This window comes from Paenibacillus beijingensis, from assembly GCF_000961095.1.
Lineage (GTDB): Bacteria > Bacillota > Bacilli > Paenibacillales > Paenibacillaceae > Paenibacillus_O > Paenibacillus_O beijingensis.
Window position 1 is genome coordinate 5366281 of sequence record NZ_CP011058.1, and the last position, 57671, is coordinate 5423951.

The 57671-nt window shown below is 56.2% G+C and carries 47 protein-coding genes (2 of these 47 only partly in view); 14 read left to right on the top strand and 33 right to left on the bottom strand.

Annotated features, from left to right (window positions below):
- From VN24_RS24230 to VN24_RS24270, 9 genes are all read right to left on the bottom strand, one after another.
- Window positions 1–1253: the start of a penicillin-binding protein 1A gene (locus VN24_RS24230; RefSeq protein ID WP_082084116.1), read on the bottom strand. It extends 1360 nt beyond the left edge of the window; the window shows 1253 of its 2613 coding nt (coding positions 1–1253); it begins with the start codon at window positions 1251–1253; the stop codon falls past the left edge of the window.
- A gap of 169 nt (window positions 1254–1422) precedes the next feature.
- The gene (hfq, locus tag VN24_RS24235; RefSeq protein ID WP_045672513.1) at window positions 1423–1662 is read right to left on the bottom strand and encodes an RNA chaperone Hfq; all 240 of its coding nucleotides are present in this window, start codon (window positions 1660–1662) and stop codon (window positions 1423–1425) included.
- Window positions 1663–1717: 55 nt separating this feature from the next.
- Window positions 1718–2674: a tRNA (adenosine(37)-N6)-dimethylallyltransferase MiaA gene (gene miaA, locus VN24_RS24240; protein WP_045673665.1), complete on the bottom strand. Its 957-nt coding sequence runs from the start codon at window positions 2672–2674 to the stop codon at window positions 1718–1720.
- Window positions 2675–2729: 55 nt separating this feature from the next.
- The gene (locus VN24_RS24245; RefSeq protein ID WP_045672514.1) at window positions 2730–3536 is read right to left on the bottom strand and encodes a class I SAM-dependent methyltransferase; all 807 of its coding nucleotides are present in this window, start codon (window positions 3534–3536) and stop codon (window positions 2730–2732) included.
- Complete coding sequence (mutL, locus tag VN24_RS24250; protein ID WP_045672515.1) at window positions 3536–5686, bottom strand: DNA mismatch repair endonuclease MutL; 2151 nt, start codon at window positions 5684–5686, stop codon at window positions 3536–3538. Before mutL ends, VN24_RS24245 begins: the two co-directional genes overlap by 1 nt.
- Before the next feature lie 44 nt (window positions 5687–5730).
- The gene (gene mutS / locus VN24_RS24255) at window positions 5731–8646 is read right to left on the bottom strand and encodes a DNA mismatch repair protein MutS (protein WP_045672516.1); all 2916 of its coding nucleotides are present in this window, start codon (window positions 8644–8646) and stop codon (window positions 5731–5733) included.
- A gap of 164 nt (window positions 8647–8810) precedes the next feature.
- Complete coding sequence (locus tag VN24_RS24260) at window positions 8811–10403, bottom strand: putative amidoligase domain-containing protein (RefSeq protein ID WP_052703135.1); 1593 nt, start codon at window positions 10401–10403, stop codon at window positions 8811–8813.
- Between the two features lie 291 nt (window positions 10404–10694).
- Window positions 10695–11261 (bottom strand): outer spore coat protein CotE, encoded by a 567-nt coding sequence (locus VN24_RS24265; protein WP_045672517.1) that lies wholly within the window; start codon window positions 11259–11261, stop codon window positions 10695–10697.
- Window positions 11262–11518: 257 nt separating this feature from the next.
- Complete coding sequence (locus VN24_RS24270) at window positions 11519–13033, bottom strand: carboxypeptidase M32 (protein WP_045672518.1); 1515 nt, start codon at window positions 13031–13033, stop codon at window positions 11519–11521.
- Between the two features lie 220 nt (window positions 13034–13253).
- On the opposite strand from VN24_RS24270, the gene VN24_RS24275 reads away from it, so the two are divergent.
- A complete protein-coding gene (locus VN24_RS24275; protein ID WP_045672519.1) occupies window positions 13254–13574 on the top strand; it encodes an iron-sulfur cluster biosynthesis family protein in 321 nt (106 codons plus the stop codon).
- 51 nt (window positions 13575–13625) lie between these two features.
- Window positions 13626–14216: a beta-class carbonic anhydrase gene (locus VN24_RS24280; protein WP_045672520.1), complete on the top strand. Its 591-nt coding sequence runs from the start codon at window positions 13626–13628 to the stop codon at window positions 14214–14216.
- Window positions 14217–14323: 107 nt separating this feature from the next.
- On the opposite strand, the gene VN24_RS24285 is transcribed toward VN24_RS24280, so the two are convergent.
- Window positions 14324–14860, bottom strand: coding sequence for a DUF309 domain-containing protein (locus VN24_RS24285; RefSeq protein WP_045672521.1), 537 nt, complete (start codon window positions 14858–14860; stop codon window positions 14324–14326).
- A 171-nt stretch (window positions 14861–15031) separates the two neighbouring features.
- Between VN24_RS24285 and VN24_RS24290 the strand changes: the two genes are divergently transcribed.
- Window positions 15032–15454, top strand: a complete 423-nt coding sequence (locus VN24_RS24290) for a membrane protein (RefSeq protein ID WP_045672522.1) — start codon at window positions 15032–15034, stop codon at window positions 15452–15454.
- A gap of 3 nt (window positions 15455–15457) precedes the next feature.
- Entirely contained in the window at window positions 15458–15736 is a 279-nt protein-coding gene (locus VN24_RS24295; RefSeq protein ID WP_045672523.1) for a YxcD family protein, read from the top strand.
- 99 nt (window positions 15737–15835) lie between these two features.
- Here VN24_RS24295 and VN24_RS24300 read toward each other — a convergent pair whose 3' ends face one another.
- A complete protein-coding gene (locus VN24_RS24300) occupies window positions 15836–17074 on the bottom strand; it encodes a beta-ketoacyl-[acyl-carrier-protein] synthase family protein (protein ID WP_045672524.1) in 1239 nt (412 codons plus the stop codon).
- Between the two features lie 274 nt (window positions 17075–17348).
- On the opposite strand from VN24_RS24300, the gene VN24_RS24305 reads away from it, so the two are divergent.
- The 3 genes from VN24_RS24305 to VN24_RS24315 all read left to right on the top strand — a co-directional run bounded on the left by VN24_RS24305 (window position 17349) and on the right by VN24_RS24315 (window position 18936).
- Window positions 17349–18326 (top strand): glycoside hydrolase family 18 protein, encoded by a 978-nt coding sequence (locus tag VN24_RS24305; RefSeq protein ID WP_045672525.1) that lies wholly within the window; start codon window positions 17349–17351, stop codon window positions 18324–18326.
- Entirely contained in the window at window positions 18265–18516 is a 252-nt protein-coding gene (locus VN24_RS27520) for a hypothetical protein (RefSeq protein WP_148505300.1), read from the top strand. The genes VN24_RS24305 and VN24_RS27520 overlap by 62 nt, the downstream gene beginning before the upstream one ends.
- A 153-nt stretch (window positions 18517–18669) precedes the next feature.
- Window positions 18670–18936, top strand: coding sequence for a DUF3784 domain-containing protein (locus VN24_RS24315; protein ID WP_045673667.1), 267 nt, complete (start codon window positions 18670–18672; stop codon window positions 18934–18936).
- An 84-nt stretch (window positions 18937–19020) separates the two neighbouring features.
- Here the strand turns inward: VN24_RS24315 and odhB are convergent, their stop codons facing one another.
- The 4 genes from odhB to VN24_RS24335 all read right to left on the bottom strand — a co-directional run bounded on the left by odhB (window position 19021) and on the right by VN24_RS24335 (window position 24477).
- Window positions 19021–20310, bottom strand: coding sequence for a 2-oxoglutarate dehydrogenase complex dihydrolipoyllysine-residue succinyltransferase (gene odhB, locus VN24_RS24320; protein WP_045672527.1), 1290 nt, complete (start codon window positions 20308–20310; stop codon window positions 19021–19023).
- A gap of 6 nt (window positions 20311–20316) precedes the next feature.
- On the bottom strand, window positions 20317–23184 hold the full coding sequence (locus VN24_RS24325) for a 2-oxoglutarate dehydrogenase E1 component (RefSeq protein ID WP_045672528.1): 2868 nt from the start codon (window positions 23182–23184) through the stop codon (window positions 20317–20319).
- A gap of 597 nt (window positions 23185–23781) precedes the next feature.
- Window positions 23782–24132 carry a hypothetical protein gene (locus VN24_RS24330; RefSeq protein ID WP_052703136.1) on the bottom strand — a complete coding sequence of 117 codons (351 nt, stop codon included), beginning with the start codon at window positions 24130–24132 and terminating at the stop codon, window positions 23782–23784.
- Window positions 24133–24285: 153 nt separating this feature from the next.
- On the bottom strand, window positions 24286–24477 hold the full coding sequence (locus VN24_RS24335) for a hypothetical protein (protein WP_045672529.1): 192 nt from the start codon (window positions 24475–24477) through the stop codon (window positions 24286–24288).
- Window positions 24478–24619: 142 nt separating this feature from the next.
- Between VN24_RS24335 and VN24_RS24340 the strand changes: the two genes are divergently transcribed.
- From VN24_RS24340 to VN24_RS24350, 3 genes are all read left to right on the top strand, one after another.
- Entirely contained in the window at window positions 24620–24949 is a 330-nt protein-coding gene (locus VN24_RS24340) for a helix-turn-helix domain-containing protein (RefSeq protein ID WP_082084119.1), read from the top strand.
- 196 nt (window positions 24950–25145) lie between these two features.
- Window positions 25146–26009 carry a class I SAM-dependent methyltransferase gene (locus VN24_RS24345; protein ID WP_045673670.1) on the top strand — a complete coding sequence of 288 codons (864 nt, stop codon included), beginning with the start codon at window positions 25146–25148 and terminating at the stop codon, window positions 26007–26009.
- Window positions 26010–26012: 3 nt separating this feature from the next.
- Window positions 26013–26744 carry an RluA family pseudouridine synthase gene (locus VN24_RS24350; protein WP_045672530.1) on the top strand — a complete coding sequence of 244 codons (732 nt, stop codon included), beginning with the start codon at window positions 26013–26015 and terminating at the stop codon, window positions 26742–26744.
- A gap of 234 nt (window positions 26745–26978) precedes the next feature.
- Here the strand turns inward: VN24_RS24350 and VN24_RS24355 are convergent, their stop codons facing one another.
- Complete coding sequence (locus tag VN24_RS24355; protein ID WP_045672531.1) at window positions 26979–27413, bottom strand: MarR family winged helix-turn-helix transcriptional regulator; 435 nt, start codon at window positions 27411–27413, stop codon at window positions 26979–26981.
- 462 nt (window positions 27414–27875) lie between these two features.
- Between VN24_RS24355 and VN24_RS24360 the strand changes: the two genes are divergently transcribed.
- Window positions 27876–28082, top strand: coding sequence for a hypothetical protein (locus VN24_RS24360; RefSeq protein WP_238590769.1), 207 nt, complete (start codon window positions 27876–27878; stop codon window positions 28080–28082).
- Here VN24_RS24360 and gyrA read toward each other — a convergent pair.
- The 16 genes from gyrA to leuC all read right to left on the bottom strand — a co-directional run bounded on the left by gyrA (window position 28073) and on the right by leuC (window position 54422).
- Window positions 28073–30523: a DNA gyrase subunit A gene (gene gyrA / locus VN24_RS24365; RefSeq protein ID WP_045672532.1), complete on the bottom strand. Its 2451-nt coding sequence runs from the start codon at window positions 30521–30523 to the stop codon at window positions 28073–28075. The genes VN24_RS24360 and gyrA overlap by 10 nt on opposite strands.
- 12 nt (window positions 30524–30535) lie before the next feature.
- Complete coding sequence (gene parE, locus VN24_RS24370) at window positions 30536–32518, bottom strand: DNA topoisomerase IV subunit B (protein WP_045672533.1); 1983 nt, start codon at window positions 32516–32518, stop codon at window positions 30536–30538.
- Between the two features lie 65 nt (window positions 32519–32583).
- Window positions 32584–33570, bottom strand: coding sequence for an ABC transporter permease (locus VN24_RS24375; protein ID WP_045672534.1), 987 nt, complete (start codon window positions 33568–33570; stop codon window positions 32584–32586).
- The gene (locus VN24_RS24380; RefSeq protein WP_148505301.1) at window positions 33567–34595 is read right to left on the bottom strand and encodes an ABC transporter ATP-binding protein; all 1029 of its coding nucleotides are present in this window, start codon (window positions 34593–34595) and stop codon (window positions 33567–33569) included. The genes VN24_RS24375 and VN24_RS24380 overlap by 4 nt, the downstream gene beginning before the upstream one ends.
- Before the next feature lie 144 nt (window positions 34596–34739).
- Window positions 34740–35561, bottom strand: a complete 822-nt coding sequence (locus VN24_RS24385; RefSeq protein ID WP_045672535.1) for a GDSL-type esterase/lipase family protein — start codon at window positions 35559–35561, stop codon at window positions 34740–34742.
- Between the two features lie 257 nt (window positions 35562–35818).
- Window positions 35819–37000 carry a formate-dependent phosphoribosylglycinamide formyltransferase gene (gene purT, locus VN24_RS24390; RefSeq protein ID WP_045672536.1) on the bottom strand — a complete coding sequence of 394 codons (1182 nt, stop codon included), beginning with the start codon at window positions 36998–37000 and terminating at the stop codon, window positions 35819–35821.
- 393 nt (window positions 37001–37393) lie between these two features.
- Window positions 37394–39214 (bottom strand): ABC transporter ATP-binding protein, encoded by a 1821-nt coding sequence (locus VN24_RS24395; RefSeq protein ID WP_045673673.1) that lies wholly within the window; start codon window positions 39212–39214, stop codon window positions 37394–37396.
- 81 nt (window positions 39215–39295) lie between these two features.
- Window positions 39296–41074 carry an ABC transporter ATP-binding protein gene (locus VN24_RS24400; protein WP_045672537.1) on the bottom strand — a complete coding sequence of 593 codons (1779 nt, stop codon included), beginning with the start codon at window positions 41072–41074 and terminating at the stop codon, window positions 39296–39298.
- Between the two features lie 745 nt (window positions 41075–41819).
- Window positions 41820–45752 carry a dynamin family protein gene (locus VN24_RS24405; protein WP_082084121.1) on the bottom strand — a complete coding sequence of 1311 codons (3933 nt, stop codon included), beginning with the start codon at window positions 45750–45752 and terminating at the stop codon, window positions 41820–41822.
- A gap of 145 nt (window positions 45753–45897) precedes the next feature.
- Window positions 45898–46173, bottom strand: coding sequence for a hypothetical protein (locus tag VN24_RS24410; RefSeq protein WP_045672538.1), 276 nt, complete (start codon window positions 46171–46173; stop codon window positions 45898–45900).
- A gap of 12 nt (window positions 46174–46185) precedes the next feature.
- Entirely contained in the window at window positions 46186–46875 is a 690-nt protein-coding gene (nth, locus tag VN24_RS24415) for an endonuclease III (protein WP_045672539.1), read from the bottom strand.
- Window positions 46876–47095: 220 nt separating this feature from the next.
- A complete protein-coding gene (locus VN24_RS24420; RefSeq protein WP_045672540.1) occupies window positions 47096–49876 on the bottom strand; it encodes an S-layer homology domain-containing protein in 2781 nt (926 codons plus the stop codon).
- Window positions 49877–49880: 4 nt separating this feature from the next.
- Entirely contained in the window at window positions 49881–50585 is a 705-nt protein-coding gene (locus VN24_RS24425) for a GerMN domain-containing protein (protein ID WP_052703137.1), read from the bottom strand.
- Window positions 50586–50602: 17 nt separating this feature from the next.
- Window positions 50603–52153, bottom strand: coding sequence for an N-acetylmuramoyl-L-alanine amidase (locus VN24_RS24430; protein ID WP_045672541.1), 1551 nt, complete (start codon window positions 52151–52153; stop codon window positions 50603–50605).
- Window positions 52154–52349: 196 nt separating this feature from the next.
- Window positions 52350–52949: a 3-isopropylmalate dehydratase small subunit gene (leuD, locus tag VN24_RS24435; RefSeq protein WP_045672542.1), complete on the bottom strand. Its 600-nt coding sequence runs from the start codon at window positions 52947–52949 to the stop codon at window positions 52350–52352.
- Window positions 52950–53000: 51 nt separating this feature from the next.
- Window positions 53001–54422 carry a 3-isopropylmalate dehydratase large subunit gene (gene leuC, locus VN24_RS24440; RefSeq protein ID WP_045672543.1) on the bottom strand — a complete coding sequence of 474 codons (1422 nt, stop codon included), beginning with the start codon at window positions 54420–54422 and terminating at the stop codon, window positions 53001–53003.
- A gap of 192 nt (window positions 54423–54614) precedes the next feature.
- Here leuC and VN24_RS24445 point away from each other — a divergent pair, with 192 nt between their 5' ends.
- Window positions 54615–55502 carry a LysR family transcriptional regulator gene (locus tag VN24_RS24445; RefSeq protein WP_045672544.1) on the top strand — a complete coding sequence of 296 codons (888 nt, stop codon included), beginning with the start codon at window positions 54615–54617 and terminating at the stop codon, window positions 55500–55502.
- Between the two features lie 72 nt (window positions 55503–55574).
- Here VN24_RS24445 and VN24_RS24450 read toward each other — a convergent pair whose 3' ends face one another.
- On the bottom strand, window positions 55575–56387 hold the full coding sequence (locus VN24_RS24450; RefSeq protein WP_045672545.1) for a carbon-nitrogen family hydrolase: 813 nt from the start codon (window positions 56385–56387) through the stop codon (window positions 55575–55577).
- Window positions 56388–56840: 453 nt separating this feature from the next.
- Between VN24_RS24450 and VN24_RS24455 the strand changes: the two genes are divergently transcribed.
- On the top strand, window positions 56841–57287 hold the full coding sequence (locus VN24_RS24455) for a hypothetical protein (RefSeq protein ID WP_045672546.1): 447 nt from the start codon (window positions 56841–56843) through the stop codon (window positions 57285–57287).
- A 105-nt stretch (window positions 57288–57392) separates the two neighbouring features.
- Window positions 57393–57671 carry the 5' portion of a pyridoxal phosphate-dependent aminotransferase gene (locus VN24_RS24460; RefSeq protein WP_045672547.1) on the top strand. It continues 915 nt past the right edge of the window, so only the first 279 of its 1194 coding nucleotides appear in the window; the start codon lies at window positions 57393–57395; its stop codon lies beyond the right edge, outside the window.

Genomic DNA, 57671 nt, shown 5'->3' on the forward strand with positions numbered 1-57671 from the left:
TCCGTAGGGCAGTAATTGCCGTAGCATTTTTTATCGTCCCGCAGCGTCGACCACGGGAAATAATCGCCTGTGTCCAAGGCGGGCCCGTAGACGGTAATCGGCTTGAACGAAGACCCCGGCTGGCGCGGAACCGTTACCCGGTTGAGCCCCTTGCGCACATATCCGCGTCCGCCGAGCATCGCTTTGATGCCGCCCGTGCTGTGGTCCATAATAACCATCGCAGCCTGCTGCAGTTGGTCGTCCGGACTTTGTTCAAAATTGTCGTCGTCGGCAAATTCGTCTTCAACCGATTGCTGAGCGTTGGCGTTCAGCGTCGTATAGATTTTATACCCGCCGAGCTGAAGCTCGTCTTCGGTTAATCCGGTTTGCGCGATCGCCTCTTTCACCGCGTAATCGACGAAAGAAGGGAACTTGTTTTTTACCGTGCTTGTATTGTGATCAATCGGCTTGTAAACGACAGCCTTTGCTTCATCCATTTGCTGTTTCGTAATAATTCCCTGCTCATACATCAGCTGCAGCACGACCGCCCTGCGCTGCATCGAACGTTCGGGATCATCCTCCGGATTGTAGTAGTTGGGCGCCTTCGGAATGGCGGCGAGCGTGGCGATCTGCCACAGCTTCAAATCGTTCAGGCTGCTGTTGAAGTAATATTTTGCCGCCAGCTTCACGCCGTACATCCGGTTGCCGTAATAAATCCGGTTTAAATACATCGTCAATATTTCATCTTTCGTCAGCTTGTTCTCCAGCGCGACCGCAATGGAAGCTTCCGTCGCTTTGCGGAAAAACGTTTTGTCCCGGTTCAGGAACAAATTTCGCGCAAGCTGCTGGGTGATCGTGCTGGCCCCCTCAACCGCGCTGCGGGCGATGATGTCTTTGACGAGCGCGCGGCCGATACCGTACAGGTCGATGCCGGCATGCTCTTCGAACCGCTTATCCTCAGTTGCGATAACAGCTTGCTTAAGCAGCTCGGGAATTTCGGAATACTCGACGTTCTCGTAGTTTTCATTTGCCAAGCGGGCCACCTGATTGCCGCTCGTGTCATACACGATCGATGCCTCGGTCAGCTCCAGCTTGCTTTGGTTTTCGGCAAGAATGCGCTCCCCGTTCAAAATGATAAGCAAATATCCGATAATGCCGCACACGACCGCAAGCGCAGCCGTAAAAAACAAACCGTAAAACCATTTCTTTCCGCGGCTGCCTTTGCGAACTTTCTGGTTTCTCTTTTTCGATGCTCTTCTTGGTTGATCAGCCATGGTTGACTCCCTTCTTCTATATGTCGAACTCCTGATGACTCCATTTATAGTATTGCCCCGGAAAAAAAGAACAACCCTGCTGCACCAGCGGGCTGTTCGTTATTTCCGCTATCCAATTAAACGCGACATTCACCGATAAAGTTTCAAATGGTCCGTTTGTGCCGTCTCCTCAAGACTCCACGGGGCTGTCCTGCATAAGCGAAACGTTGCGTTGAGGCGTAAAAGTCGAGATGGCATGTTTGTACACCATTTGTTGACGGCCGTCCGTATCGATCACAATGGTGAAGTTGTCGAATGCTCGGATAACACCGCGGATTTGAAACCCGTTCGTCAGGTATACCGTAACCGGAATGCTGTCTTTGCGAAGCTGGTTTAAGAACGTATCCTGAATGTTGATTGATTTATTCATTTGCGTGTTACCCCCGTCGGAAAAATTGGAATTAGTAGTGTTATTCAAGACTCAGCTAAAACTTTCCTGCTATTATAGCATGAATCAGCTGTAATTTCTTGTCTAAATTTTGTTCCGCTTCAATCCAGTGAATATTGTCCATATGGCGAAACCAGGAGAGCTGGCGTTTGGCAAACCGACGGGTATCCCGCTTCAGCAGTGCGACAGACTCCTCCAAAGTCCGCTCCCCTTCCAAGTAGGGGATCATTTCTTTATATCCAAGCCCCTGCATGGCGACCGCGCTTGTTGATACGCCCGTGCGGAGCAATTCCTCGACTTCTTGCACCAACCCCTGTTCCAGCATAAGATCGACCCGCTGCTCGATGCGCCGGTACAGCTTGGCGCGATCCATCGCAAGACCGATAATACAAACTTCGTAGGGCGATTCTTTTTTTTGTCCGGCAAGATGGGCGGATTTCGTTTCTCCGGTCAGATGGTGGACCTCAAGCGCGCGAATAATCCGGCGGGTATCGTTCGGATGAAGCCTCTCGGCAGATTCGGGATCGACAGCACCAAGCTTTGCATGCAGCGCCTCGGGTCCGTACGTATCGGCGTAGCGCTGCTGCTCCTCGCGGAATGCCTCGTCCGCGCTCGCTTCGGAGAAGCGGTAACCGTAGCAGACCGATTCAATGTAAAGTCCCGTGCCTCCCACAATAAAAGGGAGATTGCCTCTTGCCGTTATATCAGCGATCAAAGAGGTGCACGCTTCCTGAAAATCCGCAGCGGAATAAGGCTCCTCCGGATCGCGGATATCAATCAGGTGATGCGGAATCCCCTGCCGCTGCTCTTCGGGAATTTTCGCAGTCCCAATATTCATACCCCGGTAAACCTGCATTGAATCGCCGGAAATAATTTCCGCATTCAGCGACTTGGCAAGCGTAAGGCTCAGTTCCGTCTTGCCGATGGCGGTCGGGCCGATCAGCACAAGCAGCCGGGGCTTATCTCCCGCGGCCTTGCGGTTTTCCGCAGCGATTCCTGCGGGGCGGACACCATTAAGCCCCGGGCCGCCGTTACGGCTGCTATTGTCATTAGGTGGGCTGCTTGCATTGCTTGGGTTCAATCATTATCACTCCATAACCGACAGCGGACGTTTTCTTGACGGGACAGCGCTCAAAGCCGAGCCGTTCAAATTCCGGGCTGTTGTTTTTTTCTTTAATAACCACTTTTTTGCGCGCCACCCGTACCGCTTGGGCGATTGTTTCAGGCGAAAGGGCCTCATGGTTAGCCAGAGCGCGAAGCGGCTCGAGCGCGCTCGATTCCGTCACCGGCTGGCGGAACATCGGGTCGAAATAAACGATATCGAAGCTGTTGTCGGGGAGTGATGTCAAATACGACGCATGATCGGCGCACACCATTTCGATGCGCCGCAGTGCCTCGTTCACATCGGGGAGCTCCGTCCGGTACGACTTCAGCCCTTCGCGGACGACGGCGCAAAGCACCGGTTCGCTCTCCAGCGCCGTCACTGCGCCTTCCGGGCCGGCGGCATAAGAAAACACGACAGCGTCCGAACCAAGACCCGCCGTGCAGTCCAGCACCGAATCGCCTGGGCGGCAACCCGACAGCTCCACAAGGGGATCGCGCTCTCCTTTGCGCAGCCGCTTGACGCGCACGTATGCCATGCTGGGGTGAAAATAGAGCGGCGTCTCCGATGCTTCGCGGTAATAACGGAGCTCGCCGCTTGTGACGACGAGCAGCTCCGCATCGCTATAGCGCTCGGACAGCTGCTTAAGCGTCCGGTTCCGACGCTCGACCAGCTTGCCTCCGAGCTCCCCGGCGAGCTCCGCAGCCTTAAGCCGGGCCGACGCCGACGGCTTTTCGGTTGTTGTTACAATCATTACATCACCCGCTTAAACATTTTTTCCAGTTGATAGGTTGATATATGGACGAGAATGGGGCGGCCGTGCGGGCACGTATACGGCTGGCTGCAGGCGGCGAGCCGCGCAAGCAGGAATTCCCCTTCTTCCCTGTTCATCCGGTCGTTCGCTTTAATCGACGCCTTGCACGAGCATAATATGGCCGATTTCTCGCGCAGCTTTGCAATGTCGACCGCTTTTTTTTCAGACAGCACCCATTCGACGATCTCGGCGATAACGGACTGTTCGTCGCCTTTCGGAAGCCATTCGGGGTGCGAGCGGACGAGAAACGCATTCGTGCCGAAAGGCTCGAGCTCGACTCCGGCCTCCGTCAGCAGCGGCAGCAGCTGGGTAAGATTTGCAGCCTCCGAGCTCGTATACTCGAGCGTAAACGGCACGATCAGCTGCTGGCTCGCAGCTAGGGGAGTGCCGAACTTGCGGTAATAATATTCATAGTTGATTCGCTCGTGCGCGGCATGCTGGTCGATCAAATACATGCCGTCCGCATTTTGCGCGATCAGATAGGTGCCGTGCAGCTGGCCGACCCATGACAATTCCGGAAAGTCGCCGGCGCCTTCGGTGGCGGTACCCGTTTCGGCCGCATAAGTGCCGGCAGCGCTGTCCGCGGAACGGACGGCAGCACTGTCTTCGGAGGGGACCGCAGCACTGTCGCCGGAGAAGATCGCGGCACCGTCGTCGGAGAGGATCGCAGAGCTGTCCGCGGCGTTCTTTTTTTCGTCCGCATCGGGATAAGGCGCAGCCTGCAGCGGCGAAGCGGCGGCGCTTGCCGCCGCAGTTTCCGCTGCGACGGTTTCCGCATTTGCGTCTGCTGCCCGGGCCGGCAACCGTCCCGCCGTCCAATCGGCGCCCGCTTCCCGGAAGAGCGCCCCTTCCGGTTGCACCCGCCCGTAGAGCCGCTCCGCGGCGTCGCGGGGAATCGGCGGCGAAGCCGGCGCATCGTCCCTGCGGTCGTTCCGGTAACCTTTTGGCGCCCAGCCCGGCTCTGCCGGCTTGCGGCCGGTGCCTCCCGCATTTGCCCGGTCCGGGGCAAACGCGGATTCCGGCCGGTGAAAGCGGATCTCTTCCTGCTTAAATACCGGCTTGGAATTTTCCGCGCGTCCTGCATCCGGGCCGGGGATATGGCGCCTTTTGCCTAGCGCTTCCCCTGCGACGTGCTCGACGAACTCCCGCAGCTCCGCCTCTTTGCTGAAGCGCACCTCCAGCTTGGACGGATGAACGTTTACGTCGACCAGCCCCGGATGCATGCCGATTTCCAGCACGGCCAAAGGAAACCGGTTAATCGGCAGCAGCGTATGATAAGCCTGGAGCAGCGCCTGCTGCACCGCATAACTGCGTATGTATCGCCCGTTCACAATCGTCGTGATCCCGTTGCGGTTCGCCCGTGTAAGCTCCGGCTTGGATATGAATCCTTGCAGATCGTAATCCGGGTGGTCGCCCTGGACCGGTATCATCGCTTTGGCCGTATTCGTTCCGTAGACGGCCGCGATCACCTGCAGACGGTCGCCGTCTCCGCGCGTGCGCAGCAGCGAACCGCCGTTGTGGGTGAGCGAAAAAGCGATGCCCGGGTGCGCCAGCGCAATCCGGTACACATAGTCCGATATATGCCCCAGCTCGGTCTGGATCGATTTCATATATTTCAGCCGGGCGGGGGTGTTGAAGAAGAGATCGCTGACGCTCATGTCCGTCCCTTGCGAGGCGCCTGCATGCTCGTCGGCGGTCAGCTTGCCGCCTTCCATCCGGATCAGCCGCCCGAGTCCGCTGTCTTCGGCCGATGAGACGCAGCTTACGCGCGCCACCGCCGCGATACTTGGCAGCGCCTCTCCTCTAAAGCCGAGACTTGCGATCCGGAACAAATCGCGGTCGGATTGAATTTTGCTCGTTGCATGCCTGCTAAAGGCGATCTCCATATCTTCATGCTGAATGCCCGAGCCGTTGTCCGTCACCCGGATCAGCTGCAGACCGCCTTCCTCTACGGCAATGTCAATTGTCGTCGCCCCCGCGTCAACCGCGTTTTCCACCAGCTCCTTCACGACCGATGCCGGCCTTTCGACCACTTCGCCGGCCGCAATCTGGTTAGCCAGCTGCTCGTCCAGCACCCGAATGATGCCCATCTTCATTTCCCTCCTCCCGGCTTTGCGCAAACCGTATTATTCCATTATTCCGCCAGCTTCGATTTCATATCGCTCAGCCACTGAATCGCCTGCAGCGGCGTCATATTCAGCAGATCGAGCTTGCGCAGCCCTTCCGCGAGCTGCTCGGCTTTGGCGCTGCCCCTCCGCTTCGAAACCGAAAGCTCCGTCAGCGCCGGATCGTCAAAAATCGAAAGCTGCACAATCTCTCCGCTGCGTTCGGCGCCGGCGGCAGCCGCAGTCTCTTTCATCGCATACGATTCCGGGCCAGCCGCCGTTTCTTTTATCGCGGACGTTTCCGTAGCGGCGGTTCGGTCAGCGGCGATGGCCTGCGCGAGCTGCGGATCCCGGCTATATCCCGGCTCATATGCATCGTGCGAACCGGATTTCCCGCTGGCAGCCGTGGCTGCGTCCTCCGCTGCGGCCGAAGCTTCCCGGGCCGCGCTTCCCTGCAGCAGCGCCCCGCTTGCCGCACCCGCATAAGCAGGCTGCTTTCGGGCTGCCGTCTCTCCGTCCGTACCTTCCGCCTCGTCAATCGCGGCATCGGAAGCATGTCCCGCGTTAGCGTCCTCCAGCAGCTCGTACGCCCGGTCGATAATCCGCTCGGGCAGGCCGGCGAGGCGCGCGCAATAGATGCCGTAGCTGGTGCTTGCCGCACCCGGAACAAGACGCCGCAGAAACGTCACGTCGCCGTCGCTCTCGCGCACCGCCATGCAGGCGTTGCGCAGCTTCGGCAGCGTTTCTTCCAAATGAGCCAATTCGTGAAAATGGGTCGATACGAGCGCCTTGCATCCGATCCGGTGATGAACGTATTCGATCACCGCCTGCGCAATTGACATTCCTTCCGCCGTGGAGGTGCCGCGGCCGAGCTCGTCGATAATGACGAGGCTGCGCGGCGTCGCCTTGGAAGTCATAATCTGGATATCTTTCATTTCGACCATAAACGTGCTCTGCCCGCCGATCAAGTCGTCCGCCGCCCCGATGCGCGTGAAAATCCGGTCGAGCAGCGGGACAACGGCGGATTTGGCCGGCACAAAACAGCCGATCTGCGCCATGATGCAAATGAGCGCGACCTGCCGCATATAAGTGCTCTTGCCAGCCATGTTCGGGCCGGTAATGAGCAGCATCGAAGCTTCTTCCGCGGTCAGCGCCGTTCCGTTCGCAATAAACGGCTTCCCTTCCATGACCGCTTCGACGACCGGGTGCCGCCCCTGCTCCACGATCAGATCGTAACCGTCCGTCAGCTGCGGCTTCACGTACCGCCGCTCCGCGCTGACCGTCGCCAGCGACTGCAGCGCGTCCAGCGTCGCGATCATCTCCGCCAGCTTCTGCAAACGGTGCAGCTGCGAGGCCAGATGATCCCTCAGCTCCATAAAAATGCGGTATTCCACGTCGACCATTTTTTCTTCGGCTTCCAGAATCAGGCGCTCTTTCTCCTTCAGCTCCGGCGTAACGAACCGCTCGGCGTTCGCGAGCGTCTGCTTCCGTTCGTAGCGGCCTTCGGGCAGCAGCGACAGGTTCGCCTTCGACACTTCCAAGAAATAGCCGAATACTTTGTTATAGCCGATTTTGAGCGATTTGATGCCGGTCGCTTCCCGCTCCCGGCGTTCCAGGTCGGCCAGCCACTTTTTGCCGTCCGTGCTCGCCCCGCGCAGACGGTCGAGATACTCGTCATAACCCGAGCGAATCAGTCCGCCGTCGCGGACGGAAACCGGGGGATCGTCGATGACGACCGTTTCAATCGTATCCGCCAAATCGCGGCAATCGTCAATACGCGCAACGAGCGCCGCCAGCGTCGCCGAGCCCGACACGGCGCATAGCTCGCGCAGCGCCGGCACGTGACGCAGCGACTGCTTGAGCGCGTTCAAATCCCGTCCGTTCGCCGAGCCGAAGGCGACCCGCCCGACAAGCCGTTCCAAATCGTAAATGCCGTCCAGCTCCCGCCGGACATCTTCGCGCAAAATCAAATCGGAGCAAAGCTTGTCCACCGCTTCGAGCCGCTTCTCCACCGGATCCCGGCTGAGCAGCGGCTTGTCGATCCAGCGCCGCAGCAGCCGCGCGCCCATCGACGTTTCCGTCTTATCGAGCAGCCACAGCAGCGAGCCTTTCTTCGAACGGCTCTGCACCGTTTCCGTCAGCTCCAGATTGCGCCGCGTAAACGGGTCCAGCACGAGATAATGGCTCGGTTCATAGCTGCGGACGGAGCGGACGTGGGCGAGCGATCTTTTTTGCGTCTCGTCCAAGTAAGCGAGCAGGAGAGCGACCGCCTTCACGCGGATTGCCGCCAAACCGCTCAGCTGATCTTCCGAGAAATGTGCCTCCAGACGGTCTTTGTCCATCGGAGCGCGCTCGGACAGCAGCACCAGACGGTTCCAGGACGCGGTCCGGTTCCGCAGCTGCTCCGTCATCGCGGCTTCCGTCACAATTTCCGCCGGGTGATACACGCCCAGTTCATCGACAAGCGGGTCAAAGCTTTCTTCGCACGACGTCACATACAGCTCGCCCGTCGTCAAATCGCAGGCGGCAATCGCATAGGATGCGCCCTCCGCGGCGGCCGATACGATAAAGTTGTTCGCCTCATCCGTCAGCGACTTGCTTTCCATGACCGTGCCCGGCGTAACGACGCGCACGATTTCGCGGCGCACGACGCCTTTGGCCGCCGCCGGATCCTCCACCTGCTCGCAGATGGCGACTTTATATCCTTTTTCGATCAGCCGCGCGATATAGTTGTCGGCCGAATGGTAGGGAACGCCGCACATCGGAATTTTTTCCTCCGCGCCTCCGGCTCTGCCGGTCAGCGTAATATCGAGCTCGCGGGCGGCTAAAACCGCATCCTGAAAAAACAGCTCGTAAAAATCGCCAAGGCGGAAAAACAGAAAGGCGTCCTTCGCTTCCTCCTTGACGGCAAGATATTGTTCTATCATCGGGGTATAACTAGCCATGCCGCCCCTCCTATTAATCGATTGGTCTCGTTATCGAAGCGGCCGCACAGGCGGCCATTCCGTGTTCGCACTCTTTAAACATCAGATAGTTATTATATCAGAAACAGCCGCCGCGGTGTAACCGTTTGACTGTCGCGGGCAGTGCAAACCGCGAACTCGCCGGTTCATCGCTCCGCTCCCTCTGCAGCCAGCGGTCCTGCCGGTTTCCGCAGCCGCCATTTGTCCCTAATATCGACCGTTTCATCCCAGCTCCCCCCCTGCCGCAGCGCCCGCAGAAACGGATCGATCCATACGGCGTAGCGGCTGTAGGAAGGCGCGGAGCGGATTTCGCGCTCCAGTCCGTCCAAACAGCCCCGCAGCGCCGGGACATTGCCCGCATAGTAGGCTTCCGCAAACGGCTCGTCAAGCGACGGAAAAAAACGGAGCGTCCACATGTCCTCCGCCGCCAGCAAAGCAAACGCGAAAGCGGCTTTGGCGGCTACCGGCGATACGAGCCAGCTCGGAAGCGTACGGTACTCGAAGCCGCCGTGCGGCTGCATGCGGAAGTCGCCGAGCATGCCGTACCGCGGCCGCCGCGCCCGGCCGCGCGGGTCTTCCGCCATCGCAAGCGGCAGCGCGACGTAGCTGTCCAGCGCCCGCAGCAATCGCGACGACAGCCATACGCCGCTTAAATGCAAGTGGCCTCCCAGCGCAAGGCCGGGCACCGGCATCGCCCCGGCAAGCATCCGCAGCGGCGCTTCCCCCATCAGCGCCGCCGCCTGTCCAAGCAGGCGGCGCACATTTGCCGCCAGCCGCTGCGGATTGTCGGCCGGCTCCGGGCGAAGCTCCGCAACCGGATGAACGAGCCGCCGTCGCGAAAGCACGACGTCGCTTCCGACCGGACTGCCCAATCCGCCAAGACGGGCAGCCGAAGCGATCCGGCCGTCCGCCTTAAGCAGCACAAACTCGGGGTCGGCCCCGAGCAGCACGCCTCCTCCGCTCCCGGAAACGGCGCCGCTGCTGCAGGCGCTGCGGTAATCATCGGCGAATTTACGCAGCGCGTCCAGAATGACGTCCGTTTCCAAATCAAACTCCCCGTCCGGACGGCCTTCGGCTCCCGGCAGGCGAAACTGCCGCACAAAGATTCGGTCGTTGTCGTCCATATCCAAGTCGACTGAAGCGGCGTCCAGTCCGAGCGCATAAACGGCGCTGACCGCAGCCGCGCCAAGCCGCCGCAGCAGCGGAGACTTCGCCGCATTGCCGCCGCCTTGCAGGCGGATCCCCCTTCCGGCGTCAACATCGGGCGTCCAGCCGCTCCCGGGCGTCATCGTCCGCGAGGTGAAACCGCCCAATAAACGCCGGATATGTACCGCCTCAAGATGAAATACGGCGACCCGGTACCTGCGGACGTCCGCCGGCGGCCGTTCGGGGGCCGCCATGCCGCAGCGGCGAAGACGCCGCCTCCATTCCGTCTCCGGCAGCGATGCGGCGGAAGCCGCCCCCGCGTTCAAAATCCATAGAGCCGCCGGCCGCTCTCCTCCAGGAGGGTTCGGCGCTTCGGCCGCGAAGCCGGCTGCAGCGCGGCTGCCCCCTGCATCATCGCGGTTAGCAGCATTTCTCCAGCAAGCCGGAAGGGGGGCGGCTCCCCATACGAACACCGCATCGCGGCCATCCGGCCATCCGTCCGCACCCGCCTCGGGCAGACCGGCACATATCGCCGGATTGGACCGGTACACGCCGCTGCCGCCCCCATCCCACAGCCACGTTGATCCGGACATCGCTTAAGTCACCGCCCCTTCTTCATGTTCATTGTCGCTCCATTTTACGAATAACAAATTTTGCTGCCTAAACGAAGTCATTGAAAAAGCGTCATCACTTCTTTCATATTTTCCAAGCAGAAACGGCTATCGCCTTCCCATTTTATGGGAGAGCTTCGTTTCGCATATATAATATCAGAAAAGGATAAAGCAAAATTTTTTTTGATATTTAAAAAAAAGAGGGCTTTCGCCCTCGAATCTGCTCCCGCAGCCGCATAACATACCGTATGAAACGCAGCCGCAGATACCGGATTACAGCTCGTCGTCCAGCAGATCCGGATCCAGATCGTCGAAATCGCTGCTCTCGCCGTAACTGTATTTGCCGTCTTTGCCGTCCAGGTCGTCGCAACCGCCCGGGATGACAGCGACGCAAACTTTCGTTTCGGCAACCATTTCCACCGAAAATTCCCGTTCCACCCGTACGGCGACCGATTGTCCGTTCGCAGAAACATTGGCTTCGATACAGTTCGGCTCCTGCGTGGAATCCGCAGACACTTCTTCCGTGGAAGCACGATGCTTCGGATCCACATAAGAAAGCGGAACATTTTCCACATAGGAAACCGTTTCCTTGGCGACGTCCGTTTGGGAGTTTTTGTTATACGAATACCAAATGTTGATATCGTAAGATCCGATAACCTCGACGCCGTCCCCCGACCGAACCGCTTCATACTGGTGGTTGATTACCCATGCTCCCAGAATGCTGGTGGGGCGGTGAGGGGGCGTTACGGTATGGGTTACCGTCGAAAACTTACGACCTTTGCCGCAGACAGCTTTCGTTATTATCTCTCTAGCTTGAAGCTGTTTATCTGCAAATGTCATTGCTTTACCTCCTCCATACAATCATTCAATTAAAGTGTATGCAGGACATTCGTCTAGGGTGACTGTTTCTTTCCCGGGACGCAACGAATTTTTCCCTTTCTACTCTATGAGCGGCGCCGGACAGAAATGCCTCTTCTTTTTCCCGTTCGTTCGCTTGCTTCCATCCGCTTTGGCGGCCCTCTTCCAACATAAAGAAGCTCATCTAACGCCAAATGACGGCGCAGATGAGCTTTGAGCTGCTGCTTGCGGGCGGCTTCTTAGATTCGGTAGATATCTTTGTATTTCTTCTCCAGATAGGCGACCAAATAAGCCGAATCCAGCGGCTTGCCGCTGATGCCCTCGATAATTTCCGAAGGCGTGCGCAGCTTCCCGTATTGGTATACTTTGCCGGTAAGCCATTCCTTGAGCGGCTGCAGCTCCCCCGATCCGACCAACTCCCACATGCCGGGCAGCTCCTTTTCCATCGCAACCGTCATTTGCGCCGCGTACATATTTCCGAGCGAGTACGACGGGAAATAACCGAATGCCCCGCCCGACCAGTGCACATCCTGCAGCACGCCTTCTCTGTTGTTTGCGGGAACGATGCCGAGATAGTCGCGATACTTGTCATTCCATATGGCGGGCAGGTCGGCCGCTTTCACCCCATCGTTAAATATCATCTTTTCGATTTCATAGCGGATCATGATATGAAGATTATACGTAAGCTCATCCGCTTCAATCCGGATCAGCCCCGGCTCGACGACGTTGATCGCCCGGTAAAACCGCTCGGCGTCTACGTCCAGCCTCCCCGGAAAGCGCTGCTGCAGCTCGCTCAAATAACGCTCCCAGAACGGACGGCTGCGGCCGATCACATTTTCCCAGAAACGCGACTGCGATTCGTGGATTCCCATCGACGTGCCGCCGCACAGCGTCGTGCCGATCAGCTCGGGGCGTATATTTTGCTCGTACAGGGCGTGGCCGCCCTCGTGAATCGTCCCGAACAGCGCGCTCATGACGTCATTCTCCAAATAGCGGGTCGTAATGCGGACGTCGCCGGGACTCAGCCCCGTCGCAAACGGATGGACGCTCTCGTCGAGTCTGCCCGCGCCGAAATCGAACCCCATCTGCTCCAGAATGTACAAGCTGAACGATTTTTGCGCCTGTTTGTCGTATGTTTGCCGCAAAAAGCCGGTATCTGGACGGTGGGCGCTTTCCGCTATGGCGGCCGCCAGCGGCACAAGCTTCTCCCTTAAGCCGCCGAATACGACATCGAGCTTGGCGGTCGTCATGCCGGGCTCGTACAGGTCCAGCAGCGTATCGTAGCGGGTATCGCCCGCCCCCCACAAATCGATAAACTGATTTGTATAATGAATGATTTTATCCAAGTAAGGCTGAAAACCGTCATAATCCCCGGACGCCTTCGCTTCCTCCCAAGCCGACTCCGACTGGGACGTGAGCACGACATATTCCTGGTACAGCTTCGGCGGAATTTTGACGCTGCGGTCATAATCTTTGCGTGTCTCCTGCACCAGTCTGCGGTCGATTTCCCCGAGCCGTCCGAATTGCTCCGGTTCCTCGAGAGCGGCAAGCAGTCCGCCCAGCTCCTCCGAGGTGGACAGCTTGAACTTGTCGGCCGAAAGCGTGCCGATTACTTCCGAGCGGGTGTCCGCCCCTTTGCGCGGCGCTCCTGTCCGAAGATCCCAATAAAGTACGTTGAGCGCCTCGTCATAACGGCTGATTTTGCGGATCGTATCTTTGAAATGCTGAAGGTTCACGCTGCCGGTTTCCGTCATTTTGCCTCTCCGCCTTTCCAAAGTGATTATTTTCCAATTGCGGCTTCCACTTGATCATACTTTTTGGAACTACTATAATCAACCATAACAAGCCGGTTCGGACCGGACTTGACGAATTAAAGTGCGAGAATTAGGGTAATAAACGTTATAGTGCAATTCGGAGCTAACGGTTATGTTTGGAACATATGTTCGGTATTTTGAACCTTAAGGGGGTTTTACCATGCATATTACGTTCACGGATTCGGCGGTCGATCAATTGAAGCCGCACCTGCAGGACGGAGAGCGCTCTCTGAAGCTGCTTTACGATACGGAAGGCTGCGGCTGCGTCGTAAGCGGCGTCCCGGCGCTGATGCTCGTCCAGGAAGGCGAGAAGGACGACGTTCGCGGGCAAGGCGACCCGTTCGAGGTGTTATATCAGCCGAGATACGAAGTTTTTTTCGAACCGAAGCTGACAATCGACTACAGCCCGCAGCGCCGTTCGTTCACGCTGAAAAGCGACAATCAAATTTATACGAACGAATTGCGGTTTATGCGGACTTAAATCGTTTCTTGAATATCTTCTAGCGATCATCATATTTTAGGAGGTCCGAAATTGAACAGACTGGAACAAATTCTGGATTTTAACAAGAAATTCGTCGAGGAAAAACAATACGAGGCTTACCTTACCGGCAAATTCCCCGATAAGAAGATGGTCATCGTCACCTGTATGGACACGCGCCTGACCGAGCTTCTGCCCAAAGCGCTGAACCTGCGCAACGGCGACGTCAAAATCATTAAAAACGCGGGCGCGATCGTCACGCAGCCGTTCGGCAACATTATGCGCAGCATTTTGGTGGCCGTCTACGAGCTCAATGCCGACGAAGTGATCATTATCGGCCACTACGAATGCGGAATGACGGGGATGAACCCGGAGCGCACGGTCAACAAAATGGTTGAACGGGGCGTTTCCGAGCAGACGATTTCAACGATCCAAAATTCCGGCATGAGCCTGATGCGCTGGCTGCGCGGCTTCGACAATGTGAAAGAAAGCGTCGAAAACAGTGTCAATATCGTCCGCAACCACCCGCTGCTGCCGGTCGACGTTCCGGTGCACGGCATGATTATCCATCCGGAGACCGGCCAGCTGGATCTTGTCGTGGAAGGGTATGAGGAGCAGAAAAAGAGAGCCTCCCTTACGAAGTAAGGTTACTGCAAATTTGATACGTCTCACACATGCAAAAAACGGACACGCCTTAACCGGCGCGCCCTTTTTTTTTATTTCCACCGCAGCCCCGGCAGCCCGGTCACGGCTTAACATTTTCTCCTTAACGCGTTCTTCGCTTCAAGCGACTTTCGTCTCGCCTCCAGAACCGCGCTCCGGTCGCGCAGCTTATGCCGGTGTACCACTTCCTCCACCGGGATTGTCACCCCTGCATCCCAATTAAGTCCGAGCCGCCGGCAGGCGCTGCGGCAGCGCTCCTCAAGCTCCGAATTGGCGATCGGCATGCTCCACGGCCGGTACGGCAGCGGCTCGCCGCGTTCCAGCGCGCCGGCGATGTCGTTCACGGCGGGCAGCAGTACGCCTCCGTCCAATCCGGCTTCGGCCAAATTTGCCGGACTCAGGCGAAGCAGCGCCTGGCGGTATATTTTGTATGCCCCCCTTACGTTGCCTCTGCGGTGATGATATTGTCCGACTGCAAGCTGTATAAGACCGACCCATAACCGGGATTTCCCGTCGGCCGGATGATCCTTCCAATACTCTTCCAGCAATTCATGACATTCGAAATAGTCTCGAGTAACGTGGAATTCCACTAAATAAGCGACATAAGCGTCGGGATAAACGTTCATTTTCTCCTCCTGGAAATTGATGCGCAGGCATTGCGCGCGAAGCATTCCCCGTTGTAATATTAGCCCGATCCGGGAAAATAATAATATTGAAACCTTTGTTCATCTTAGTCGTATTACTGCATATTGGCAACGATTTATTGTTTGCACAAGAACCAGGAGGGGAAGTAAAGGATGAAAAAAGGATTGCTGATGTTGATTGCATTTACGGTGTTTTTTGCGTTTACGGCTGCAAACGCCGCCGACGCAAAGCCGCGCGGAGGACTGAAATCTCCTAAGCAAAGCTTCACGTCGACGCCAAGCAAGTCAAGCGACACGGGCAGCGCCAGCTCCGGCACGAAGAGCGGCAGCACGGCCGCATCCGGCGCAAACACCAAGCCAGGATTTTTCAGCGGCGGCAGCCTGATGAAAGGTCTTATGATCGGCGGACTGGCCGGCCTGCTGTTCGGCAGCATGTTTGGCGGAATGGGCTTTTTCGGCAACTTCTTGGGATTGATCGTTAATCTGCTCGCGCTGTTCGTGCTGTTCGCCGCGATCCGTTCCGTTTTCGTTTACTTCCGGAACCGCCGCAAAGCGGACCAGCGGAGACCATATTAAACAATGCGGATCTACACCGATGAAATTATTAACGCCATCTGCCTGAATATCGCCGATCGCAAAGGAGTGTCGCCTTCCGATGTGGAGGCCCAGCTCTCCTGGGACGAAGAGTACGGGTTCACGGCTGAAGTATGGGTACAGGGAAGATCTCAATATTTGGTTGAAGCGAACCTGCTCGAAGCAATCGAGCAATATATGTACAAACAATACGGGAAGCGGGTATTCCGCTCCCAAATTACGCTAGACGCGGATGAAGATTTTTGGGCGGATATCGCCGAATAAATGAAGAAGGGCCTGTCCTCGAGATCGCTTATGCGATTTTTCGGAGGACGGCCCTTTTTTGGGTACGATTTGGAGCATAGCGCTGCTGCTTGCGGATCGTCATCTTCTGCGAAAAGCTAGCGTTGCGTTAATGCCGCCGAAGCCGTACGAATTGGACAGCGCCGCTGCGATATTCGCTTCTCTTCCTTCCTGGATGACAAGCTCCAGTTCCGCTTCGTTGTCCGGCTCCTGCAAATTGGCGGTCGGCGGCAGCCAGCCGTCCCGCAGCGCCAGACATGTTATGGCCGCTTCGATAGCACCGGACGCTCCAAGCGGATGGCCGTACAGCCCTTTCGTGCCGCTGACTTTCACCGGCCGGCTGCCGAAGACGGTGCGGATCACTTTAGATTCCGTCACATCGCTCAGCTGCGTGGATGAACCGTGCGCATTAATGTAGCCGACCTCTTCGGGCACCATATCCGCATCGAGCAGCGCTTGCCGCAGCGCACGCGCAGCCTGCGTGCCGCATGGCAACGGGCTATCCATCTGATGCGCGTCACTGCTCACCGCAAATCCCGCCAACTCCGCAATGATGCGCGCCCCGCGAGCCCGGGCGTGTCCCTCTTCTTCAATGACGAGCACCGCCGATCCTTCCCCCATTACAAATCCGTCGCGATTGCGGTCGAATGGACGGCTGGCAAGTCCGGGCTCGTCGTTGCGGACCGACATCGTACCGAGCCGGTCGTAGGCGCCGAATGCAAGCGGCGACAGCGGCGCTTCCGCCCCGCCGGCCAGGATGACGTCCGCTTCTCCTCTGCGGATCGCCTGCAGCGCCCTTCCGATCGCGACGGCGCCGGAAGCACATGACATCGCGTTCGTCTCATTGGGACCGGTAAAGCCGAATTCCATCGCCATATTGCACGAGGCCGCACCGCCGAATACGGAGAAGCCGAGCGTTGGAGACAGCGACCGGATGCCGCTTGCTTGGAACTGTCCGCTTTGTTCATCCGCATATGCGATTCCCCCGAGCGCGCTGCCCATGAAGATTCCCGCCCGCTCCGGCTCCGCAAACCCTCTGTCCACACTCAAGCCGGCATCCTTTAGCGCAAGCGCGCCTGCGGCCACGGCCAGCTGCGAATAGCGGTCCATACGGTGCGCGCTGCTTTTGTCCATATAATCGGTCGGGTTGAAGCCGCTCACCTGCGCCGCGATCCGGCTCTGCAGCCCGACCGGGGCAAACCGGTCAATGCCCTTAACGGCGCTCTCCCCCCTGCGGACTCCTTCCCACATGCCGCTTGCACCGGTTCCGATCGGCGTAATGCAGCCAATGCCGGTAATCACCGCTCTTTTTCCGCTCATTGCGTTATTCCTCCCCATGTATTTGGATCCTATTTTCTCTATTGTTTCATTTTTCCAGATTTTTTATTCATTTTGTAGTTACAGATATCGCTATTTACGAGATTCGGCTGACTGCATCGCATTGATTCTATTATTTACCTCATCTAGAAAAAGAAACTTGCCGCTGCTTATTGCGTCTAATCGCTAGTCCGGTTGCCGGACGGATTTCGCACTGCCTTAAGCGGTACTCGGATTTGCAGCTATCCAACATCATGAGGAGAGGACGAATAATAGGATGAAACTCAAATGGAGTCCGGTTATTGCACTGCTGCTCGCCATCCAGCTGCCTTCATCCTTTACAGCCGCTGCCGCCGGCGCCGGTTTGCCAGGAATGAAGAGCTACCGCGTCTATCAAAATGACAAACCGCTGCAAGAATTCGGCCCCCGGAAGGCGGTCGCTTATGCTTCCGCTTACTGCAACTCGCATGTGGAGAAAATCGAAACGCGGGAATGGCTGTGGGATAATTTGCCGTGCTACAAAGTTTATCAAGGAGGGATCAGCCAATCGGAGTGGGAATTTGTTTCCTACCGGGAAGCGCTCGCGAAAGCAAGCGCGCTCGGCACCGCCCAAATCCGCGACTTGCAGAAGCCGGGCTGGGTGTACGCCGTACTGCCGAGATACCGGCTGTATCAAGGGGAACGGGCCGTTCATCGCGAGCATTCGCTCGCACGCGCACTTACATACGCGGCTACGTTATCGAACAGCAGCATTCGAGCGGAGGATAACCGCATTTTATGGAGCAATACGAAGAAGCTGCTGGCGCTGGGCTGGAACGGCACCTCCGATTCGTTCTCCATCACGTCGCAGCTTGCCGGCACACAAGGGCTCGACATCGATTCCCCGACCTGGTTCCAGCTGGACAAAGCCGACGGCACGCTGACCGACAATTCAAACGATGCTTTGGCAGCCGCCATCAAGGATAAAGGCTTGCAGCTGATGCCGCTCGTGCACAATAAGTTCGACATGGCGCTCACGAGCGCTTTTCTAAAGGACACGGCAGCGCAGATGAAGTTTATTTCCTCGCTTACGTCTCGTCTTTCCGGCCTGAAGGCGGATGGGGCGAATTTGGACTTCGAGAATATCCGGAGCGGACCGCGGCCGGTATACCTCATTCGTCATTTCCTTTGCCGCAGCGCTGCACTGGGCGGGAATGAAGCTGTCGGTCGATCTTCCGCGGGGAAGCGTGCTCTGGAACGAGAGCACCGCCTATGATCTGGCCGCCATCGGCAAGGCAGCGGACCGGATTATCATTGGCTCGACCTATGTGTTTTGGGCGGAAACGGCGGAAATGGTAAAGGCGAGAATCTCGATTGCCAAAAAATACGATTTGGCGGGTATTGCAGCCTGGCGGCTCGGCTATGAAAGCCCCGATCTGTGGACGGTCATTTTACGGTCCAAATGATCATAAGTTGAACCGCGCTCCAAACCGCTTGGCACGTTTCAAGTCCAATCCATCAACCTTTTTTTAGGGTTGCGTTATCGATTAGTATCCCCAAACAAGCCCTGTCGGCGTATAATAAAAGCAAAACGGTCATAAGGGGTTTTTCCAGTGAATATGTATCTCATCTGTTTGGGCCTTTTCATTTATGCGACCGCTTATTTGATCGGAGTGAAAAAGAACCGCTGGCTGCTTTCCGGCTTCAACAGGGGCCGCGTGCGGGACAAAGAAAAGCTGACTCGCATGCTCGCCATGTATAACCTCATTTCGAGCGTAACCCTTGTGCTGATCGGCGTCATCAATCAGCCGAGATTCATTTATCTTATCTTTCTGATTGTGATCGGCTACGTCGGTTTGTACTTTTACGCGAACCGCAAAATGTAGAAAAATAAAACGAACCCTTCGACTTTCTTCCCTGGAAAGTCGAAGGGTTCGTCCGTTTATACTAACCTTCCGCCAACGAGGCGCTCAGCCCTCAAGCAGCAGTGTCTCCGGATCTTCGAGCAGTTCCTTTACCGTCACAAGGAAACGGACCGCTTCCGCCCCGTCCACGATCCGGTGATCGTACGAAAGCGCAATGTACATCATCGGACGGTTCTCGGACCTCTCCGCGTCGATGGCGACCGGACGCAGCTGGATTTTGTGCATGCCGAGAATGCCGACCTGCGGAGCGTTCAATATCGGTGTCGACAGCAGCGATCCGAATACGCCGCCGTTCGTGATCGTGAACGTTCCTCCTTGCAAGTCGCCGAGCGCCAGCGTGTTGGAGCGGGCTTTGGCCGCCAGATCGGCGATGCTTTTTTCGATCTCGGCGAATCCGAGACGGTCGGCGTCGCGCACGACGGGAACGACAAGCCCTTCCTTCGCCGCAACGGCGATGCCGATGTCATAAAACTTTTTGACGACCAGCTCGTCCCCGTCAATCTCCGCGTTCAGCAGCGGAAATTTCTTCAGCGCGCCTACGACCGCTTTCGTAAAGAAGGACATAAAGCCGAGTCCGATATCGTTCTTCTCCTGAAACGATTGTTTCCGGCGTTTGCGGATGTCGAGGATGGCGGTCATATCGACTTCGTTGAACGTCGTCAGCATCGCCGCCGTTTGCTGTGCTTCGACGAGACGCTTCGCGATCGTTTGGCGGCGGCGGGACATTTTCGTCCGTTCCACTGGTTTGCCGGGCTGCTCGGCCGTTTTCGGCGAAGGCACGGCGGCCGGAGCGGGATACAATGCCGGAGCCGCTTGGGATATGACCGGCTGCGCCGAGTAGGAGGCGACATCGCTGCTGTAAATGCGTCCGCTTCCGTCGCGGCTGCTCACCAGGCTCAGATCGATCCCTTTCTCGCGCGCAAGCTTGCGCGCCGAAGGGGAAGCCGTGGGCACTGCGGCGCTTTCGGCAGGCGCCTTCGATACCGGCTTCGGCTCGGCTTTCGGCTGTGCGGCGACTGCACCCGGAGCAGGCGCCGCGCTAGCCGGCGCCGCCGGCTGCGCTGCAGGAGCCGGAGCGGCAGCAGGAGCTTTTGCCGCACCTCCTGCGCCGATCGTGCCGATCGTCTCTCCGACGGAGACGGTTTCGCCGTCTCCTTTGGCGATGCTGCTGAGGACGCCGTCTTGCTCGGCGCTGATTTCCAGGTTTACCTTGTCGGTTTCCAGCTCGAGAAGCAGATCGCCTTGACTAACGGCGTCCCCTTCCTTTTTCAGCCATTTGGTGATCGTTGCTTCCGTAATGGATTCTCCCAAATCGGGGACTTTAATCTCGGCCACTCGATTCTACCTCCCAAGTAAGATCGTTTTGAGCGCTTTTTGCTGCAGAGAGAGCGTAATGATGCGCTGTTGTTCGAGCGCATGGACGTCCTGGTGTCCGCTGGCCGGACTGGAACGTTCGGGTCTGCCGATATAATGGACGGCGATCCCGCCGGCCAGTTCCCTCAGTCTCGGTTCCATAAATGTCCAGGAGCCCATATTTCTTGGTTCTTCCTGCACCCAGACGATTTCTTCGAGATTATCGAACCGCTTGACGATTTCTTCGATCTCGTGACGCGGGAACGGATACAGCTGCTCCACCCGCGCGATGTGAAGCCATGCGTAGTCTTTGCCTTTGTCGGACGAAAGCGCCTCTTCCAGATCGACCGCCACTTTGCCGCTGCAAAGGACAAGCCGGCGCACGGCTCCCGGATTGCCGCCCAAGCCTTGCTGCTCAAGCACCAGCTTGAAGCCGCCCTCGCTGAATTCCTTCCCCGGAGATGCGACGCGGGCGTTGCGGATGAGGCTCTTCGGAGACATAAGCACAAGCGGACGGGCACCCTCGCTTTCCATCCACGCCGCCTGACGGCGGAGAAGGTGGAAATACTGCGCGGCGCTGGTCAGATTCGCCACCGTCCAGTTGTCTTCGGCCGCCAGCTGCAAATACCGCTCCAGACGGGCGCTGGAATGCTCCGGTCCTTGTCCCTCGTAACCGTGCGGCAGCAGCATGACAAGGCTTGATTTTTGCTTCCATTTCGTCCGTCCGGCAGAGATAAACTGGTCGAATATGACTTGAGCCGCATTGGCGAAGTCGCCGTACTGGGCTTCCCACAGCACGAACGTCTCGGGCGAAAATACGTTGTAGCCGTACTCGAAACCGAGCACCGACGCTTCCGAGAGCGGGCTGTTATGGACGGCAAAGGACGCTTTAGCCTGCGGCAGACGGTGCAGCGGCGAGAACTTTTTGCCGGTTGCGTGATCGTTCAGCACGATATGACGGTGCGAGAACGTGCCGCGCTCCGAATCTTGCCCGCTTAAGCGGACCGGCTTCCCATCGGCAAGTATAGTGGCGAAAGCGAGCGTTTCGGCGAGCGCCCAGTCCACCTTTTCGCCATCGTCCAGCATCGCGAGGCGGCGCTGCAAAATTCGCTGCAACTTCGGATATACTTTGAAATCGTCCGGCCACCGGAGCAGCTCCGCATTAATTTCACGCAGCTTCTCGAGCGGGACCGCCGTTGACGTCTCTGCCGGAGCGGCCGGCGGCGGGGACACATCGGCGTGTTTGCCGCTGCCGTCTTTTTGCTTCATTCTGTCGTAAGCCTGCTGCAGTTCATTGTTGGCTGCCTGAATCAGCTGCTCGGACAATTCGCCTTCTGGAGCGCCGAGCTCTTTCAACCGCTTCGCATAGAGCGTACTTACGGTAGGATGGTTGCGCACTTTCTCATATACAAGCGGCTGCGTGCCTTCCGGATCGTCCATCTCGTTGTGTCCGTAGCGGCGGTAGCCGACCAGATCGATCAGAAAATCTTTTTTGAAAATACGGCGGTATTCACAGGCGAGACGCACCGCCGCGATGCACGCCTCGGGCTCGTCGGCGTTCACGTGAACGATCGGAATTTCGTATCCCTTTGCCAAGTCGCTGGCATAATGAGTCGAGCGCGAGTCTTTGCTGTCGGTCGTAAACCCGAGACGGTTATTCGCGATAATATGGATCGTCCCGCCGTTCCGGTATCCGTCCAAATTGTTGAAGTTAAGCGTTTCCGCAACGATCCCTTCACCGGGAAAAGCGGCGTCGCCATGGACGAGAATCGCGACCGCCTTGCCGAGATCCTGCTTCGGATATCCGCGCTCCGAACGGTCTTCCTGGGCTGCGCGCGTAAAGCCTTCGACGACCGGATCGGCATACTCCAGATGGCTCGGATTGTTGGCCAGCGTAATGCGGGCCCGGGCCGTTTCCCCGCTCGTTACGGCGCAGTCCGCGCCAAGATGGTATTTGACATCTCCGGACCATCCGAAATTGATGCCCATCGATCCTTCCGAAGGGACCATATCTTTATTCGGCGCATGATGGAACTCGGAGAAGATTTTTTCGTAAGGTTTGCCCAAAACATGAGCAAGCACATTCAGCCGGCCGCGGTGCGCCATACCCATCAGGACGTGACGAGCCCCGTCCTTCACGACGGAACGGATGATCTCGTCAATTACCGGAACGAGCATGTCGACACCTTCAACGGAGAACCGTTTCTGGCCGACGAACGTGCGGTGAAGGAAAGTTTCGAATTGTTCGACGTGAATCAGTCTGTCAAGCAGCTGCTTGCGTTCTTCGGACGTGAGGCTCGTTAAAGCAATGCCGGATTCGGCCTGAGCGTTCAGCCAGTCGCGCTCGGTTTCGTCGTGAACGTGGCCGAACTCAAAGCCGATCGATTGCGTGTAATAGCTGCGCAGTTTTTGAATGGCTTCCCATCCCGTTTCGGCATTGACCGGGGCATGATCCCAAATTAAAGACGCCGGGAATTTCATCAAGTCGGCTTCGTTCAGCTGGTAGATCGCCGGATCCAGCAGGCGCGTATCCGTAGCTTCGCGCAGGCCAAGCGGGTCGGTATTGGCGGCCAAATGACCGTATGCCCGGATATTCCATACCAATTTCTCCGCGGATACAAGCTTTTTGAGCATTGCGGCATCCACGACCGGAGCGGCCTGGGCCGTTGACGCCTTAGCAGCCGGCTGTGCAGACGTCTCCTGAAGCGGCTCGCCAAGCTCGGCAAACAGCTCCCGAAACGATGCATCTACGGATTTCGGGTCGTCAGCATAACGTTCATACTGTTCTTGAATATAACCAAAGTTCGGGCCGTAAAATTGTTGCCATTGACGCGGGTTGTTCGTCTCGTCGGTCATTTACAAACTACCTCCGTTAAATGTTACAAGGTGTTCTTTCTTGAACGCCAATTGTGTATCCGGCTCATTCAAGAGGAAGGAAGAATAGTGTTTGCGGCTCTTTAAACCATTTGGACATCCCGGCGCAGCGTCAAACAGCTGAGGTCGCGCTGGCGGCGCGGCGTTTGGATGCGGTACAAGCTTTAGTAAACGATTTCAAAAATAAGACAAGCCCAGCAAGAAGCAAGACAAACTGCATCCGGATAAAGAAAAAAAGCCCGGAAAATTGCGGCCGGCTTAACCGGCAAATAAGTCCCAGCTCCTTGCATGTTCGTTTAGAACGTGTTTCATCTTCAAGCCTTCATATTGTTTGCCGCGGCGCAAATCCAGGTGACTGAAAGCGGAATCATCGGCTGCGCACGGCCTGAACATATTACCGGCTTTTCTACTTGTTGATTATAAAGAAAAAAAGAGAGCGTTTCAATATTTGTGGAATATTTTTTACCCTTTACCTATTTATAGGCCTGCGCCCATTCAAGATGAGGTTTCGATTCCAAAGAAACGGCCGCCTTCCATAACCAGCAGGTTAAGAAAAACGGCCGTTAACAAGATATGTAACTAGTATGTCCGGTTATACGTATGCACGCTTTCATTCGTCTCCGGGAAAGGGCTGACGCCCTGCGCGCCATGCCGGGCGTAATAATTGTTCTCGTTAACTTTTTGCAGACCGTCAAAAATGTTAAGCAAATACGTTACCGGCAGCATCAGTCCGAAAAAAACGACCAGCGCGTCGCCGATCTTAAACGATGCGCCATCCGCGAATACGATCAAAGCGATGTTGAAAACAAACAGAATCATAAACGACAGCCCGCGCGCCATCTGGCCCAGGTACAAATGTCCGCCTCCGGGAAACATCATCGAGAAAAGTACCGTAAGCGCCTTGCTTTTTGGAAATGGTTGATGGGACATGCAGCGGAACCTCCCTTCCTCATGTTATCTGGTATTTATTGTAGCGAAAATAAATAAATGTGAACCCCGTCTGCGGAACCGTTTCCGTCCCCGCCTAAAGTCGGGGCGTAACATGCCGCTGCAGCCGTTGCCGGTTCGAGCGGTTGACGCACGTTACAAAGTAGGCAAAATTTTGTATCCCCGCTGGCAGAAGCGGCAGCGGAGCAGCATTCCGTCCACGCGCAAAGCAACTTGAACGACGTCGTCGTCCTCGGCTTCCAGCAGCGCCACATTATATTCTTCCGTTTCGCCCGTTTCAAAAAAATGGACGTTGTTCCCGCATTCACATACCAAGGTGAGCGACACGCGACATTCCTCCTTTCGCGATCTTTGTTGCGGTGTCACGTTTTACATGATACAATCTGTATCATAGAAATGTACGATAAGAGTTAAAGTTCCATTCCAAGCTGCTTGTGCATTTCATTATTTGACGATAGGAGCAATGGTCATGACGATGACGATGGGAGACCGACTGCGGGAACTCCGTCTCCGAAAGAACATGTCTCAAGAAGATGTGTCCAAACAAATCGGAATTACCCGCTCAGCTTACAGTCATTATGAAATTAACAACCGGCAGCCGGTATACGAAACGCTCATTAAGCTGGCCGCTTTTTTCGGTGTATCTTTAGATTATATCATCGGCGGCGAGGGGATCAAGAACGATACTCACGTAACGCCCGAAACAATCGAAATTATCCGCCGCCTCAACAACTTGGATCATGATAAACGAAAGCAGTCCATCGACAAAATGATGGATGTACTTAGACAGGCGGAATAGGCTGATTTTGGCTTGTTTCGCTTTTTGATATCTTTTTGCCTCGAGGTCATCATCTTCCTTTTATCCACGATCGCTTCCTTCTTTGGTCAAGTCCTCTTTTACGGCTGCATTGCTTCCACTCTAACGCTTCGTTATAATTAGTTAGTTCGATTCATAACGATCGCTATTTATGGCTGCGGGAGTGGAAAAACAAATGATGTATATTGCTGATCAATGGAATGATTACGAGCTGCTTGACACCGGAGACGGAGACAAGCTGGAGAGATGGGGATCTTACGTCCTGCGCAGACCGGATCCCCAAATCATATGGCCGATTGATAAAGAAAGCAAATTATGGAAGCAAGCGGACGGCCATTACCACCGCAGCTCTTCAGGCGGCGGCAATTGGACGTTCCGCAGCGAGCTGCCCGATAAATGGACAATCTCGTACGGAGGGCTGTCTTTCCATATTCGCCCAACCAATTTCAAGCATACCGGGCTGTTTCCGGAGCAAGCGGTGAACTGGAGCTGGATGATGGACAAAATTCACTCGGCCGGCCGGCCAATTCGCGTCCTGAACCTGTTCGGATATACCGGCGGAGCAACCGTCGCCGCCGCTGCCGCCGGAGCTGAAGTGTGCCACGTCGATGCGGCCAAAGGGATGGTTCAATGGTGCAAGGAGAACGTACAGCTGTCCGGTCTCGAAAAACGCCCCGTCCGTTATATAACCGATGACGTGTTCAAATTTGTGCAGCGCGAACAGCGTCGCGGCAAGCAGTACGACGCCATTATTATGGACCCTCCATCATACGGAAGAGGGCCGAACGGGGAGATGTGGAAGCTGGAGCAAAACCTGTACCCGTTTCTTGAATTTTGCACGACGATTTTGTCCGAGCAGCCGCTGTTTGTGCTCGTCAACTCCTATACGACCGGACTTTCCCCGCAAGTGCTGCATAATCTGCTTCATATGACGATCGGCAAAAAATACGGCGGCCGCATTCATTGCGGGGAAATCGGTTTGCCGATCACGGCTTCGGGCCTTAATCTGCCGTGCGGAATTTTGGGACGTTGGGAGGCATAAGCGATGCTTGCCAATGCTGCCGGCGGGACGCCGATTGAAGTGTTGTACGAGGACAATCATCTGCTCGTCGTCGTTAAGCCGCCGGGAATTCCTTCGCAGGAAGACGAATCCGGCGATCCCGACATGCTGACGCTGCTGAAGGCGGACTTGAAAGTCCGCCATAACAAGCCGGGCAATGTCTTCCTTGGGCTAGTCCACCGTCTGGACCGCCCTGTCGGAGGCGCAATGGTGTTTGCCAAAACGTCAAAGGCAGCTTCCCGCCTGTCGGATTCCGTCCGCACCCGTTCGTTCGGCAAGCTTTACTTGGCCGTCGTCCACGGGCAGCCTCCGGCCGCGCGGGCAAATCTGAAGCATTATTTGCACAAGGACGCGCGCCGTAATATCGTCACCGTTTACGACACTCCTGCGGCGGATGCAAAAGAAGCGCTGCTTGAATACCGTACGGTAAGCCGCAGCGGCGGATTGTCGCTCGTTGCGGTCGAGCTGCACACCGGGCGGCCGCACCAAATTCGTGCTCAACTGGCCCATATCGGCTGCCCGCTTGCCGGCGACAGCAAATACGGCGCCGGCTCAGGCCCGAAAACGGATATCGCCCTATGGTCTACGCTGTTGTCTATTCCCCATCCGGTCACGAAAGAATGGATGACCTTCCGCTCGATCCCGCCCCTATCGGAGCCGTGGAGCCGGTGGACCGAAGATGAACTTTTTGCTGCGGGTACCCCTTCGAACAAGTAAGCAGAAAATTGGGCCGCGCTCTTTAAAATCTCGACCCGCTGACCTTGTGACTTGCAGTTCGATCGCTTCAACGCCGCAAACGAATGCAAACCGGTGTTAAGCGTTCATATTCGATATATAGCCGCCGCTGCATTATGGATGCCGGCGGCTTTTTGGCACCGTTTCACCGATTTGCGGCGGAACCACGCGTCCGTGTTTATTTGTTATAGAAAGCTTTTCTGCGGAGGCGAAACGTTAGACTTCGCCGGCTGAAAGCGTCGATTTTGTGTTGGCCACTTTACCCAGCAAATAGACGAGCAGCTGCTGATTATGGGCTGAAATCCGGTCGAGCGCTTCGCGGATCAAATCATCCCTCTCCTTCATGCCCCGCTCCGCTTCGTTTTTGCCGCGATCGGTAACTGTAACCCATACGATGCGGCGGTCGCTGTCGTCGCGGCTGCGGGTAACGAGTCCGTTCCGTTCCATCCGGTCGAGCAGCGTCGTAATGGCGGCCGGGGTGGTCGCGAGATACTGCAGCAGATCCGAAGGCTTCATCGGCTGATGCTGCAGCAGCAGCTCCAGCACGTTCAGCTGGCCTTCGGTCAGATCAGGTGACAGCCGCTGCTCCAAATGGTGCTTCCATTCCTTCGTCAGCTTCATCCATAATTTCGCAAAGTCGTCCGATATCATGACAAGCTCCCCTTCCGAAATGTAATGCCTGTCCCCATTATAACGATTGCTCCATGTCGAATAAAAGGTTAACCCGTTTAATAATTTGTTTCATTAACCGCAATATTTCCGAACCTATAGACACTTTGCGACATAGTATGGGATAGTTAGCCTCTTGCCCTGACGAATGCGCGCCTCCGGCAAAATCCTTTAATGCGATGAAATACGTCCGCTGCGCGGGCGGAATCATTCTTCCGATCGCTGTTGTCCTTTGGATTTCCTGAATTAATTGTTTCAGTGGGGGAAATCCAAGGATAAAGACCTTAATTGCGATGAATGTGAACGCTGAGCGGGCAGATCATTCTTCCGATTGCTGTTGCCCTTTGGATTTCCTGAATTAATGTTTCAGTGGAGGAAATCCAAGGAAAGCTTATGCTTACGAAGTGGTTTTGCCTCCGGCAAAACCTTTAGGAGGGATAACCAGTGTTAACCCAGCAGAAGAAAATGGAGTTCATTGATTTGGAAAACGCTTACAAAGAAGCCGTCATCCGTAAACTGATAGAGTACGACGTAATAAAAGACCCGCAATGGCTTGAACAACCGGATGCTCCGGTACCATTGCGGGTCTTCCTGGAAACGATTATCGAGCTGATCGAAAAGCTGGACCCGCAGGACTGGCCTTATGATTGACCGATGTCCGCTTGGGGGAACAAATCGATAATCGTGTCTGATTTATCGAGCGAAACGACCGTTTTGCCGATCGATTTGCGTTCGTCGAGCGGCGTTTTTTCGGTTGGAATCCGGTAATGCTTGCCGCCGGCCGTTATGGCGACGAGCTCCTGCGCGACGGTACAGTAATGCGCTCCCGCCAATGCGGAGCCATTCGGTTTGACGCGCTTGCCTTCCTTAAATTCGAATGTTGCAATTCCTTTGCCGCCGCGTCCTTGAATCGGGTAATCGGACAGCAGCGTTCTCTTTCCGTATCCGAGATCGCTGATGACGAATATTTCGCCCTCATCCTCCCGCGTTCGCAGCGCCGAGGCGATTTCGTCCCCTTCCTTCAGCTGCATGCCTCTTACGCCGGCGGAAACGCGGCCCATTGCATTTACTTCATTTTCCATAAAACGGATGCCCATTCCTTGTCGGCTGATAAGCACGATCTGTCCCGAGCCGTCGCTTAGCGTCACGGAAATGACTTCGTCGCCTTCCGCCAGTTTGCATGCCGCAATTGCGGTCGACCGGTTTGTGGCGTAATCCTTCAACTCGCTGCGCTTCACTTGTCCGCGCTTCGTAAAGAAAACGAGAGAGAGCCCGGTTTGTTCCAAATCTTTTACCGGTATGACGCTAACGACGCTGTCGTCTTTCGGCAGCGGAATGACGTTTACGATCGCCGTACCGGCATCCTTCCATTTGAAATCCGGAATTTGATGGACCGGAAGCAGGTAATACTGTCCTTTTCGCGTAAACACAAGCAGGCTGTGGACCGTATTCGTTTCGAGCATGAAACGGATAACGTCCCCGTCCTTCACGCCTGCGCTGCCCAAGTCTCCGCCGGAACGGGTAAACGACAGGATGCTCGTCCGCTTGACGTAACCGTCGCGGCTGAGCGAGACGATCACATCCTCCGGATTGACCATCACTTCCAGATTGACCTTCAGCTCTTCCACTTCTCCGCGAATTTCCGAGCGGCGGTCAATGCCGTATTTTTCACGGATTTCCAGCAGTTCATCGCGAATAACGTTCAGCAGCTTTTTCTCGCTGTCCAAAATCGCTTTCAAGTACGCGACACGCTTCGCAATTTCCTTCAGTTCTTTCTCCAGCGAATGAATTTCAAGGTTGGTGAGCCTATACAGCTGGAGGGTCAAAATCGCATCGGCCTGGCGCTCGGAAAAGCCAAACTTCGCGACCAGGTTGTTTTGTGCGTCCTGCCGGTTTTTGGAAGCTTTAATGGCCGCAATCACGTCGTCCAGAATGTTCAGCGCCTTGACCAGCCCTTCGAGCACGTGCGCGCGGTCCTCCGCTTTCTCCAGCTCGTACTTTGTCCGGTACGTGACGACTTCCTTCTGGTGGTCGATGTAAGCGGTCAGCATGTCCTTTAAACCGAGCTGCTGCGGCGTTTTGTTTACGATTGCGACCATATTGAAGTTATACGTCACCTGCAGGTCGGTCTTTTTGAGCAGATACGCCAGTATTCCTTGTGCGTCCGCATCCTTTTTCACCTCGATGACGATCCGCAGTCCCGCGCGTCCGCTTTCGTCGCGCACTTCGGCGATTCCTTCGACCTTTTTCTCGATACGGATGTTTTCCATGGCGGTAACAAGACGCGATTTGACAACCTGATACGGGATTTCGGTAATGACGATTTGTTTCTTTCCGCCCCGCATTTCTTCAATTTCGGTTTTGGAACGGATATAAATCCGTCCTTTGCCGGTGGCATAAGCTTCGCGGATGCCTTCCTCGCCCATGATGAGCCCGCCGGTCGGGAAGTCAGGACCTTTCACGATGCCCATCAGGTCGGTGACCGTCATTTCTTTGCCGCTCATCAGCGCGACGCACGCGTCAATCACTTCCCGCAAATTATGGGTCGGGATTTCCGTGGCAAAGCCGGAGGAGATGCCGCTTACCCCGTTGACAAGCAAATTGGGATAACGGGACGGCAGGACCACCGGCTCTTTGGTCGAATTATCGAAATTGTCCTTGAACTGTACGGTGCGTTTCTCGATATCGCGCAGCAGCTCCAGCGCGATCGGAGAAAGCCTCGCTTCCGTATACCGCATCGCCGCGGCGGGATCGTCGTCGATGGAGCCCCAGTTGCCGTGCCCGTCGATCAGCACATGCCCCATCTTCCAAGGCTGCGCCATGCGCACCATGCCGTCGTAGATGGAGGTGTCGCCGTGCGGATGGTAGTTGCCCATTACGTCGCCGACGGTTTTGGCCGACTTGCGGTACGGCTTGTCAGGCGTATTGCCGGCGTCGTACATCGCATACAAAATGCGGCGCTGCACCGGCTTCAGTCCGTCGCGGACGTCCGGAATTGCGCGGTCTTGAATAATATATTTCGAATAGCGGCCGAACCGGTCGCCGACAACTTCTTCAAGAAACGCCGGCAAAAACTGTTCCAAACTGCTCAAGGCGCTTCCCTCCTATTCCATATATTCCGTAAAATCAACATTTTCGATGATCCAGCGCTTGCGTGGATCGACCTTGTCGCCCATCAGCGTCGAAACGCGTCTCTCCGCCTTGGCTGCGTCCTCGATCCGCACCTGCAGCAGCGTGCGCGACTCCGGATTCATCGTCGTCTCCCACAGCTGATCCGGGTTCATTTCGCCCAGTCCTTTGTAGCGCTGCAGTTCGGTGTTTTTACCCATTTCCTTCCTGTAGCTGCCGAGCTGCTCATCGGTCCAAGCGTAACGCACCGTTTCCAGCTTGCCGGATTTGCGCGTCATTTTGTACAGCGGCGGCTGCGCGATATAGACCCGTCCGGAATCGACAAGCGGCTTCATGTACCGGTAGAAGAAAGTAAGCAGCAGCACTTGAATATGGGCGCCGTCCGTATCGGCATCGGTCATAATGATGATTTTGCTGTAGTTGCACTCTTCCGCTTCGAATTCCGGACCGACTCCGGCACCGATGGCGGCGATGATCGCTTTGTACTCGTCGTTCTTCAAAATATCGGCGAGCTTCGCTTTCTCCGGGTTCATCGGCTTGCCCTTCAGCGGCAGAATCGCCTGGTATTTGGAATCGCGTCCCTGCTTGGCGGAGCCGCCCGCGGAATCGCCTTCCACGATAAACAGCTCGTTGCGCGAAGCGTCCTTCGATTGGGCCGGCGTCAGCTTGCCCCCGAGATTGGAGCTTTCGCTGCGCTTCTTGCCGCTGCGGATCTCGTCTCGCGCCTTGCGCGCCGCTTCCCGCGCTTTCGAAGCCTGAACCGCCTTCTTGACGAGCTGTTGCGCAACCTGAGGATTTTCTTCCAGAAACACCTGTATGCCGTCGGATACGATGGCGTCCACGGCGCTGCGCGCGGACGAGCTGCCGAGCTGGTCTTTCGTCTGGCCGACAAACTCCACTTCCGACATTTTGATATTGATGACCGCCATCATGCCTTCGCGCAAATCGCTGCCGTCCAGATTTTTGTCCTTTTCTTTGAGCAGCCCGTTTTTGCGTGCATAATCGTTCATAACGCGAGTATAAGCAGTTTTGAAGCCCGTTTCGTGTGTGCCGCCTCCCCGTGTCGGGATCGCATTGACGAACGAAACTATCGTCTCCGTGTAGCCGTCGTTATACTGCAGCGCCACTTCAACCTCGATTTCATCCTTCTCGGAGCTGAAATGAATGACGTCGTGCAGCACCGCTTTATCTTCGTTCAAAAACTCGACGAACTGCTTCGCGCCGCCTTCGTAATGGAAAACGTCTTCCTTGCCGGCACGCAGATCTTTGATCGACACTTTCAGCCCGGAGTTGAGAAAGGCGATTTCCTGCAGCCGTTCCGCAAGCGTATCGTAGTTGATCGTCGTATTGCCGTGAAAAACGCGGGCATCCGGCTTAAACGTAACTTTAGTGCCTGTCCGGTTCGTATTGCCGGTGATTTCAAGCCCCGTAACCGGCTCGCCGACATGCTCTTTGCCTTTATCGTCGACCCAATATTCGAAACGCTGTTTATGTATTTTTCCGTCGCGGAAAATTTCCACTTCCAGCCATTCCGAAAGCGCGTTTGTGACCGATGCGCCGACACCGTGCAGTCCGCCCGACTTTTTGTAGCCTCCGCCGCCGAATTTGCCGCCCGCATGCAAAATCGTAAACACAACCTGCGGTGTCGGTATTCCCGTTTTATGCATGCCGGTCGGGATCCCCCGCCCGTTATCATGAACCGTTACGGAGCCGTTTGTATGGATCGTAACGGAAATTTCGGAGCAAAATTTGGCCAGATGCTCGTCAACCGCATTATCGACAATTTCCCATACGAGATGATGTAGACCGGAAGTTGTCGTGCTGCCGATATACATCCCCGGGCGCTTGCGCACCGCGGTCAGGCCTTCGAGTATTTGAATGTCGTCCGCATCGTATTTCTTTCCATCAGCCGCCGTATTTGCCGCCTTGTCTGCATATAAATCCAATTGCTCGGCCATACGCGTCCCCCTTTTTCGTCTGCAGCTCTCGTTTGTTGCAATCGCTGACGCTGCTTCAAGCTATTTTAATTCAAGATATCCTGTTTCGTAAAGACGCCGAATGAAATGACGAGCGCAATAAGTGCCCATACCGCCAATACGGCGAGTGAAAATATAAGATTCATGCCGTCAACCGGCGGCGGAGAACCTTCCAGATATGTGGTCAGCTGCAAATTGACGGAAAATAAATATTTGGCGCTGTGCCACGAAGAAGCCATATTGGTCAAGATGGTGCCCGCAATGATCGCCGCCATCATCGTCACGATGCTGGCCGCCGTGCTGCGCAGCAGCACCGAAACCATCAGCGCGAGCACCGCCACCGTCATCGACGAAACCCAGATCAGTCCGCTCTGCATCAGCATGTACTGCCACTGGGAAACGGCATGAACCGCCGTCGTGTCAATGTTCGAGCCGCTCACGATAAAACCTGTAAATACGGGCATGTCCCAGCCTTCATAACCGAAAAACAGACCGGAAATCAGGTAACAAAGCAGAACACTGACCACGATCGTGAGCGAAACGTACAAGGTGAGCGCGATCAGCTTGCTCAGCAATATTTTCCACCTTCTGACCGGCCGGGTCAGCAGCATCTTAATCGTGCCGCTCGTCCGCTCGCCCGACACGAGATCCGATGCGATCGCGAGAATCATCAGCGGAAAAAACAGCGTCACGGAGTTGGACATAAATCCTCTCGTAAAGGTAACCGCGTCCGGAGTGCTCGGATTCACGTTATGATCGAGATAGTATTGCAGCTGTTTTACCATTACTTGACGGTACCGTTTCCACTCTTCCGGGATGCGGTCGCTGGAAAGCGTGTTCGTATAATCCGTTATTTGCTGCTGCAGCTGGATGCGCCAATCTTTAAACTTCTCGGCATTGTTTTGCGCGACTTTGAGCTGCGCGTAAGTAAATACCGGGATGAGCACCAGCAATATGAGAACAATAACATAGAACCTTTTTTTCTTCCAAATTTTTATCGTCTCGTTCCGAATGAGCGGCAACAGGCTTGTCACTTCGCATTCCCCTCCGTCATCGTTAAAAAAAGTTCCTCCAGCGTCGGCGCCACCGTCTGCACGGACAATACTCCGACACCGGAGAATGCCAGCTCCTTCACAATTCCGGGGATGCTGCGGGCAGGGACAGTCGTCACAATTGCGCCGGGAATGCCGGCAAGCACGCCTTCATCGATCCGGTGCCCGTCCTCATTCAGCATGCGCAGCTGCGGCTGCCTCTCCAATATGCGGCGGCCCGCAGCCGGGTCGTCGAACTGCCAAAGCACGTACGAGCCGGCCTGCTCGAGCAGCTCGTTCACCGTTCCGACCGCCAGCACCCGTCCTCCGTTAATGATGGCGACCCTGTCGCACATCAGCTGGATTTCGCTGAGCAGATGGCTCGAAATAAACAGGCTCATCCCCTGCTGCGCAAGCGACCGGATGAAAGCGCGAAGCTCCTTGATGCCTTTCGGATCGAGCCCGTTCGTCGGCTCGTCCAATATAAGCAGCTTCGGCCTGCCGAGCAGCGCCTGCCCGATTCCGAGACGCTGGCGCATGCCGAGCGAATACGTCCGGACTTTGTCGTGGATGCGGTCGGTCATCCTCACGATGTCGACGACCTCCGCAATGCGGTCCGGGCCCACATCCGGCAACATGCGGGCAAAATGCTCCATATTTTCCCACCCCGTCAAATAAGGGTACAGCTCCGGATTTTCAACGATGCAGCCGACATGGCGCAGCGCCTGCTCGGGATCTTTCTGCACATTGCAGCCGCCGATCAGCACTTCGCCCGCGCTTGGCTTGATCAGATCGACGAGCATGCGGATCGTCGTCGTTTTGCCTGATCCGTTGGGGCCGAGAAACCCGAATATTTCGCCGGCTTTCACATCGAAGGCGACATCGTGTATGATCCAGTTCCCGCGGATCTTTTTCTTCAAGCCTTTTACGGACAGCACCGTCTCCCTTGCCTCGGAGCTTGCGCCGGCGTCCGCAGCCGGCCCGTTGCCGGCCGCGGCGGCTGCCGGAGCGTTGAAGGAAATGGTCATGTTCATTCTCCTTTACAATGGAGTGGGGGAATTGCGGTGAAAGGTCGTCGCAATTGTGAAGGACAGCTATACGGAAAACGCTGCGCTTGTTTCCCGTAATAAACGATAAATAATTTTGTTAAGCCCTGGACGCTGCGACGGGCGTCAGCTGAGCGCCTGGACGATCCGCTCGGCGATGCGGGCGTACCCGTCATGATTGGGATGAAAATGGTCCGACGACAAATACGTGCCGATGTTGGTCTCAAACAGATCGAAGGTCGGGACGAGGATTCGGTTCGGATACTGCTGGAGCATCGCATACGCTTCCGCATTCCATTTTTGCACCTGGATGCTGCCGCTGCGCAGCTGCTCCACATCGTAAAACGGATTATAAAGGCCCACGTAAACAAGCGTTGCGTCGGGATTGATCGCATGCAGCTTATCCAGCAGCAGCTTCAAATTATTGAGCGAGTCGTCAAGCTTGGCCGCCACATTGCCTGGGCTCAGCCCGCCGGCATTGCCGCCTTCTTCTTCATCGACGGCCGTTTGAAACAAGTCGTTGCCCCCGATCGTCAGCAGAATCAGATTCGCCTGCTTCAGCGAATAGCTCATTCCTTCCTGGGTATCCAGCAAACGGATGAGCTCATCGGACCGCAGGCCGTTTAACGCCATATTGTTCAGCAGCTCTACGGGTTTGCTCGCCGTTTGCTGCAACGCGGCGACCGTCTGTTTGACGTATCCGTCCCCGGTTGAATCTCCGGCCCCTTTCGTCAAGGAATCGCCCAGCGCGGCAATCTTGATCTCCTTGGCTCCGGCAAGCGCTCCCCCTTCCGCCGCCGCAGGAGCGGGCAAATCGGGATTGACCGCAGCCGCCGAAGCGGGGCTAAGCATATCCTTTAACGCGTACACAAACCCTCCCGCCAGTACGATTGTTGCCGCAAGCGCCGTCAGACTGATGGCGAGCCAAAGCGATTTGGAGCGATTCATATTGCGATTGCTCTCCCTTCAAGCCGTTGATTTGAAAAACGCTGATGTATTTTAAAATAAAGCTTCCGACGGCTTTTTGCAAATTCACCCATTTTCTTGCATAACAGGAAGGAGTCGAATGCGAAAGGCATGCACATGTTCATTAGTCTGAAAGATTCCGAACACGAACAAACGTTTGCTCCATTCATCATAACAGATGCGCCGGGCAAAAAAAAGCCAGTCCTATGCGGCCGCATAGTGGACTGGCACTCATTCTTCTAGTTTTCGTATGTAATGTGCAAACTTTCAGCGGCGCGGCGCGCAAGCTCCCGGGCCGAATCCGTATCGTCCGCATGGCTGAGCGCTACAGCCATCCGCCTTCCTTTTTTCGTGTCCGGCTTGCCGAATACTCTCACCTGCGTATTCGGCAGTGACAGCGCTTCCTCAAAGCCGCCGATGCGGAAGTTGCGGTGCTCTTTCGCCGCTTTCAGCGTATGGCTCGCTCCGGGGGTCAGCAGCTTAACGGACGGCACGGGGAAGCCGAGGATGGCACGGACGTGCAGCGCAAATTCGGAGAGATCCTGCGTCACCATCGTCACCATTCCGGTATCGTGCGGGCGTGGGGACACTTCGCTGAACAAGACGCCATCATCGGTAAGAAACAGCTCGACGCCGTATATTCCGTAGCCGCCGAGCGCCTCGGTAATGCTTTTTGCAATCGCTTCCGCCTGCTCCTTATCTTGCTGGCTCATCTGATGGGGCTGCCACGACTCGATGTAGTCGCCATCCTTCTGCACATGGCCGATCGGTTCGCAAAAGACGGTGCCGGATACCGAGCGGACCGTCAGCAGCGTAATTTCCGAGCGGAAGTTGACGAAACCTTCGACGATGACGCGCTTTTTCTTCGCCCGCCCGCCTTCCATGGCGTAGTTCCAGCAGCTGGCGATCTCCGCCTGGGAATGGCAGACGCTTTGGCCTTTACCGGAAGAGCTCATAATCGGCTTGATGACGCACGGCGTTCCGAGCTCCTCAACGGCGCTCTGCAGCTCTTCAAGCGTGTCGGCGAACCGGTAAGGCGCCGTCGGCAGTCTCAACGTTTCCGCGGCCAGCCGGCGGATTCCTTCGCGGTCCATCGTCAGCCGCGCGGCGCGTGCGGTAGGGATGACCTTGAAGCCTTCCCGTTCCAGCTCCACCAGGGCGACCGTCGCGATCGCTTCGATTTCCGGCACGATCAGATCCGGTTTTTCTTCCAAAATAATGCGCCGCAGCTGATCGGGATCAAGCATATCAATGACATGAGAACGGTGGGCAACCTGCATTGCGGGCGCGCCCGCATAACGGTCGACGGCGATCGTCTCCACGCCCAGCCGCTGCGCTTCGATCACGACTTCCTTGCCGAGCTCCCCGGAACCGAGCAGCATGATTTTGCGCGCGGCGTTAGATAATGGTGAACCATACATCAATAAATTTCCTCCTTATGAAACGGGTTACAATTCATTGTGTATGTTCCCTCTCAAAAAATCAAGGGGCTGTCTCATACGTGTTCGCTTGAATGAGTATGTCCCAAATAACGCAAAAGGACCTCCGCTTCCGCATGCAAAGCGGAAGTGGAGGTCGTGTTACAATTGAAAATCCGGCATTTCGCGGGGTGGATAAAACCCGACTTTGGGAACAGCCCTTCGCAGTATGGCCGAGTCCGTGAAAGGAGTCCGCAGATCAGTCCGCGTCTTCTCGAGGGGTTGTCTACGACCTCTCTCGCAGATGAACCCCTCTAAAGCTGCAAATGTGCAGTTGTTATCGAATGCTCCCGAATGAATGCAACCTCGCAGAAAGAGTTTGCGCTCTAGCCCTATTTATGCGGATAAAAAACGGTACTGGGCTTCGATGAGACCGTAATAGGTTCCGCGCAGGTTCATCAGCTGCTCGTGATTCCCCTGCTCGACAATTTGGCCGTGATCGAGCACGACGATGACGTCGGCGTGGCGGATCGTCGACAGACGGTGTGCGATGATGAAGGAGGTGCGGCCCGAAAGCAGCGTGCTGAGCGCCTGCTGGATTTTCAGCTCGGTTTCTGTATCGATGCTTGCCGTCGCCTCGTCGAGAATGAGGATGGCGGGATCGGCAAGCAGCGCCCTTGCGAAGGAGAGCAGCTGCCGCTGTCCCATCGAGAGCACGTTGCCCCTTTCCTGCACTTCCGTCTCGTAACCGTCGGGCAGGCTCATAATGAACTCGTGGGCATGGACCGCCCGCGCCGCCAATTCCACTTCTTCGTCGGTCGCATTCAACCGGCCGAAACGGATATTGTCGCGGATCGTTCCCGAGAAAATAAACGTATCCTGCAGCACGATGCCGACCTGCTCGCGCAGACTGGAAATCGTCACGTCGCGGATATCTTGACCGTCAACAAGAACGCGGCCCTGCACCGGATCGTAAAAGCGGCAGAGCAGGTTGATGATCGTGCTTTTTCCGGAACCGGTATGACCGACAAGCGCGATCGACTGGCCCGCTTTCACATCGAGCGAAACGTTTTTCAGAGCGGGCCGCCCTTTTTCATATTCAAATACGATATGCTCAAAAGAGACGTCGCCCTTGATGGAGGTGAGCATCCGGGCGCTATTGCTTTCCGCTACGGTCGGTTTCTCATCGATAAACTCAAAAATCCGCTCCGATGAAGCCATTGCGATCAGCAGCTGCGAATACATTTGGCCTAGGCGGTTGATCGGGTCCCAGAAGTTGCCGATGTAGTTTGCGAATCCGACCAGCAGACCGACCGTAATCTCATCGTTCTGGATCAGATGCGACCCGTACCAGAACAAAATGAGCGTGCCGACGGCGGACGTCACCTCGATGATCGGGCCGAATGACTGGTTGAGCGCGGACGCTTTGTTCCACGCTTTGTTGTTGACCGTATTCATGTGATGGAAAAAACGGATATTCTCCCGCTCCTGCACGAACGCCTGCGTCACTTTAATGCCCTGGATGCACTCGTTCAAATGGGAGTTGATCCTTGACTGCTTTATCCGCACATCCTGCCAGGCGAAACGGATCCGTTTGCGCAGCGCCGTTGAAACGATGAACATGAGCGGAACGGTAATCATGATGGCCAGCCCCAGCTTGAAGTTCCACAGCAGCAAAATCGCCACAATGCCGACGAGCTGGACGCAGTCCATCATCAGGTTGACGACCCCGTTCGTAAACAAATCCTGCAGCGCGTTCACGTCGTTCGTGACGCGGACCAGGATCGATCCGGCCGGACGCTTGTCGTAAAAGCGGAACGAAAGCTTCTGGATATGGGTGAACAGTTCCTGCCGCAGATCGTAAATGACTTTCTGGCCGATGATGTTTGTATACTTAATCCGGTACGTGTTGGATGCCCATTGAATGATATATAAAGCCAGCATAAGTCCGGCATAAAGAAGCAAACGCTGCGTGTTTCCTTTCTGAATGGCGTCGTCGATCGCCTTGATGACGATCGCCGGTGCCGCCAGCCGCGTGAACGTGCCGAGCAGCATCATCAGCACCATCGGCACGAGCTCTTTTTTGTAAGGCAGCATATACTTCAGCAGGCGCCGCACCTGTTGCCAGTTGAACGGCTTTTCGATCAGCTCGTCATCCTGATAGACGAATCTGCGGGAAGCGTTATCCGGTGCTTCCGGCTCCGGCTGTCTCTGCATAGGTTCGCCGGCATGCTGATGCTGCGCGGCGTCATGATCCGTTTCCGGACCGCCGCCAGGAGCCTTGTTGTTTGCGCTCATTTACGTCACACCTCGTTTCTGCCGCTCCATATCGTCCATTTCCTCTTCGGGACGGTCGGAATATTGAATGTTGTAGATGTCCTGATAAGGCCCCGGCACCCGGATCAAATCTCGATGCTTGCCGCGCTGGACGATACGGCCGTTGTCCAGCACCAATATTTCGTCGGCCTGTTTCAGCGAGCTGATCCGGTGCGCAATAATAAACGTTGTTCTGCCGGCCATCAGCTCTTTGAACCCGGCTTGAATTTCGTGCTCCGTCTCCATGTCGACGGCGCTGGTCGCATCGTCGAGCAGAAGAACGTGCGGATTTTTGATCAGCGCCCTTGCGATGGCGATCCGCTGCTTTTGTCCGCCGGAGAGGCCCATGCCGCGTTCGCCGACGACCGTATCGTAGCCGTCGGGCAGTTCCGCAATAAACTCATCCGCTTTCGAAAGCTTCGCCGCGTTTATAATTTGTTCCATCGTCACGTTTTGGACGCCGTACGCGATATTTTCGCGGATGGAAGCGGAGAACAGAAACGTTTCCTGAAACACGGGCGCAATTTGACTGCGCAGACTTTCCAGACGCAGCTGCTTAATGTCAATGCCGTCGAGCGTAATTTTCCCCTGCTTTACGTTGTACGCCCGCATCAGAAGCTGGATAATCGTCGACTTCCCGGAACCGGTCGCCCCGAGCAGCCCGATGACCGAGCCGGCGGGAGCATCGAACGATATGTCGCGCAGCGCCGGCTCCTTGTCGGCATAATTGAACGTGACGTGTTCGAAGCGGATATGTCCCTTTACATAAGCGGAGTCCAATTCGACCGCATCTTCGACATCTTTGACGTGGATATATTGGTTCAGCAGCTCGAGCACCCGTTCGCCGGAAGCTTTGGACTGCGTATAGTTGTTGATATGGAAGCCGATGCCCCACATCGGTCCGATGATGTACCAGATCAAACTGAAAAAGGCGACAAGTTCCCCGAGCGACAGCGATTTCTGAATGACGAGAATGCCGCCCGCAACAAGCAGCACGACGACGCTTAAATTCGCCAGCAGCTCCATCACCGGAAAGAATCGGGACCATATCCGGGCGGCGCCGACCTGATTCATCTGGTAAGCGTCGCTGCGCTCGGAAAACTTGTCAATTTCGTGCGATTCGCGGGCAAACGATTTGACCGTCCGTACGCCCGTAATATTTTCCTGAACGGCGGTAGTCAAGCTGCTGAGCGCCTGCCTCATTTCGCGGAAAGCGGGATGAATATTTTTCTCGAACCGGATGGCGGTAAATGCAAGAAAAGGGATGGTCACGAGCGTAATGAGCGTCAGCGGCCAGTGGATCGTCATCATCATAACGCCGCCGAAGATGATCATGAGGAACAGATTGAGGAGCTGTGCGAAGCCGAACCCGATAAACTGGCGGATCGCTTCGAGATCGGCGGTCAACCGCGACATCAGATCGCCCGTTTTCGCCGTATCGTAATACTGGAACGAAAGCTGCTGCAGCTTCTCGTAGCAGGCGTTGCGCAGCCGAAACGCCACCCGGTTGCCAAGGCGCCCGCCAAAAAATCCGCTCAGAAACTGCATGAACCCTTTCAAGGTGACAACCCCGACCACCGTCAATGACAAGGCCGGCACCAAACCAAACTTGCCTTGCATAATAACATCGTCGACTAACGTACGAAGCAGATTCGGATAAATCAGCCCTAAAGCCGTGGCGCTGGTTAGGCAGAGAATGGAGGCGATTATAAATTTCCGCTCCATCCAATAGAAAGGTTTAAGCTGCCTGAAAACTTCCAATTTGTCCTCTCCTCACTGTTTCGTATTGTTCTCGCTTTTTCGTACATGAAGAATCTTATCAGCATCGCATTCAATCATCAAACAGAGGAATTTTCCGTTTTTTAGGTATTTACCGGCTTCCTAACGCATCTGGAACAGATATTGGGGGGTATTCTTCGATATCGTTCCAAATCATATCCAACAGGGGTGAATTGCTCCTGAAATGGTTTCGAAACCCATTTATTGAGGAGCGAAAGAAAAGTTGATTGCCTCCGCACGTTCAAGCTCCATTCGACTCCGTCCGTTTCGATTCAGCCGGGTTCGATTCGTTCCGGTTGAGGGAGCGGATGGATGTCAGGTTATTTCCTAACGGCTGCCATTGCCGCTAATTGAATGAAAATAACCCCTTTGAAGTTCAGAACGGAGATGAGCGCAGTTATTGGATACAAGAATAGCCCCGTTTGGGCGGAAATCAGCAAATAAGGTCTCCGGCAACCGTTACATTTTGCAAAACGGCATTTTGAGCAAAATAACGTCTTTGCGCTCCGTTAGCTCTCGAAGGTCGTGGGGGGGGGCAGTTACCCGTGAGGTCGGGGATCGCAGTTACCCACGAGGTCGCGGGGCGCAGTTACCCGCGCGGGGTACAGCGGCTGAACCTACGCCTCATCGCTGCAAGCGATGCGCCCAATCCACAGATTCGCATAATTTCCTAAACTAAAATAAAAGGCTTCCGGCAGTCAGCTCCGGAAACCTTAATGAAAAACCGTTATATGGATTGCAGCTTGCGGCTAATCTCAATCAGCGCTTCCCGGCTGCCGTTATCTTGCAGCGAAAGCAGCTTGCCGTCCGCATAGGCGTCCAGTTCCTCCCGCAATCGGCCGGCGGAGCGGACGATCATCTCCGTCAGCAGCGATTCGTAAACAGGCTGCCATCTGCGCCCCGCCTCCTGAATCCACAGCTGCATCGATGGGGCAAGCTTCGCTTCCAATTCGGAGCGCAGCTGTTTGCTTCCTTCTCCTTCAAAAAAAGACCGCGGACTTTTGAAGCGGGCATTCAGCCATTTGGCATCGATTTCGTCGAAATGCAACGAAGCGGTCTCTTCCGGCGTATCGAAAGCGGCATCCTCGTAAGGGGACGGCCGAAATCCCGTCAGCCGCGCGCTCAGCTTTTCCGAGAGCGCTGCATATCGCTTGCCCGCCAGCGAATTGACCGTCCGCCCCATCCGCAGCGTCGTTGCCAGCAGTTCCTGCGACAGCTCGGTTTGCAGCATCCGCTGCAGCTCCAGCCACGAGGTCCAAACCGCTTTGCGCAAATCGCGGCCGTCGTCCCGCAGTACCGAAGGGTTAAACGCGAAGGCGAAAAACTCCCCGAAACGGTACTGTACCCGCTGCAAAACATAGTACAAAAGCTCCTGGCGTTCCTTCTCCAGCTCCGCAGCGGGAATCGAGCGGACCGCTTCCTCAATCTCGGCTTCGGCGGAGCGCTTCTGCCCGGACAATGCTTCGCGCTGTTCCTCCCGCGCAGCCGCGTCTCCTTCTGCCGCTTCGATCCACTCGCGGATCGTATCTCTTGCCCGTCCGATTTCCTGCTCGGCGGACTTGATGGCCAGACTGCCCAGCTCATGCTGCGTAAAATCGTTAAATGAACGCTCGAAGCGTCCGATCATGGAAGCTTCCACCATCGCCGCATCGCCCGCTTCTTTGCCGTCGAGCGCCAGCATGCTGGAAACGGGATAAAGACGCGGAAAGCGGATGCCGTGCTGCAGCAAATTGCTCTCTACATGCGCGAGCACGCCGCCAAGCTCCTCTTGCGAGGAAGCGAGGTCGGCGGCGTTCACGAGAAAGAACATTTTATCGAGCTCGAACTGATCCTTCACTCTTCCGAGCTGCATCAGAAACTGCCGGTCCGCCTGCGAAAAAGCATGGTTGTAATAGGTGACGAAAAGCACCGCATCGGCGTTCTTGATATAGTTGAACGCGACGCCGGTATGCCTTGCGTTGACGGAATCGGCGCCCGGCGTGTCGACGAGCACGACGCCCTGATCGGTGAGCGGCGAGCTGTAATACAGCTCGATCTCGCGCACAAAACAGGAGCGCGACTCATCGGCGACATACAGCCGGTATTCCGTCTCGTCGACGACAAGCTCGCTTCCGAGCCGGGAAGAGAGCGAATCCCAGCCGGCTTCCGCCGCTTTCAGAAAGCTGTAATGCGGTCTGCCGGCCGCATGCAGCCCGTCGGGCGACAGCCTCGATATTTGCTTTAGCAGCTCCCCGGCGCCGCCGCTGCCCGCCTCTTCCCCAAGCAGCGCCAGCGAATAGCGCATATCGTCCAGCATCGCTTCCGGCGATTTCAGCAGCACGCGCGCCGTGCCGTGGCCGTATTCGCCCGCCGGCGGCGCGATCCGGTTGATCGCCGCCGTCGTCGGGTTCGGCGACACCGGCAGCGCCCGCGCGCCGATCAAGGCGTTGGCAAGCGACGATTTGCCCGCGCTGAACGCGCCGAACAGCGCGATCGTGAAGCGGCTTTCGCGCAGCCGAGCGGCGCGCGTGCGCATCGCAGCCGCCGCTGAGGCAAGCGATGGCTGCGATGCAAGCAGCTCCGCCGCCGCCGTCAGCCGCTCTGCGGCGAGCCGCTGCGGAGCGAGCGCTCCGCTTGCGGCACGGCCGCTTTGCGGCGCGCTCCCGCCGCCCGGCTGCGCATTTCCGCCGTCTTGCCGCCCATGCCCGACGCTCATCTGTGCATTTCCGCCGCCTTGCCGCTCATACCCGACGCCAGGATCCGCGTGACCGCCTGGCGGCTGCGGACGCTGGGCGCTTCGCTGCGCATGCGCGTCTATCGGCTGTACACGACCGCCGGGCTCGGCGCTTGCATCCGCCGAAACGGCTGCCTTATGGCCTGCGGATGCGGCCGACGCTTTACCGCCTTCAGCAGCGGCAGCTTCGTCATGAAGAGCCGCGGCTTGGTCCGTCTTGCCGGCTTCCGGCCCGGGAACCGGCAGCTTCGGCGGCTGCGGAGCGGGAGGCAGCAGCGCCTCCAGCCGCGCCGCCCGCTCCCTCGCGTCCCTGTCCAGTTCCTCCATCCTGCAGAGCGCCTCCGCCTGCGCACCGAGCTTCGCCAGCTCCGTCCGCGCCGCTTCCGCTGCCGCTTCGCTCCGCTTTGCCGCTTTCGCGGCAATCGCCTCAAGCCGGTCGTAAGCCGCTCGCCGGTAATGCGCTTTCAGCCCGGCGGCAACGTCCCGGCAGTACGTCATCGTATACTCGTTTCCGAAGACTGCGCCGGTGTTGACCCGCTCCAGGAGCCAATCCGGCGTTGGTCGCCAGGAAAACGATTGTTCAAGCTCGTGTTCGAACGATTCGTCCGCCGCCTGTTCGGTTTCGGCCGCCCGGCGGATCAGATCCGTCAAATGCCAGACGACGGCCGCCTTCGTCTGCTCGGCCAGATCCGACCTAAACGCCTCCAGCCTGCGCTGCTGTTCCGCCGCCGTCTTGGAGCCCGCGAACAAGAAACCGGTTTTGAACCCCGGCTTGCGGCTCTCCAGGAAGGAATGGGCCAGATCGCGGGTCGCTGCCGGCACAACGTTGGCATTGTCAAGCGTTTGCGTAACTTCCTCGCGCATGCTTGTCTCCCATATGTGCGGCCATGATTCCAGCTCGGCAATGCGCGCGCGGAGCGCTTCCATTTCCGAAGCGATGCGGCCGGCCGCATCGATGCCTCCGGCTGCTTCCATATACTGCCGGCGGAGCTCCTGCTCCGCTTCTTCCTGCCGTTTCAAAAACTGTGCGCCCAAATGGCGGACAGAAGCGTATACGCTGCAGCGGCCCAATTGTTCCCGCTCCTCCGCAAGCTCGCCCAGCAGGCTCTCCAGCTGCTCCCGCTGATTGTGCGGATGATCCGGCTGCCGCAGCGATAAATACATAATGCCGCTCGGCTCAAGACTCCAGTTGCGGAACGCCTTCTCAACACTGCGCCGGTACTGCGCAAAAGAAAGCTCGCGCTCTCGGTGCTTATCGATTTGATTGACGATGAGATAAAGCGGCTTGCCCCAATCTTTCAGCCGCTTCGCAAACGCAAAGTTGATTTCCGACTGGACGTGGTTGTAATCCATCACATAAAAAACGACGTCCGCCAAGTGAAGAGCGGATTCCGTCGCCAGCCGGTGCGCGTCGTCCGTCGAATCGATGCCCGGCGTATCGAGCAGAACCGTATGACTGCCGAGCACCGGCGCCGGATAGACAATGTCGACCGTTAAAAACTGCTCCCCGTCCTTGCAGTAATCATCCAGCCGCTGCGGAGGCGCTTCAAACGATTCCACATTGCCGCTGCGCAGCGCGGTGACGACCGCCCTCGCAGGCTCGCCGCCGCGAATGGAGACGACGTTCGCACTTGTCGGGATCGGACTGGAAGGGAGAAGGTCGGCTCCGCAGAGCGAGTTTACAAGCGTCGATTTGCCCGCCGAAAAATGACCGCAAAACGCGACCGTCAGCTTTTTTTCCAGCAGCTTCTTCGCAAGTTCAGCCACACGGGCCGCATCCGCGCCGTATCCCGCCTGCTCCATCCAATCCATAGCGGCCTCCAGCGCCCCCAACAGCCGGTGATCCGCTTCACCCGCCGAACGCTTAAGAGCGGCGAATTCTTCGTCCTGATCTGCAGGTCCTCCAGCCGCATGCTGCATTTGGTTCCGGTCCGTCAATCCTCTCATCGCAATCTCTCCTATGTAAAAAGTGATGCCCCAAATCAACACGGCCGCCCTTGCTAAAGGACGGCCAACGAAAGGAAATCATATTGAAAGACGGTGCTAAAGGCGCTGCAGCGCTGCAAAGATTCAGCTGAAGGTTGCCGTTTCGTTATACCGCCGGAGCTTCTTCTTCCACAGGAAGGCAAATTTCAAATACGTTGCCGTGCTGCAAAATCGTAATGTTGCGTTCTTTTTCTCTCATGACGACAACTTCCGGTTTCACGCGCATCCGTTCGATGTATTGATCCGGAAGATCGCCCGAACCGCTTACCGTAATGCCTTCAATGACCAAATCTTCGTTTTCTCCCGGAGGCGATTCCAGCACCTGCTCAAAAATGTCCGAAAAAAGCTCGAAATTGTTCGTAAATACGGAAATGCATTTCATGTTCATCATCCTTCACTTCGCTATTTTTTGTTTTTTACTCGTCGTTTTGCGGGCAGCTGCCGGTTTCATTCGTCTTTGGCCTTCCTTGCATAAATCGAGCAGCGGGCAAATATCGCATTTCGGGCTCGCCGCCTTGCAATGATACCGGCCGAAAAAGATCAGGCGGTGATGCGTGAGCGTCCACTCTTCCTGCGGCACGAGCTTCATCAGCTTCTTCTCCACTTCAAGGACGGAGTCGTCCGCTTTCGCCAGGCCAAGCCGCTTGGATACGCGTTCGACATGCGTATCGACGGCAATTGCAGGGACGCCGAACGCATTGGAGACGACAACATTGGCCGTCTTGCGCCCGACGCCGGGCAGCTCGGTCAACATGCTATGCTCCCGCGGCACCTCTCCGTCATACTTCTCCAGCAAAATACGGCACAGCTTCTGTATGTTCGCCGCCTTGTTGCGGAACAAGCCGATCCGGCGGATATCCTGTTCCAGTTCTTCCTGCGGCACATTCAGATAATCTTCGGGCTTCTTGTATTTCTGAAAAAGCGAAGCCGTCACTTTGTTGACCGTTTCATCCGTACACTGCGCCGAAAGCAGCACCGCGATCGTCAGCTCGAACGGATTGCTGTGATTCAATTCGCAGTGCGCGTCCGGAAACATGTCGGCCAATACATCCAGAATGTGACGCGTCTTCTGTTTGGCGTTCATTGACCTCTCCCCTAAAGGTATTGCCGGAGGCAAAACCACTTCGTAAGCATAAGCTCAGTTTTGCGACTGCAAAATCCGCTTCGTAAGCTTTCGCCTAAACACACTATCGTTCAAAGTGTAGCGAAAATTGTCACGCTTCGCAACCGTATTTCACCGCCATTGACGAAAAAAAACGGCCCGAATGGGCCGCCCGTCAAAATGTATTCATATTTGCCGCTCTTTATTGCTTGGCTACTTCCACGATCGCGCCGTTTAACTTGTAGATCACAAGCGCATCGCCTTCCCGCAGATCGGAGACCGAAACGGCTGCGCCGCTGCGGGTAATAAGCGTACTCGTCGTCAATTGGTAGGTGTAGTCCGTATCGGATATATTTTTCCGCTTCGTAATAATCTGATTCAGCGCCGCGTCGTATCTCCAAAACGTTCGGGCCGTGCCTGCGCTTACCGTAACGACGACCGCGCCCTCCGCGTTTTTCTTCACTTCTGCGCGATCGCCCGGGGCCAGCACCGCAGCCGAGGAAGAGACCGACCCGTTCTTGATGATACTGTAGCCGGTCCCGAGCTGTATCGTCGTGCTCCCGCCCCCGTAAATATCAAGCGAGACGGCGCCGGTAGAAAGCGAATTGATCCGTCCGGCCGTAACCGTAACCGTCGTCAGCGTTGCCGGCGTCGTGCCCGCAAACGTGACATTGACCGTTCCGCCCTGCTTCAAAGCGGACAGCGCGACTGCCGCTCCGCCGTCATCCTGCAGCTTCATATCCGAGGTTGAAAACTCGGTCACCTTGCCGTCCGCACCCTGCAGCCGGATTTTTTTCGCCTGCGTATCGACCGAGCCGATCGTGTATTGAACCGGTTGAAAAACTTTCAGGACGTTCGCTTTTTCCTGGTTGGAGTCGAGCATAGCCGTAATGCGCGTTCCCGCCTTAATATCCGTCACTGCAGCGCCGGTTTTGCCCTGCCACTCGACAGTAGGGGAGCTGAGCGACAACGTCACCGAGCTGCCGTCTTCGAGCTGCATCGTCAGTTTTCCCGTTGCCGTGCTGAGCGCCGTAACCGTTCCGGTATACTGATGGACAAAATGAATGGCTATTGCATCGGTGCCGTTGTATGCGACCGAAATCCGGTGTCCCTGAGCGAGCAGCGAACCTGCCGCTGCAAGCGGCAGCGTCGTGCCGTTGAAATCGAGCGCCGTCTTGTCCGTAAGCTGAAGGGCGAGCAGCGTGCCATCCGTTCCTTTGACGGTGAGCACTTTTGTGCCAGTTTCGTAACCGATAATTTGCGCTCCCGCCAGCGTTCCCACTTTGCGTCCTGTGACGGTCACCGCCGTCACTTTGCCGGTGTCGTCAACCGTCAGCTGCAGGCTGTCTTCCTTGTACAGGTCGTCCAGCGTAGCATTGTTCATGCCGCCGATCGTAACCATGACGGAATCCGAAAGAAACTTCGTTTCGGGACTGCCGTTCACGAGATAGGTGATCGTGCTGCTGTCTTTGCCGTAAAAAGCTCCGGAAACGGTACGCGCCGCCGCCGCTTTGACCGAAGCCGATACGAGCTTACTGTTCTGAATTTTGTAAGCGATTGTGTCGCCCGCCTGCAGTCCGGAAAGATTGCCGAGCACGCGCCCGTCCCATCCGGTCAGAACGGCATCGGCGGATACGGACCAAGTCTGCTGCTTGTCGCCTTCGCCAAACGTGACGGTTCCGGCGGCGGCGTCGACTGATGCCACCTTCGCTTCGCCGCTCGTATTGACGGGAGCCGACTTTACTTCGACGCTGAGCGTAACAGGCGTGGAGCGGAACGAATCCTGCGTTACAACAACGCTGCTGTCAACGGTCAGCGATGAAAAAGCAAGCGGCGCGCCTGAAGAATCTTTTACGCTCAAGCTTTCATCGTAAAAAATGGAGATCGGATCATTGCCGACCCACAGCCAAATTTTCTTCTCGGAAGGTACGATTTTCGATACCGTTCCTTCGAGCTGCTTCACCTGCGGGGCACTGTCGAGCTGTTCGGCGTAATAAGCGGTCGTGCCGCTGCCGATCAAGCGGATATTCGTATACAGCGTCAGCTTGTCGGCGGTCACGGTTTTATCCGAGCCCGGCTGATACGATTTCGCGGCTTTGGACAGCGTAAAGGTCCGGCTCTCGCCGCCGGTGTATACCGTTACTTTATCTCCGCTGACGGCGGTCAATACGCCGTCGGTTTGGCCTGCAAACGTTACCGGGACATAAGCTTCCGCCCGGCTGAACAGCGTTGCGGCAGCCGCTCTCGTAACCGAAGCTTGCGGCTCAAATGTCTGTGCGGTCACACCGGTCACAAGCCCGAGCGAGACGGCGGCATTGATATATCCGACATAGCCGATGCCGATTTTGCCCGCATCGGCGAAGCTTGACGGCTGGCCGGCAGCCGACGCCGCCGCGTCGGTTTTGCCGACGGAGCGTACGATGAGCTTCGTCATCCATTCGCGCGAAGCCGTTTTGCGGCCCCAGGCGTTGACGGCATCTGCTGCCGCCGCGCCATATTCGTCGGTTTGGTCGAGCAAGCCGAGCTGAAAGGCCAGCGCCACATATTTTTTATAGTAATTGTCAACGACAAACGATTCCGGAAAAATCACTTCCTGGCTGTTATCCACCGTCTTGTCCTTGCCGATAAAGCGCAGCGCCATCAGCACCGCTTCCTCCTGCGTCACGCCGGCGGACGGGCGGAACAGGCCGTTGTTGCCGATAATAATTTTCTGAAGCGACAATTTGGTAATGGCCTTCTCCGCCCAGTGGCCCGCTTTGACGTCGCCGAATACGATCGGTTCGGGGGCTCCGGAAGCGTCGGCGGTGCCTGCATCGTTCGCGAAAGAAGCGATTGCACTGCCGCCGTCCGCCGGCGCTGCCGTGCCGGCCGCGGCCGATGTATTTGTGCCGGACTGCGCAGCCGATGCGGCGCCGCCTCCGGTCAGAAGTGAGAAGGCGAGGACCCATACGAACGTTTTGTATCCTGAAGAAAATTGCGTCATCTTATTATTGTCCTCCGCTTCTTGTAATAGGGTGTTCCAGGTCAAGATGACCCATCAGGCTGTCGACGGCCTTGCCGTCCACCAAAATATCGATCGATTTAATTTCAGCGAACTGAAAGAGTGTCTTCTGAATGGATTCCAGCGCAAGCTCTTCTCCGGGCGCGCCGAGACGGGACGTCTCCGGCAGCGTAATGTCGGCTGTCACCGCCCCGTCCTTAACGGTCACCCCGTTAAATTTCACTCCGCTCCAAAGTGCGGTCTTGCCGTTTTCTTTGGCGGCGGCGAGCGCCTCAAGCGCCGCCTTGATTTTGGATTCCTCCGTCGTATAGCCGATTTCCGCTTTAAGCGGATACAGCTTCTCCAAATTGGCATCGGTCATATAGATATCAATCGTTTGTTTCGTCTGCGGTTGCGTCGTACCGGTGCCGGCTGCCGTGTTCGGCTGGCTGCCGCCGCCCGTTGCGGAGCCGGTTCCGCCTGCCGCGGAGCTGCCGCCGCCCGTGCCGCTGCTGCCGGTCGTGCCGCCGGCACCTGCCGCGGAGCTCCCTTTCTCGGGAGACAATGCGGAAGAACCGGTGCCGTTTCCGCTCACGGCGGACGTATCCGCTTCATTGCCGCCGGCAGTCTCTTTGCTGCCGCAGGAAGCAGCTGTCATCACAATCGCTGCCGCCATCCCAAATAAAGCTGCTTTCTTCCAAGCTTTTTTCATCCGCCGATTCCCCCTTGTTATGAAAGCTGCAGGTATTCTTTAATACCCGCTACAATAGCTGCCGCGATCTCCTGCTGTTTACTTTCGCTGAACATGACGGCTTCGTCGGTTCTGTTAGTCAGAAAGCCTGTTTCAAGCAGTACGGACGGCATCGTTGTTTTCTTGACCACGACAAAACCTGCGGTTCGGACGCTGCGGTCCGGCAGCCCTGCCGCTTCAAGCACTTTCTTATGGATGATTTCCGCAAGCGCCTTGCTCTTGGCGCTGTAATAGTACGTTTCCGTTCCCGATGCCGGCGAGCCCGGAAGCGCATTGCCGTGAAGCGATATAAATAAGTCCGCCTGGAGATCGTTGGCAAAAGTCGCCCGGTCGTTCAGCTCCAGGAACGTGTCGTCCGAACGGGTCATATATGGCGCAATCCGCTGCTCATTTTTCAATAGATCATTCACTTTAAGGGCCAGAGAGAGATTGAAATCTTTTTCTTTTCTCCCTGAAACGCTGGTGGCGCCCGGGTCCTGACTGCCATGTCCGGCATCGATGACGACTTTGAAAATTTTGCTGCCGTCAGGCGCAGTGCTCACCGGCGGCACGGCCTGATCGGGACCGAGCAGGCTGAGCTGCAGAATGCCGTCGCCTTGCGTAAAGCTGTGCTGCGTCTTCGCCGACAGATCCCATACGACTCTTACCGTGGACGGCTTGTCCGAATAGAAAGAAAATCTGATTTTCGATAAGGTCGGATGCGTATCGACGACCAGCTCTCCCATCCTTGAAGTCAAGGACGGAAAAGCGGGTGTAAACCCGTCTGCGAATGCCGAATAAGGCAGATCCAGCATAATCCGATCGGGACCTGTGAGCACGGTCGGCTGTACACCGTTCATCGTTCCGTCGAAGCGGATCGTCGTCGTGCCAAGCCCGTCGAATTCAATGCCTTTCACAAAAGCAGTCGCATCGGCCGGCGGTGTTGCCGTTGCCGGCGCATCCACCGGCGGGGTTACCGTTCCCGGCACATCCACCGGGGGCGTTTCCGCTGCCGGCGCACCGCTGCCGGTTCCGCTGTCCCCGCCCGCATTTCCGCTTGCGTCACCTCCGCCGGAGCTGCCGTCGTCCACCGGAGCCGGCTCCGGCTGGTAAACATAAACGGAATTGGCCGGTTTATCATAATAAATTTCCAGACCCATGTTCTCGCTCACGAAACGGAGCGGAACCATCGTCACGCTTTTATATGTTTTGTCGTTAAAAATTTGTGCGGGAGCCGACATCGCCATTTGCTGCCCGTTGACTTCCGCGGTTTTGCCGCCTATGACAAGGTTGATCAGGTTTAGTTCGTTATGTATTCCTACCGTCTTGCTTTTTTGATCCCAACTGACATCGAAACCCATTCCTTCCGCGACCGTGCGGATCGGCACGAACGTCGTGCCCTTCACGATTTTGGGCGGATTGCCGGAGGAGACCATCTGCTTTCCGTTCAAATACAACTTCGGGACATCATTTACAGCTGCGTACGAAACCGCCGCAAAGAGCGAGATCAACACCGTCATGAACAACAACATGCATACAAACTTCTTCATCTTTCACCTCGATGTTGGAATAGCCCACACCAAGCTGCTTTCGCCAATCGATATGGTGTTCGTTTTTATTGCCGAAAAGCTGCAAACAGCGGACAAAAAGATAGACGCATTTTGACAGAAAAAGTTGCGAGAAGAGGAAAAAAGAGGAGAGCCTTTCTTAGGAAGGCGTCCCCTCTTTCACGAATCTGCGAAGCTATTAAGCGAACGCAGCGGCGCGCTTGTTCTCGTAAGCCGAAATTTCGTCTTCATGCTGAAGCGTCAAGCCGATGTCGTCCAGTCCTTGCAGCAAAAACTGGCGGCGGTGCTCATCGAGATCAAACTCGATTTTCAGTCCTTGATTGTCGGTAATTTGCTTGTTTTCCAGATCGACCGTCAGCTCGTAGCCTTCGGTGGCGGCGGTGCGCTGGAACAGATCTTCAACCTGCTCCTCGCTCAGCTTGATCGGCAGAATGCTGTTCTTGAAGCAGTTGTTGTAAAAAATGTCGGCGAAGGACGGCGCAATCACCACTTTGAAGCCGTAGTCCAGAATCGCCCACGGCGCGTGCTCGCGCGAGGAGCCGCAGCCGAAGTTGGCGCGCGAAATCAGGATCGAAGCGCCTTGGTAGCGCGGTTTGTTCGGTTCGAATTCGGGATTGACATTCCCTTGCTCGTCAAAGCGCCATTCGTAGAACAGAAACTGTCCGAAGCCGCTCCGTTCGATCCGTTTCAGAAATTGTTTCGGGATGATGGCGTCCGTATCGACGTTGACGCGGTCAACGGGAGCTACGATCCCGGTATGCTTTTTGAATGGTTCCATGGTCGGTAATCCCCTCTCTGTCTTGAGAAAAAAATCAGAAATTCAGCGGTATTAGTTCGTTACTTCCGTTTTGATCGTCCAGTCGCGCACGTCGGTAAAGTGCCCTTTGATAGCTGCAGCGGCAGCCATTGCCGGGGATACGAGATGCGTCCGTCCGCCGCGTCCTTGACGGCCTTCGAAGTTCCGGTTGGAGGTCGATGCGCACCGCTGTCCCGGCTGCAGCACGTCAGGATTCATCGCCAGACACATCGAGCATCCGGCTTCACGCCATTCGAAGCCCGCTTCGGTGAAGATGCGGTCGAGACCTTCTTTTTCCGCTTGAATTTTGACGCGTCCGGAACCCGGCACGACAATCGCCGTCACGCGGTCGCTCACTTTGTAGCCTTTGGCGATTTCGGCAGCCGCGCGCAGGTCTTCGATCCGTCCGTTCGTACAGGAACCGATGAACACGTAGTCGATCGCGATGTCCGTCATCGGTGTGCCCGGTTTCAGATCCATATACTCCAGCGCTTTCTCAGCCGCTTTGCGCTCGTTCTCGGTCGGCAGATCTTTCGGGTTCGGAACAGCCGAAGTAATGTCGGTACCCATGCCCGGGCTCGTACCCCACGTTACTTGCGGAATGAGCGAATCAACGTCAAATTCGACAACGGTATCGTACGATGCGCCTTCGTCGGTCGTCAGTTCGCTCCAAGCGGCAACCGCTTTGTCGTAGTCCGCGCCTTGCGGAGCGTATTCGCGGCCGCGCAAGTAGTTGAAGGTCGTCTCGTCAGGGGCGATCAGACCGGCGCGGGCGCCGCCTTCGATCGACATGTTGCAGACGGTCATCCGCTCTTCCATCGTCAGGCTGCGGATCGCTTCGCCCGTGTACTCGAGCACATAGCCGGTTGCGAAGTCGGTGCCGTATTTGGCGATAACGCCGAGAATCATGTCTTTTGCCGTTACGCCCGGCTTGCGGGAGCCGATGAAGCGCACTTCCATCGTCTTCGGTTTCGATTGCTGCAGACATTGCGTCGCGAGCACGTGCTCGACTTCGCTCGTTCCGATACCGAATGCAAGCGCGCCGAATGCGCCGTGCGTTGATGTGTGGCTGTCGCCGCAAACGATCGTTTTGCCCGGCCATGTCAGGCCGATTTCAGGACCCATAACGTGCACGACGCCTTGGTCGATGTTGTTCAGGTCGAACAGCTTCACGCCGAAATCTTCGCAGTTTTTCGTCAGTGTATCGATTTGCTGCTTGGAAATCGGATCGCTGATGTTGAAGCGGTCTTTCGTCGGTACGTTGTGGTCCATCGTCGCAAACGTCCGCTCGGGGCGGCGCACTTTGCGGCCCGCCATGCGCAGTCCTTCAAACGCCTGCGGAGACGTTACTTCATGGACAAGATGAAGGTCGATGTACAGGATGCTCGGTTTGCCTTCTTCCTGGTGGATAACGTGATTGTCCCAAATCTTTTCAAACAATGTTCTTTTTGTCATTATTGTTCACCCCATCGTATCAGTCGGTCTTGATAAGCGTAACCTAATCAGTTGATCAATTATCGCGCTCTTTGTCCTGTTTAAAGGATACCATTGGAATGTTCATTGTTCCAAGATATAATATCTATAATAGTTATAGGTTTAAGTTATAGCTGGAAAAGGATGAAAATTTCTCCCAAAGGATGAGAAGCAATGGAATTGCGTCAATTACAATATGTCATTCAAATCGCCAAGGAAAAAAATTTTTCGCGCGCCGCGGAAAAACTGCATATCGCCCAGCCGTCGCTCAGCCAGCAGCTGTCCAAGCTGGAGAAGGAAATCGGCGTGCTGCTCGTGCGGCGGACGACCAATTCCGTCGAGCTGACGCATGCCGGGTCCGTATTCGTCGACAAAGCCCAATCGATCATCGACAGCGTCGAGCAGCTGAAGCGCGAGATGGAAGATATGGCCCAGATGAGGCGCGGCCGCCTCGTCGTGGGCAGCCTGCCGATTACCGGGTCGCACATTTTGCCGTATGTGCTGCCGGTGTTTGCCGCCGATTATCCCGAAATCGAAGTCGTGCTCGTTGAGGACACAACCGCAAGGCTTGAACAGCTGACCGCCAGCGGCGGAACGGATCTTAGCCTGCTGTCGCTGCCGCTGATCGATACGACGCTTGCATGGGAGCCGCTCATTGAAGAGGAGATTTGCCTCGCCGTCCCCCCTTCCCACCGGTTTGCGGGACTGGAGGAGCCGATCCGCATCGGCGACCTCGCCGAGGAACCGTTCATTGTCCTCAAAAAAGGACAAGGCTTCCGGCAAATCGCAATCGATTTGTGCCAAAACGCCGGCTTTTCCCCGCGCATCGTCTTCGAGAGCAGCAATATCGAGACCGTCCAGTCGCTGGTGGCGGCGGGAATGGGAATCGCTTTTATCCCGCACATGATCGCGCGCTCCCAGCGCGGCGAATTTACGCCCGTCTACCTTTCGGTCGCCGAACGGCCGTCAAGAACGCTCGTGATCGCCAGCCGCAAAGGACGCTATTTGTCCAAAGCGGCGGACGCTTTTATCGGAACCTTAAAAAATGTGGTGAAAAGGTAGCCGCCGCGGCTGCCTTTCCCGCATTAATGCCAGCCGCTTCTTCTTGTGAACCGGCAGCAAGCCTGCATTCATCTAATAAAGCGATGGCCGGCGGTCCTGAAAGACCGGAATCCGTCCGCGCACTTCGTCGACAAGCGCCAGATCGATTTCGGCCGTCAAAATCGCTTCTTCTTCTCCGCCTTCGGCCAAAATTTCGCCCCACGGATCGATAATGAGGGAATGTCCGAAAAAGGCGGTGTCGCCGCTCGTTCCGACCCGGTTGCACGCAATGACGTACATCTGGTTCTCGATGGCGCGAGCCGTCAGCAGCGTGCGCCAGTGGTGAAGGCGGGGATGCGGCCATTCCGCCGGCACGAACAGCAGCTTGGCGCCGTCCAGCGCCAGCCTGCGCGCCAGCTCCGGAAACCGGATGTCGTAGCAGATCATCAGACCGGCTTCCGCTCCTTCCAGCGACATTTTTCCCGGGGTGTCTCCCGCCTGCAAAAATTTTTCTTCTTCCATTAACCGGAACAGGTGGATTTTCGAATACTGCCCGGCTTCCTCGCCTTGACGGTCAAACGTATAGATCGTATTGAACACGTCGGCGCCGCGTTTCTCCGCGATGGATCCGGCTACCAGATGAACGCCGTGCTTGCGGCTGAATGCCGACATCATTTCTTTCGTTCTGGCGCCGCCGGCATCGGCCAGCTCCTGAATCCGGTCCAGCGCATAGCCGGTGTTCCACATTTCCGGAAACACGATTACGTCCGGCTTCACGGGCGCGTTTACCGCCTGCTCCAGCAAGTCCTGCAGCCGGGCAAAATTCGTCTCCGGCTCCCCGGCCGTTATATTCATTTGCAGCAGCGCGACATTCAGTTTATGCGCGGCTTTATTTTCGTTGCCCATATTCCATCCTCCAGCTTAAACGTGTACCGGCCTTTTCCGCAAGCGGCAGGTGTGGGGCAAGATGCAGCTGTCACTCTGACCGAGCAGTTCTTATTTGCGGTTCAGGGAGCGTAGCGGACGGATCGTTCTGGAGAAGCGTAAGCGTTCGCCTTTGTCCCCGGATTTCTTCGATTGAAACCATAGTTAAAGGAAATCCGGGGACAACAGCGATCGTAAGAATGATCCGTCCGCGCAGCGGCGACCAACCGCACGTTGGGAGGTTCAACGGGTAAAGCAGTGAGATTGGAGCTTCCTCCCTGCCGCGAAGCGCTTTTAGCCGGATACACGTTTAAGTTTTTTCCCTAATCATAACCGCTCATGGTCTGCTGTCAAGCAGGGAAGCCTAGTTAAGGAACAAAGACCGCATTCTGCAAGAAGCCATAGAATAAGCCGTATATACAAAGGAGAATTCCGATGATCAAACGACTCACTGCCATACTGTTGGCATTGCATCTTGCGCTGCTTGGCGCTGCGGGTGCCGTTTCGGCCGCTTTCGCCGCGCCGCCGGAGCCGCTCCTGCCGGTGCAAATATTCGACGTCGCCGCCGGGAAAGTCGTCAAGACGCTGGACAACAATGAAGAGTATCAAAACTTTGCCAAAGGCTGGCTCGCTTCCGTAACCGGACTGGCGCCGCAAGTGCAGCCCGATGAAAAGTGCGGATATGTATTCCGCGTGCCGCTTGCCGCTTCACAAACGGTCAAGGTCGACCAGAACGAATTCAACGTTCAGGACGTCTTTTTGTTTTACTGCCCGGACAAACCGCCGGTTCTGCTCGTATTTGACACGAACCGCCGGCCTTATCTGCTGTCCGTCCAAACCGATCTGGCGCCGTTTCTTTCCAAAGTCGGTCTTAGCCGATAACGCCAAGCTAACGCTAAGTTTTCCGAGTCGAATTCTCGACAACGCGCCCCTTGTCTGCTACAGTAAAAAACAAAAGATAGGCAGATCTGGAGTGTGAAAATAAAGATGGACGCACAGAAAACAAATATCAGCATTGAGCCGGCGGAACGGATGACCGGACTTCCGACCCAATTTTTCGCCAAACTGGTCGGCAAAGCGAATGCCCAGGCCGCCAAAGGACGCGATGTCATCAACCTTGGGCAAGGCAATCCCGATACGCCGACTCCGCCGCATATCGTGCAGGCGATGCAGGAAGCTTCGGCCAATCCGCTTTATCACCGGTACCCGCCTTTCAGAGGATTCCCTTTCCTTAAAGAAGCGGTCGCCAAACGTTATTTGGACGAT

Bases quoted from the DNA above. Each gene is read 5' to 3' on its own strand.
- VN24_RS24260 (WP_052703135.1), bottom strand. From the start codon at position 10,403: ATGTCCGGATCAACGTGGCTGTGGGATGGGGGCGGCAGCGGCGTGTAC.
- VN24_RS24295 (WP_045672523.1), top strand. From the start codon at position 15,458: ATGCGGATCTACACCGATGAAATTATTAACGCCATCTGCCTGAATATC.
- VN24_RS24355 (WP_045672531.1), bottom strand. From the start codon at position 27,413: ATGATATCGGACGACTTTGCGAAATTATGGATGAAGCTGACGAAGGAA.
- VN24_RS24340 (WP_082084119.1), top strand. From the start codon at position 24,620: ATGACGATGACGATGGGAGACCGACTGCGGGAACTCCGTCTCCGAAAG.
- mutL (WP_045672515.1), bottom strand. From the start codon at position 5,686: ATGGGCATCATTCGGGTGCTGGACGAGCAGCTGGCTAACCAGATTGCG.
- VN24_RS24395 (WP_045673673.1), bottom strand. From the start codon at position 39,214: ATGCAGAGACAGCCGGAGCCGGAAGCACCGGATAACGCTTCCCGCAGA.
- VN24_RS24345 (WP_045673670.1), top strand. From the start codon at position 25,146: ATGTATATTGCTGATCAATGGAATGATTACGAGCTGCTTGACACCGGA.
- VN24_RS24315 (WP_045673667.1), top strand. From the start codon at position 18,670: ATGTATCTCATCTGTTTGGGCCTTTTCATTTATGCGACCGCTTATTTG.
- VN24_RS24265 (WP_045672517.1), bottom strand. From the start codon at position 11,261: ATGACATTTGCAGATAAACAGCTTCAAGCTAGAGAGATAATAACGAAA.
- nth (WP_045672539.1), bottom strand. From the start codon at position 46,875: ATGAACGCCAAACAGAAGACGCGTCACATTCTGGATGTATTGGCCGAC.
- purT (WP_045672536.1), bottom strand. From the start codon at position 37,000: ATGTATGGTTCACCATTATCTAACGCCGCGCGCAAAATCATGCTGCTC.
- VN24_RS24405 (WP_082084121.1), bottom strand. From the start codon at position 45,752: ATGAGAGGATTGACGGACCGGAACCAAATGCAGCATGCGGCTGGAGGA.
- hfq (WP_045672513.1), bottom strand. From the start codon at position 1,662: ATGAATAAATCAATCAACATTCAGGATACGTTCTTAAACCAGCTTCGC.
- leuC (WP_045672543.1), bottom strand. From the start codon at position 54,422: ATGACAAAAAGAACATTGTTTGAAAAGATTTGGGACAATCACGTTATC.
- VN24_RS24270 (WP_045672518.1), bottom strand. From the start codon at position 13,033: ATGACGGAAACCGGCAGCGTGAACCTTCAGCATTTCAAAGATACGATC.
- VN24_RS24450 (WP_045672545.1), bottom strand. From the start codon at position 56,387: ATGGGCAACGAAAATAAAGCCGCGCATAAACTGAATGTCGCGCTGCTG.
- VN24_RS24330 (WP_052703136.1), bottom strand. From the start codon at position 24,132: ATGTCCCATCAACCATTTCCAAAAAGCAAGGCGCTTACGGTACTTTTC.
- VN24_RS27520 (WP_148505300.1), top strand. From the start codon at position 18,265: ATGAAGCTGTCGGTCGATCTTCCGCGGGGAAGCGTGCTCTGGAACGAG.
- VN24_RS24385 (WP_045672535.1), bottom strand. From the start codon at position 35,561: ATGAATCGCTCCAAATCGCTTTGGCTCGCCATCAGTCTGACGGCGCTT.
- VN24_RS24350 (WP_045672530.1), top strand. From the start codon at position 26,013: ATGCTTGCCAATGCTGCCGGCGGGACGCCGATTGAAGTGTTGTACGAG.
- VN24_RS24275 (WP_045672519.1), top strand. From the start codon at position 13,254: ATGCATATTACGTTCACGGATTCGGCGGTCGATCAATTGAAGCCGCAC.
- parE (WP_045672533.1), bottom strand. From the start codon at position 32,518: ATGGCCGAGCAATTGGATTTATATGCAGACAAGGCGGCAAATACGGCG.
- leuD (WP_045672542.1), bottom strand. From the start codon at position 52,949: ATGGAACCATTCAAAAAGCATACCGGGATCGTAGCTCCCGTTGACCGC.
- VN24_RS24425 (WP_052703137.1), bottom strand. From the start codon at position 50,585: ATGAAAAAAGCTTGGAAGAAAGCAGCTTTATTTGGGATGGCGGCAGCG.
- mutS (WP_045672516.1), bottom strand. From the start codon at position 8,646: ATGGCTAGTTATACCCCGATGATAGAACAATATCTTGCCGTCAAGGAG.
- VN24_RS24285 (WP_045672521.1), bottom strand. From the start codon at position 14,860: ATGAACGTTTATCCCGACGCTTATGTCGCTTATTTAGTGGAATTCCAC.
- VN24_RS24325 (WP_045672528.1), bottom strand. From the start codon at position 23,184: ATGACCGACGAGACGAACAACCCGCGTCAATGGCAACAATTTTACGGC.
- VN24_RS24455 (WP_045672546.1), top strand. From the start codon at position 56,841: ATGATCAAACGACTCACTGCCATACTGTTGGCATTGCATCTTGCGCTG.
- VN24_RS24380 (WP_148505301.1), bottom strand. From the start codon at position 34,595: ATGACCATTTCCTTCAACGCTCCGGCAGCCGCCGCGGCCGGCAACGGG.
- VN24_RS24300 (WP_045672524.1), bottom strand. From the start codon at position 17,074: ATGAGCGGAAAAAGAGCGGTGATTACCGGCATTGGCTGCATTACGCCG.
- VN24_RS24430 (WP_045672541.1), bottom strand. From the start codon at position 52,153: ATGAAGAAGTTTGTATGCATGTTGTTGTTCATGACGGTGTTGATCTCG.
- VN24_RS24410 (WP_045672538.1), bottom strand. From the start codon at position 46,173: ATGAAATGCATTTCCGTATTTACGAACAATTTCGAGCTTTTTTCGGAC.
- VN24_RS24445 (WP_045672544.1), top strand. From the start codon at position 54,615: ATGGAATTGCGTCAATTACAATATGTCATTCAAATCGCCAAGGAAAAA.
- VN24_RS24245 (WP_045672514.1), bottom strand. From the start codon at position 3,536: ATGATTGTAACAACAACCGAAAAGCCGTCGGCGTCGGCCCGGCTTAAG.
- VN24_RS24420 (WP_045672540.1), bottom strand. From the start codon at position 49,876: ATGACGCAATTTTCTTCAGGATACAAAACGTTCGTATGGGTCCTCGCC.
- VN24_RS24290 (WP_045672522.1), top strand. From the start codon at position 15,032: ATGAAAAAAGGATTGCTGATGTTGATTGCATTTACGGTGTTTTTTGCG.
- VN24_RS24305 (WP_045672525.1), top strand. From the start codon at position 17,349: ATGAAACTCAAATGGAGTCCGGTTATTGCACTGCTGCTCGCCATCCAG.